At 33.3% G+C, this 57,671-nt stretch carries 52 protein-coding genes and 1 other annotated feature (1 of these 53 running past the window's edge); of the genes, 44 read left to right on the top strand and 8 right to left on the bottom strand.

Features of this window, described 5'->3' with window-relative positions; all coding sequences use genetic code 11:
* From BUA73_RS08475 to BUA73_RS08405, 15 genes are all read left to right on the top strand, one after another.
* Positions 1-301, top strand: partial view of a CD3072 family TudS-related putative desulfidase gene (locus tag BUA73_RS08475; protein WP_072903697.1) — the 3' portion only. Its footprint begins 278 nt before the window's first position; only the last 301 of its 579 coding nucleotides appear in the window; the start codon falls outside the window, past its left edge; it ends in the stop codon at positions 299-301.
* A complete protein-coding gene (locus BUA73_RS08470) occupies positions 282-1,352 on the top strand; it encodes an ABC transporter ATP-binding protein (RefSeq protein WP_072903696.1) in 1,071 nt (356 codons plus the stop codon). The genes BUA73_RS08475 and BUA73_RS08470 overlap by 20 nt, the downstream gene beginning before the upstream one ends.
* Before the next feature lie 5 nt (positions 1,353-1,357).
* The gene (locus BUA73_RS08465) at positions 1,358-2,248 is read left to right on the top strand and encodes a carbohydrate ABC transporter permease (RefSeq protein WP_242942354.1); all 891 of its coding nucleotides are present in this window, start codon (positions 1,358-1,360) and stop codon (positions 2,246-2,248) included.
* A gap of 3 nt (positions 2,249-2,251) precedes the next feature.
* Entirely contained in the window at positions 2,252-3,079 is an 828-nt protein-coding gene (locus BUA73_RS08460) for a carbohydrate ABC transporter permease (protein ID WP_072903695.1), read from the top strand.
* A gap of 87 nt (positions 3,080-3,166) precedes the next feature.
* Positions 3,167-4,528 carry an ABC transporter substrate-binding protein gene (locus BUA73_RS08455; RefSeq protein WP_072903694.1) on the top strand — a complete coding sequence of 454 codons (1,362 nt, stop codon included), beginning with the start codon at positions 3,167-3,169 and terminating at the stop codon, positions 4,526-4,528.
* Positions 4,529-4,899: 371 nt separating this feature from the next.
* Positions 4,900-5,162, top strand: a binding site (T-box leader).
* Between the two features lie 99 nt (positions 5,163-5,261).
* Complete coding sequence (gene asnA / locus BUA73_RS08450) at positions 5,262-6,281, top strand: aspartate--ammonia ligase (protein ID WP_423230383.1); 1,020 nt, start codon at positions 5,262-5,264, stop codon at positions 6,279-6,281.
* 115 nt (positions 6,282-6,396) lie between these two features.
* Entirely contained in the window at positions 6,397-7,197 is an 801-nt protein-coding gene (locus BUA73_RS08445) for a hypothetical protein (RefSeq protein ID WP_072903693.1), read from the top strand.
* Positions 7,198-7,365: 168 nt separating this feature from the next.
* Positions 7,366-8,244 (top strand): dTDP-4-dehydrorhamnose reductase, encoded by an 879-nt coding sequence (rfbD, locus tag BUA73_RS08440; RefSeq protein WP_072903692.1) that lies wholly within the window; start codon positions 7,366-7,368, stop codon positions 8,242-8,244.
* Between the two features lie 62 nt (positions 8,245-8,306).
* On the top strand, positions 8,307-9,965 hold the full coding sequence (locus BUA73_RS08435) for a phospho-sugar mutase (RefSeq protein ID WP_072903691.1): 1,659 nt from the start codon (positions 8,307-8,309) through the stop codon (positions 9,963-9,965).
* Positions 9,966-10,015: 50 nt separating this feature from the next.
* Complete coding sequence (locus BUA73_RS08430; RefSeq protein WP_072903690.1) at positions 10,016-11,095, top strand: acyltransferase family protein; 1,080 nt, start codon at positions 10,016-10,018, stop codon at positions 11,093-11,095.
* A gap of 31 nt (positions 11,096-11,126) precedes the next feature.
* Positions 11,127-12,263, top strand: a complete 1,137-nt coding sequence (locus tag BUA73_RS08425) for a mannose-1-phosphate guanylyltransferase (protein WP_242942353.1) — start codon at positions 11,127-11,129, stop codon at positions 12,261-12,263.
* Positions 12,263-13,714 (top strand): MBOAT family O-acyltransferase, encoded by a 1,452-nt coding sequence (locus BUA73_RS08420; protein WP_072903689.1) that lies wholly within the window; start codon positions 12,263-12,265, stop codon positions 13,712-13,714. Before BUA73_RS08425 ends, BUA73_RS08420 begins: the two co-directional genes overlap by 1 nt.
* 69 nt (positions 13,715-13,783) lie before the next feature.
* Positions 13,784-15,535 (top strand): alginate O-acetyltransferase AlgX-related protein, encoded by a 1,752-nt coding sequence (locus BUA73_RS08415; protein WP_072903688.1) that lies wholly within the window; start codon positions 13,784-13,786, stop codon positions 15,533-15,535.
* Entirely contained in the window at positions 15,535-16,884 is a 1,350-nt protein-coding gene (locus tag BUA73_RS08410) for a nucleotide sugar dehydrogenase (protein ID WP_072903687.1), read from the top strand. Before BUA73_RS08415 ends, BUA73_RS08410 begins: the two co-directional genes overlap by 1 nt.
* A 494-nt stretch (positions 16,885-17,378) precedes the next feature.
* Positions 17,379-18,473 carry an IS1595 family transposase gene (locus BUA73_RS08405; protein ID WP_072903686.1) on the top strand — a complete coding sequence of 365 codons (1,095 nt, stop codon included), beginning with the start codon at positions 17,379-17,381 and terminating at the stop codon, positions 18,471-18,473.
* Between the two features lie 463 nt (positions 18,474-18,936).
* Here BUA73_RS08405 and BUA73_RS08400 read toward each other — a convergent pair whose 3' ends face one another.
* The 3 genes from BUA73_RS08400 to BUA73_RS08390 are packed head-to-tail and all read right to left on the bottom strand — an operon-like array spanning position 18,937 to position 21,619.
* Positions 18,937-19,935 (bottom strand): CPBP family intramembrane glutamic endopeptidase, encoded by a 999-nt coding sequence (locus BUA73_RS08400; protein WP_072903685.1) that lies wholly within the window; start codon positions 19,933-19,935, stop codon positions 18,937-18,939.
* Positions 19,936-19,980: 45 nt separating this feature from the next.
* Positions 19,981-20,811: an MBL fold metallo-hydrolase gene (locus BUA73_RS08395; protein WP_072903684.1), complete on the bottom strand. Its 831-nt coding sequence runs from the start codon at positions 20,809-20,811 to the stop codon at positions 19,981-19,983.
* A gap of 28 nt (positions 20,812-20,839) precedes the next feature.
* Entirely contained in the window at positions 20,840-21,619 is a 780-nt protein-coding gene (locus BUA73_RS08390) for a putative ABC transporter permease (protein ID WP_072903683.1), read from the bottom strand.
* 196 nt (positions 21,620-21,815) lie between these two features.
* Here BUA73_RS08390 and BUA73_RS08385 point away from each other — a divergent pair, with 196 nt between their 5' ends.
* The 4 genes from BUA73_RS08385 (at position 21,816) to BUA73_RS08370 (ending at position 26,701) form a co-directional block, all read left to right on the top strand.
* Positions 21,816-22,082, top strand: a complete 267-nt coding sequence (locus BUA73_RS08385) for a hypothetical protein (protein WP_072903682.1) — start codon at positions 21,816-21,818, stop codon at positions 22,080-22,082.
* A 161-nt stretch (positions 22,083-22,243) separates the two neighbouring features.
* On the top strand, positions 22,244-23,668 hold the full coding sequence (locus BUA73_RS08380; protein ID WP_072903681.1) for a basic amino acid/polyamine antiporter: 1,425 nt from the start codon (positions 22,244-22,246) through the stop codon (positions 23,666-23,668).
* Positions 23,669-24,022: 354 nt separating this feature from the next.
* Positions 24,023-25,570: an L-glutamate gamma-semialdehyde dehydrogenase gene (gene pruA / locus BUA73_RS08375; protein WP_072903680.1), complete on the top strand. Its 1,548-nt coding sequence runs from the start codon at positions 24,023-24,025 to the stop codon at positions 25,568-25,570.
* A gap of 216 nt (positions 25,571-25,786) precedes the next feature.
* Positions 25,787-26,701: a YitT family protein gene (locus tag BUA73_RS08370; RefSeq protein WP_084672165.1), complete on the top strand. Its 915-nt coding sequence runs from the start codon at positions 25,787-25,789 to the stop codon at positions 26,699-26,701.
* Between the two features lie 159 nt (positions 26,702-26,860).
* On the opposite strand, the gene BUA73_RS08365 is transcribed toward BUA73_RS08370, so the two are convergent.
* On the bottom strand, positions 26,861-27,103 hold the full coding sequence (locus BUA73_RS08365) for a hypothetical protein (protein WP_072903679.1): 243 nt from the start codon (positions 27,101-27,103) through the stop codon (positions 26,861-26,863).
* Positions 27,104-27,267: 164 nt separating this feature from the next.
* Here BUA73_RS08365 and BUA73_RS08360 point away from each other — a divergent pair, with 164 nt between their 5' ends.
* The gene (locus BUA73_RS08360) at positions 27,268-27,843 is read left to right on the top strand and encodes a nucleoside recognition domain-containing protein (RefSeq protein WP_072903678.1); all 576 of its coding nucleotides are present in this window, start codon (positions 27,268-27,270) and stop codon (positions 27,841-27,843) included.
* Between the two features lie 29 nt (positions 27,844-27,872).
* Positions 27,873-28,400, top strand: coding sequence for a spore maturation protein (locus BUA73_RS08355; protein WP_072903677.1), 528 nt, complete (start codon positions 27,873-27,875; stop codon positions 28,398-28,400).
* A gap of 365 nt (positions 28,401-28,765) precedes the next feature.
* Here the strand turns inward: BUA73_RS08355 and BUA73_RS14110 are convergent, their stop codons facing one another.
* Positions 28,766-28,930: a hypothetical protein gene (locus tag BUA73_RS14110; RefSeq protein WP_178139241.1), complete on the bottom strand. Its 165-nt coding sequence runs from the start codon at positions 28,928-28,930 to the stop codon at positions 28,766-28,768.
* Positions 28,931-29,176: 246 nt separating this feature from the next.
* Between BUA73_RS14110 and BUA73_RS08350 the strand changes: the two genes are divergently transcribed.
* The 15 genes from BUA73_RS08350 to BUA73_RS08280 all read left to right on the top strand — a co-directional run bounded on the left by BUA73_RS08350 (position 29,177) and on the right by BUA73_RS08280 (position 46,282).
* A complete protein-coding gene (locus BUA73_RS08350; protein WP_072903676.1) occupies positions 29,177-29,755 on the top strand; it encodes a cupin domain-containing protein in 579 nt (192 codons plus the stop codon).
* Positions 29,756-29,801: 46 nt separating this feature from the next.
* The gene (locus BUA73_RS08345) at positions 29,802-30,707 is read left to right on the top strand and encodes a trans-4-hydroxy-L-proline dehydratase activase (protein ID WP_072903675.1); all 906 of its coding nucleotides are present in this window, start codon (positions 29,802-29,804) and stop codon (positions 30,705-30,707) included.
* 4 nt (positions 30,708-30,711) lie between these two features.
* Positions 30,712-33,096, top strand: a complete 2,385-nt coding sequence (gene hypD / locus BUA73_RS08340; RefSeq protein ID WP_072903674.1) for a trans-4-hydroxy-L-proline dehydratase — start codon at positions 30,712-30,714, stop codon at positions 33,094-33,096.
* A gap of 335 nt (positions 33,097-33,431) precedes the next feature.
* Positions 33,432-33,710: a hypothetical protein gene (locus BUA73_RS08335; RefSeq protein ID WP_072903673.1), complete on the top strand. Its 279-nt coding sequence runs from the start codon at positions 33,432-33,434 to the stop codon at positions 33,708-33,710.
* 92 nt (positions 33,711-33,802) lie between these two features.
* Entirely contained in the window at positions 33,803-34,969 is a 1,167-nt protein-coding gene (locus BUA73_RS08330; RefSeq protein ID WP_072903672.1) for an ABC transporter permease, read from the top strand.
* A gap of 192 nt (positions 34,970-35,161) precedes the next feature.
* Positions 35,162-35,443, top strand: coding sequence for a hypothetical protein (locus tag BUA73_RS08325; protein ID WP_072903671.1), 282 nt, complete (start codon positions 35,162-35,164; stop codon positions 35,441-35,443).
* A 92-nt stretch (positions 35,444-35,535) separates the two neighbouring features.
* Complete coding sequence (locus BUA73_RS08320; protein ID WP_072903670.1) at positions 35,536-36,702, top strand: ABC transporter permease; 1,167 nt, start codon at positions 35,536-35,538, stop codon at positions 36,700-36,702.
* A 24-nt stretch (positions 36,703-36,726) separates the two neighbouring features.
* Complete coding sequence (locus BUA73_RS08315) at positions 36,727-37,623, top strand: ABC transporter ATP-binding protein (RefSeq protein WP_072903669.1); 897 nt, start codon at positions 36,727-36,729, stop codon at positions 37,621-37,623.
* A gap of 3 nt (positions 37,624-37,626) precedes the next feature.
* Entirely contained in the window at positions 37,627-38,775 is a 1,149-nt protein-coding gene (locus BUA73_RS08310) for an ABC transporter permease (RefSeq protein ID WP_072903668.1), read from the top strand.
* Positions 38,776-39,536: 761 nt separating this feature from the next.
* Positions 39,537-40,340: a pyrroline-5-carboxylate reductase gene (gene proC / locus BUA73_RS08305; protein ID WP_072903667.1), complete on the top strand. Its 804-nt coding sequence runs from the start codon at positions 39,537-39,539 to the stop codon at positions 40,338-40,340.
* Between the two features lie 90 nt (positions 40,341-40,430).
* Complete coding sequence (locus BUA73_RS08300; protein ID WP_072903666.1) at positions 40,431-41,507, top strand: M24 family metallopeptidase; 1,077 nt, start codon at positions 40,431-40,433, stop codon at positions 41,505-41,507.
* A 251-nt stretch (positions 41,508-41,758) separates the two neighbouring features.
* Entirely contained in the window at positions 41,759-42,685 is a 927-nt protein-coding gene (locus tag BUA73_RS08295; protein WP_072903665.1) for a DMT family transporter, read from the top strand.
* Between the two features lie 127 nt (positions 42,686-42,812).
* A complete protein-coding gene (locus BUA73_RS08290) occupies positions 42,813-43,427 on the top strand; it encodes a hypothetical protein (protein ID WP_072903664.1) in 615 nt (204 codons plus the stop codon).
* A 92-nt stretch (positions 43,428-43,519) separates the two neighbouring features.
* A complete protein-coding gene (locus BUA73_RS08285; protein WP_072903663.1) occupies positions 43,520-45,256 on the top strand; it encodes a transglutaminase domain-containing protein in 1,737 nt (578 codons plus the stop codon).
* Between the two features lie 21 nt (positions 45,257-45,277).
* Positions 45,278-46,282: a LacI family DNA-binding transcriptional regulator gene (locus BUA73_RS08280; RefSeq protein ID WP_072903662.1), complete on the top strand. Its 1,005-nt coding sequence runs from the start codon at positions 45,278-45,280 to the stop codon at positions 46,280-46,282.
* Between the two features lie 63 nt (positions 46,283-46,345).
* On the opposite strand, the gene BUA73_RS08275 is transcribed toward BUA73_RS08280, so the two are convergent.
* Complete coding sequence (locus BUA73_RS08275) at positions 46,346-47,482, bottom strand: glycosyltransferase family 4 protein (RefSeq protein ID WP_072903661.1); 1,137 nt, start codon at positions 47,480-47,482, stop codon at positions 46,346-46,348.
* Positions 47,483-47,631: 149 nt separating this feature from the next.
* Between BUA73_RS08275 and BUA73_RS08270 the strand changes: the two genes are divergently transcribed.
* Genes BUA73_RS08270 through BUA73_RS08260 form a run of 3 tightly spaced genes read left to right on the top strand, consistent with a single transcriptional unit; the run spans position 47,632 to position 50,458 of the window.
* Complete coding sequence (locus tag BUA73_RS08270) at positions 47,632-48,657, top strand: CotS family spore coat protein (RefSeq protein WP_072903660.1); 1,026 nt, start codon at positions 47,632-47,634, stop codon at positions 48,655-48,657.
* A complete protein-coding gene (locus BUA73_RS08265) occupies positions 48,654-49,439 on the top strand; it encodes a protein kinase family protein (protein ID WP_072903658.1) in 786 nt (261 codons plus the stop codon). Before BUA73_RS08270 ends, BUA73_RS08265 begins: the two co-directional genes overlap by 4 nt.
* Positions 49,433-50,458 (top strand): CotS family spore coat protein, encoded by a 1,026-nt coding sequence (locus tag BUA73_RS08260; RefSeq protein WP_072903657.1) that lies wholly within the window; start codon positions 49,433-49,435, stop codon positions 50,456-50,458. Before BUA73_RS08265 ends, BUA73_RS08260 begins: the two co-directional genes overlap by 7 nt.
* A gap of 84 nt (positions 50,459-50,542) precedes the next feature.
* Here the strand turns inward: BUA73_RS08260 and BUA73_RS08255 are convergent, their stop codons facing one another.
* A complete protein-coding gene (locus BUA73_RS08255; protein WP_072903654.1) occupies positions 50,543-51,670 on the bottom strand; it encodes a glycosyltransferase family 4 protein in 1,128 nt (375 codons plus the stop codon).
* Positions 51,671-51,758: 88 nt separating this feature from the next.
* Between BUA73_RS08255 and BUA73_RS08250 the strand changes: the two genes are divergently transcribed.
* From BUA73_RS08250 to BUA73_RS08230, 5 genes are all read left to right on the top strand, one after another.
* On the top strand, positions 51,759-52,760 hold the full coding sequence (locus BUA73_RS08250; protein WP_072903652.1) for a CotS family spore coat protein: 1,002 nt from the start codon (positions 51,759-51,761) through the stop codon (positions 52,758-52,760).
* A 221-nt stretch (positions 52,761-52,981) separates the two neighbouring features.
* A complete protein-coding gene (locus BUA73_RS08245) occupies positions 52,982-53,617 on the top strand; it encodes an ABC transporter ATP-binding protein (RefSeq protein ID WP_072903650.1) in 636 nt (211 codons plus the stop codon).
* Complete coding sequence (locus tag BUA73_RS08240; RefSeq protein WP_093426693.1) at positions 53,610-54,395, top strand: ABC transporter permease; 786 nt, start codon at positions 53,610-53,612, stop codon at positions 54,393-54,395. Before BUA73_RS08245 ends, BUA73_RS08240 begins: the two co-directional genes overlap by 8 nt.
* Positions 54,396-54,499: 104 nt before the next feature.
* Positions 54,500-55,321 carry a helix-turn-helix domain-containing protein gene (locus BUA73_RS08235; RefSeq protein ID WP_072903648.1) on the top strand — a complete coding sequence of 274 codons (822 nt, stop codon included), beginning with the start codon at positions 54,500-54,502 and terminating at the stop codon, positions 55,319-55,321.
* A 302-nt stretch (positions 55,322-55,623) separates the two neighbouring features.
* Complete coding sequence (locus BUA73_RS08230; RefSeq protein ID WP_072903647.1) at positions 55,624-57,372, top strand: transglutaminase domain-containing protein; 1,749 nt, start codon at positions 55,624-55,626, stop codon at positions 57,370-57,372.
* Positions 57,373-57,433: 61 nt separating this feature from the next.
* Here the strand turns inward: BUA73_RS08230 and BUA73_RS08225 are convergent.
* On the bottom strand, positions 57,434-57,671 hold a 238-nt coding region (locus tag BUA73_RS08225; protein ID WP_143146991.1), incomplete at its 5' end, for an IS3 family transposase.

Genomic DNA, 57,671 nt, shown 5'->3' with positions numbered 1-57,671 from the left:
GTATATAAAAGAATGTAATAAGTTTTCCGTTCTTGGCGTCGTGGGTATTAATGGAAGTCCTAGTTGCGGCATTGATATAACATGCTCGGGAAATTGGGGAGGAGAATTTTCGGGAAGAGATAATTTACAAGAAACTATAAAAACTATACATATAGTTCAGGAAAAGGGTATGTTGATGAAGGTTCTTCAAAATCTCATGAAAGAAAATAAAATAAATTTACCCATGATGGATTTAAAAGAAGCCAAAATTAAGATTTTAGATTTAATCAGAGGTGAAATTAATGAAAATCTGGTTAAATAAAGTTTCGAAAAGGTATAATGGCATTTTGGCTGTTAGTGAAGTTGATGTTGAAATAGATGATGGAAGTCTTGTTTGTCTACTTGGACCAAGTGGCTGTGGAAAAACAACTACATTATCAATGATTGCAGGATTAGAGGATATAAGTGAGGGACAGATTTTATTCGATGAGGAGGTGGTAAATAATATTGGCGCAGAAAATAGGGATATAGGAATGGTATTTCAGGATTATGCACTATATCCTCACATGACTGTTAGGGAGAATATAGAGTTCCCATTAAAAATGAAGAAAGTACATAAAAAACATCGCAAAGAGAAAGTGGAAGAAATTGCGGGACTGCTTAGGATACAAGAACTTCTTAATAGAAAACCTTCTAAATTATCTGGAGGGCAGCAACAGCGTGTTGCAATAGCAAGGGCTCTTGTTAAGGAACCTAAAATACTACTTTTGGACGAGCCACTTTCTAATTTAGATGCTAGACTTCGTATAGAGCTTAGGGATGAGATTAAGAATCTACAAAAAAAGCTAAAAATCACTACCATATTTGTTACTCATGATCAAGAAGAGGCTATGAGCATATCAGACAAAATAATTCTATTAAATAAGGGTGTGCTACAACAATATGGAACCCCAAAGGAGCTATATATGTATCCTGTAAATAAATTTGTTGCAGGCTTTCTTGGCAATCCTCCAATGAATTTTGTTGATGGGTTTGCAGAGGGGTATGGTGTATTCATTAACTTGGGAGAAGAAAAACATGAAATAAAAAATGTCGTTCAGTATAATAGCCAAAATACATTAGGAAGCACAAATACATTGGAAAGCGAAAATGCAGGTAGGGTTACGGTGGGTATTAGGCCAGAGGATGTTGTCATTTGCAGTGGGGCAAATAACATGGAAGGAAAAATAATAAGCACTCAACCTATTGGTAGGGAAATGTATTTGAGAATAAGAGCTGTCAATTTAGTTTTTACTGCTTGTGTAAGTTGGGATAACAGTTTTCAATGTGGTGATAATGTTTCATTTAACTTTAAGAAAATATACATTTTTTAAGGAGTGTGGGTAGGATTAATATTAAAAATAAGAATTTGAAAGCATTTATTTATCTTTTACCTGCTCTGGTTATTATAAGTGTATTTCAAATATATCCAATATTTAAGTCTTTCATTATGGGATTCTTTACTAAATACGATTATATCACTGGTGAAGTTTTTGAGCTGGGAATGCAAAACTTTATCTATGTAATAAAGGATCCTGAATTTCATATTGCTTTAAAAAACACATTAATATTTGCTTTTTTTGCGGCACCTTTAGGCATTGTTGTTGCATTGGTAATAGCTATAATCTTAAATTCTAATATAAAATTTAAAAGATTTTTTCAAAGCGCTTATTTTCTGCCTTTTATAACATCGACAACAGCTGTATCTATTGTGTGGAGGTGGATGTTGAATAAAGATTATGGAGTGGTCAATGCTTTCTTAAATGTCTTTGGCATGGCCAATGTTAATTGGCTTACAAATGAAAATATGACTATTCCTATACTTGTAGCGTTGAGTATATGGAAGGGGCTTGGTTATAAAATAATTATAATACTGGCTTCTTTGCAAAATGTAGATAAAAAATATGAGAAAGCTGCAATAATGGATGGTGCATCTTCTTTTAGTATTGTAAAGAATATTACTATTCCTATTATTAAACCAACTATTGTATTTTTATCTGTCACGTCAATGATTGGTGCTTTTAAATTATTTGATGAGGTATACATATTATATGGACAAAAACCTGGACCTTTGCAGAGTGGTCTTACTATTGTATATTATATTTTCCAAAAGTTTTACAACCAATGGCAATTTTCGGAGGCGGCTGCGGCAGCATTTATATTGTTCATGATAATTCTTTCCCTTACGTTAGTGCAATTTATGATTTTGTTTAAAAATAAGGAGCGATAGATTATGAAGAAAAACGGTTCATTAATCAAGTTTTTTTCATATGCAATACTGATAATAGGCGTAGTATGGGTGGTATTGCCTTTTGTGTGGATGATATTAACCGCTATTAAACCTGCTAATGAGGTGCTTTCGATGCCTCCTAAGTGGCTGCCATCTAGTATAAAATTGGAAAACTTCACAACGGCTCTTAATGTGGTAAACTTTAGGACATATTTTATAAATAGTATTTTAGTGTCAACATTTGTCACTATTGGGGAGTTAATAACTACTATTTTAAGTGCATATGCCTTTTCACATATAAATTTTAAATTTAGAAATATAATTTTTATGATATTAGTTGCTACTATGATGGTTCCAGGGGAAATATTGATGATACCAAATTACATCACCCTTAGTAAACTTAACTGGATAAATACATATAAAGCTCTAATATTGCCATGGTGTGCCAGTATATTTTCGATTTTCCTTTTAAAACAGCAGTTTTCTAGTGTACCTAGTTCCTATTATAAATCTTCTAAAATAGATGGGTGTTCTGATTTTAGGTATTTGATTAGCATATTGTTGCCAATATGTAAGCCAACAATATTTTCTATTGGAATTTTAAAATTTATTAACAGTTGGAATTCTTATATGTGGCCTCTCATCACTACGAATTCAGATGAAATGCGAACATTGCCGGTGGCTTTAGCCGCTTTTTCTACTGAGGCTGGCACTAGATACAACTTGTTAATGGCTTTTTCAGTGGTGGTAATAATACCTATTATAATAATGTATATTTTTACTCAAAAGTATATTATTAAGGGTGTTGGGAATTCAGGCTTAAAAGGATAGCGGTATTTATAATTAAGCAGGTTTAAAAATATTAATATATATTTATAATTTTACATAATTATTAACTTAAGAAGGGATGATTAAATTATGAGAACAAAAAAGATTATTTCATTACTACTGACAATGGGGATCTGTGCTAATCTGTTCATAGGTTGTGGCAGTAAGCAAGACGCAACATCAAAGGAAGGAACTGGGAAACAACCTACAGTAAATTCAACTTCAAAGACAAAGGTAACAGAGCCAGTGGAGATAACATTTTGGCACGCTATGAGTGGGAAAAATGAAGAAGCTATGAAAAAGATAACTGCGGATTTTATGCAACAGAATCCCAAGGTTTCAGTTAAGTTACAGAATCAGGGGAAATACACAGAGCTATTTGATAAATTAATGGCATCAGCTAAAGCAAATGATATGCCAACCATTTCTCAAGTTTACTCTAATCGACTTTCATGGTATGTTTCAAAAAACCTTGTAACAGATTTAAAGCCATATATGTCTGATGCAGAAGTAGGATTTACGGATAAGGACTATGAGGATATACCAAAAATGTTCCTAAGCGACGGTATTTGGAATGATAAGCAATTTGCTATGCCATTTAATAAGAGTCAAATGGTGCTTTATTATAACGAGGGTATGTTAAAGGATGCTGGCTTGAAGGTGCCAACAACATGGGAAGAATGGGCTGATGCAGCGAAGAAACTAACTGTAGACAAAAATGGGGATGGTGAGCCAGAGGTTTACGGTTGCGTATTTGCAAATAACCTTTCCACAGATATAGCACCATGGTTGAAACAAGCTGGAGGGGCAACTATGAGTGAAGAGACAAATGAGCTATTCTTTGATACAAAGGAAACTAAGGAAGCTGTAGATTTTTTGAATAGTATGATGCAAAACAAAACAGCCCGTTTAGCTGGGGATGATTCAAATGCCAACGTTCCATTGCAGGATGGTCGTGCAGCAATGTGTGTAGCTTCAACTTCAGCTCTTCCGTACATAGAAGAGGGTACAAAATCAGGTATTGTCATAAATGCAGCAGCATTACCAGCCCACAAAACTGATGACCAGTTATTCTATGGTACTAATGTTGCAGTATTTAACTCTGCTAGTGATATTCAAAAACAGGCCGCTTGGGAATATATAAAATTCTTGACTAATACAGAAAATACAGCATATTTTGCTTCACAAACAGGATATATACCAGTAAGGAAGTCAGCTAAAGATGTTTCAATCTTTAAAGAAGTCCTTGATGCAAAGCCTATGAAGAAACTTCCATTTGAATGTATGGACAGAGGATTTCAAGGTACTAGAAATATAGGTGGAATAAATGCTCTAAATGAATTAGGCAAGGAATTAGATTTTGTATTTAGTGGTAAAAAATCTGTGGAGGAAGCTTTAAAAGAGGCCCAAAAGAATGGTACAGAGGCTATGAAGAAAGCTGCAAGCAATTAAAGAAGTTTTTATAAATAAATTTTACAATGGACTTGCATATCTCACTGAGTTCTTTAATGTTATTTTGTTTGTTTCATATAAAATGCTGTGTTGTATTTCTTAGTGTTGGAATTCCAACAGTATCCACCACTGAAAAGTCAAACACAGCTATTTAACCTATACTTTTGTATTTAAAATAACCCGTAGTTCCACCACTAAAAAGTCAAACACAGCTATTTAAGCCATAGATGTGGATTTGAACTCTTAATAAGACTGAAATAAAATAAAAATTTAATTAAATAAGAATGTTTAAACAAATGCAACATTAAAAATTCATATTGACAAGTTTCAGATAGATTAGTATAATAACCATATTAAATCTAGATAATTTATTAAAGACTGAGACGGGAAGAGTAGATATAAAAGATAGTGTGAGCGAGCCGGTTATGGTGAGAGTCCGGTACAAAGAGTTATATTGAAGAACATCCCTGAGTTGCTAACCCAAATTATTCATGTTATTTACTTGGATAAAAGTAGGCCTAGTCGGAGCCATACCGTTATGAAATGGAGAGCATCGAGAAATCTGTGCTTGTTTTAAGTGGAGCTTTTAGTTAATTAAGGTGGTACCGCGGAAGATTTACCTTTCGTCCTTTTAGGATGAAGGGTTTTTTTATTTTAAAGAAAAGATAAGTATAGCGCTATACTCCAAAAAAATAGGAGTTGAATACAAATGAAAAGGAAAAGGAAAATGGATATGAAAGTGGATATGAAAATGGATATGGATGTTAAAAAATATGAGTCTTATTTAAGTGTCATGGATACTCAAATAGCTATTAAATGTATTAAAGATTTCTTTGAAAAAAAATTAAGTGAAAAATTAGATTTAGTGCGTGTTTCATCGCCATTATTTGTGTTGCCTGAGTCTGGAACTAATGATAATTTAGATGGGATTCAGAAAGCTGTGGATTTCTACATACCGGGTGTGGGAAAAAGGGCAGAAATAGTACAGTCTTTGGCAAAGTGGAAGAGGATGGCGTTAAAACGTTATGGATTCCCAGAGGGAAAAGGGCTTTATACTGATATGAATGCTATAAGAAAGGATGAAACCTTAGACAATATTCACTCCAATTACGTTGATCAATGGGACTGGGAATATGTTATAGGCAAGGAGCAGCGAAATGAGCAAACTTTGATGAGGTTTGCTGAGGATATATACAGTGTTTTTCTTTCTACAGCAGATTATGTGAAAAAACTTTATCCTTGTCTTGGGCTGGATATGCCAAGTGAGATATTCATGATTACTACTGAGGAGTTGGAGGATATGTACCCTGACATGACACCTGAGGAAAGAGAATATGCCATAGTCAAAGAAAGGAAGGCTGTTTTCCTCATGAAAATTGGGGATTATTTGAAATCGGGGATAAAGCACGGAGATAGATCGCCAGATTACGATGATTGGCAATTGAATGGAGATATAATATTTTATGATGAGGTATTGGATTGTGCACTAGAACTTTCTTCCATGGGTATCAGGGTGGATGGGGTTGCTCTAAAGAAGCAACTTGCTGTTTGTAATTGTGAGGAGCGCTGCGAACTTGAGTACCATAGACAATTGCTTCAAGGTGATTTACCCTATACTATTGGTGGGGGAATTGGACAGTCTAGAATATGCATGTTCTTGCTAAAAAAAGCACATATAGGGGAAGTTCAATCCACTGTTTGGCCAGAGCATATCATAAATTCTTGCATAAATATGAACATTACATTACTGTAAACTGTTTTGGGTTGAAAATAGTTCCTTTAAATATTATAATTAATGTGTGAAATATTAAATGCACAAAATGTTTTGTTGCTCATTATCGTTAGTTTTGAAAACAAGGAGGGATTTAATGAGAAAGAGGTTGAAAAACGCCATATTGTTAGGTGCAACGGTGATTTTTATGGGTACTAGCGTGGCTTTGGCAGATAATGTAAACTGGGATAATGTTTATAAAGGTGCCTACGATGCTGTTGTGGTAGCAAAGAAAACAAGAAAACAAACAGATATTAACACTGCTAGGGTTGCTATTAGAAAAATGACTCCATTATGGATGAAGGGGTTTGTGGGAGAGTTTTCAAAACAGGTCGATGTAATACAACAGGAAATTTTCGTACGTTTTTATCAAATTCTATACGAAAACGGTGATCCAAAGAGACCTAAATCTACTTTAACTCAGGCTGAAATCGATGAAGCTAGATTTTACATAAATGCTTTTAAAGGAGATATATCCAACGAACTATACGTTAAAACCTGGTCATCGGCAGTAGATACTTATCAACAGAAACATATAAATTCCATGGTAGCTATGGCAGAAAAGGCTAAAACTTCAAAAAATATTAAAGATGCTTACGCCGCTTATGCAATTCTAGACGATCTTGCCCATGCTGTCTATAACCCAGGATTAGTGGAGTACGCTGTTCAATATAGAAACACTATTTATGATATCATAGGTTCTATTTCAAAAAATTCATTAGAAGCAATAAAATTCATGGATAAATTAGATACTATGGATATTTTTGAATTGACGCCAACTCAACAGGTTAATCTTAAAGAAGAAATTAGAATGATGAAAATTTTGGCTAATGAACTTGATGAAGATTTAAAAGCTGCTCTTCTTGATAGAATAGCTTTCTGTGAGTCCAATATGTAATTTGTTTCTTATATTAAATACAGCATAAAAATGCAAAATGGTGTGTTATTTTAGGGAACTTTGTCTTTACAGAGTTCCCTTGTTTTTTTATAGGAAATTTCGACATAGAAAATCATATGCAAATATAGTATAATAATGAAGTAATTATGAGTCAGAAAGGAAAAGTTTATGAAGATAATTATTACTGGAGCTAACGGTCAGTTGGCATCTGAAATTAAGAGAATTTATGATGATAAAAGAAGTGCTCTTGGTGCAATAAACAAGGATTTTTTGATCAGCGAGCTTATTTTTCTTGATAAGGACCAACTTGATATTTCAAATGAAAAAAATGTGGAAGAATGTCTTTTCAGTATTAGACCTAATGTGGTTATTAATTGTGCTGCCTATACAAATGTGGACGGTTGCGAGACTAATCAGGAATTAGCCTTTAAAGTGAATTCTCTTGGTCCTAAAAATCTTGCAAGAATGTGCGAGATTTTAGGTGCGAAGCTAATCCATATTTCTTCAGATTATGTATACAATGGGCAGGGAAATGAGCCATTTAGGGAATACGATTTAGAATCACCAGTAAGCATTTATGGAAAAACTAAGTTGTTGGGAGATAAATACGTACAACAATTTTCTTCAAAGTACTTTATTGTTAGAACATCATGGGTATATGGCACAAAGGGAAAAAATTTCGTTTATACAATAATTAACAAGGCAAAGGAAACTGGCAAGCTAAAGGTAGTAAATGACCAATTTGGAAGTCCAACCAATGCTGAGGATTTGGCATATCACATTGCAAAACTCATAAGCAGTGAGGAGTACGGTGTTTACCATTGCACAGGAAATAATATATGCACTTGGTATGATTTTGCATGTGCAATAATAAAGTACACTAATATTCCTTGTGATATTTCTCCTTGTGCTACGGGAGAGTTTAAAACTGTGGCAAAGAGACCGGCTTATTCATATCTAGATAATATGATGATGAGAAATACTGTGGGTGATGACATGAGGAATTGGGAAGATGCTCTTTGCGAATTTTTAGATAGAATAAAGTAATTCCTGATTAATTGTAATTTAATTTTTTTTACTGTTATTATTATATTTGAAAGGGTGCTAGTATGGGTTATAAAGAAAATTATAATGAATGGTTACAATCAGATGTAATTGATGAAAACACAAAAAATATACTTAGAGATATAAAGGATGAAAAAGAAATAGAGGATAGATTTTACAAGACATTGGAGTTTGGAACTGGAGGGCTTAGAGGAGTAATCGGTCAGGGTACTAACAGGATGAATCAATATACCGTGGGAAAAGCCACAGAGGGTTTATCTTCATATCTGAAAAAAAATTACTGTGAGCCTAGTGTTGTAATTGCATACGATTCTAGAAATATGTCTAAAGAGTTTGCAAGGCATACGGCCAATGTATTCACTTCTAATGGAATTAAAACCTATTTGTTTAGCGAGTTAACTCCAACACCTATATTATCCTATGCTGTGAGATTTCTTTCTTGCTCTTGTGGAGTTGTTATTACGGCATCTCACAACCCAAAGGAATACAATGGCTACAAGGTATATGGCAGTGATGGTGGTCAGGTGACCGACGTGGCTGCCAAGGAAATTATTCAGTGTGTTAACGAGGCTAGCATCAGAAATATTACACCAGATGACAAATTATTGACCTTGGTGTATGAAGAAGTTTATGCAGCCTATATGGACAATGTAAAGTCTTTATGCATAAGAAAAAATATGGTGCAAAATTATGCCAAGGATCTAAGTATAATATATACGCCAATTCATGGATCAGGAAATAAGCCTGTCAGAAGGGTTTTAAAGGAACTTGGCTACGAGAATGTCAGTGTGGTTAGGGAACAGGAGTTGCCTGACGGGGATTTCCCAACGGTAAGTGTGCCAAACCCGGAGTATAGTGAGGTTTTCCATTTGGCAATAAAAATGGCTGAAAAAGAAAATCCAGACATTATCATAGGTACGGATCCAGATTGCGATAGAATGGGCGTTATGGTCAGGGATGAAAAAGGTGAGTTTAAGGTCCTTTCAGGAAATCAAGTGGGGGTTTTATTGAGCCACTATATAATGATGTCCCTAAAGGAACAGGGTAAACTTAAGAAAAATGCAGCTATAATTAAAACCATAGTGTCTACGGAAATGGTTAAGGCTGTGGCAGCGGATTTTCATGTGGATGTGCTAGAAGTGTTAACTGGCTTTAAGTATATTGGTGAGATGATTGGAAAATTTGAAAAAGACAATTCAAAAGAATTTTTATTTGGGTTTGAGGAAAGCTATGGATACCTTAGTGGAAACTTCGTAAGGGATAAGGATGCAGTGATTGCTAGTTCGCTTGTTTGCGAAATGGCTCTTTATTATAAGGGCATTGGCGAGAATTTGTACAATGCTTTAATGGAACTATATGAAAAATACGGTTATTACAAAGAGCAGCTTGTATCAAAGGAACTAAAAGGCATAAAAGGTATGAATAAAATAAACGAGATTATGGAAAACATAAGACGTGATAATATGGATTTTAAAGGTTTGAATTTAAAAGATAAAATAGACTATAAGGAAGGAAAAAATAATCTTCCAAAGTCCAATGTGGTTAAGTTCATATTCAATGACGGTAGCTATTTTGTCATAAGGCCATCAGGAACGGAGCCAAAAATTAAATTGTATTTTGGTGTTAGAGGAAATAGTGTGACACAGGCTGAATACAACTTAGCGGCACTACAGGAATCTGTGCTTACAAACCTTGGAATATAATCTTTAAAAACAGATAAAAAGTAGGATAAAAAAAGTAAGGAGAAAAGAAATTGACGGATAAATTCACTATTAAAAATAACAGCAGATATGATTGGGTGGATGTTTTAAAGGCCTTGGGGATAATCGCTATTTACTATGGACACTCTATCCACCCTGAGAGTAGGTTGCATCTCTTCTTTTTTACTTATCATGTACCACTTTTTTTCTTTGCGTCAGGCTTTTTTGCTGTAAAAGAAAATAATTGTGTCGATAAACAAGGTAATATGCGGCGCTTTGTTAAAAAGAAGTTTGCGCAAATTATGGTGCCGTACTTTTTCTTTTCTATTATATTTTTGTTGGTTTATGTCATTGGAAAGCGACCTAGTGTGTATAATATTATGATCATGATAAAGCAGGTGTTTTTTGGCATAAGAAACCAGCTACCTGCTGATTCTCTATGGTTTTTACCATGCATCTTTGTCATGAGTATTATATATGAAATGCTATATAGAACATTTAAGACAAAGGGAAGAGTGCTGTTTTATTCTTTTGTATTATTTTCAATGACGCAGGTATTTTTCCCTTTTAATCCACTAAAATCGCCTCGTTGGATCTTAAATTTCGACAGTGCATTGTACTATCTAATATATTATTCTATTGGAGCCTATGCATTTCAGTACATAAAAGATATGAAGTATAAGGATATGGACAAGAAAGAAAAAATATATTTTTTCATCATTACAGGGATGTCCTTAATAATAACTTCTATTGTATATTACAAAGATCCTGATAAAATGTTAGATGATATGTTTCTTGGAAGATTTTCAAGAGGGATGTTTGTTCTAATAATTGCCTTGATTATGATATACCTAAATGTTATACTAAGCCATATTTTAAAATCTGTTAAGTTTCTACGTGTCATAGGGTCTAGTACACTTATTTTGTGTGGAACAGAACAGCTTTTAAAGGTATTTTTAACTTTGGTTTTTATAAAAATAAATATTAATGTAACTTCAAATACATATGTAATGGGTGCTTTTTTTAATTTTGCCTGCTTTACTGTGTCGTATTTTGTCGTGATACCAATTATGAGTAAAGTAATGGGGGAAATAAGTAGCAAAATAAATAGAAAAATGGTGAATAAAATATAGAGAAATAAGGCTTTAATGAGGAGGGGTAAATTTGTCTAACATAAAAGAAAAGCTGTGTGCTGTTGTGATGGCAGGCGGAAAAGGAACTAGATTTTGGCCACTTTCAACAGATAAAAAACCTAAGCAATTTTTAAATCTGCTTGGAAATGATACTATGTTGCAGATGACGGTTAAAAGGCTATTGGGTCTTATTTCAATGGATAATATATATGTAGTTACAGGAGAGCAATATGCTGAGTACGTATATAGTCAGCTACCGGATTTACAAAGAGAAAATGTTATTATAGAGCCGGTGGGAAGAAATACAGCGCCTTGCATTGGGCTTGCTGCATTTTATATAAATGAAAGGGTGAAGGATGCAACTCTTGTGGTACTACCTGCAGATCATCTTATAGAAAATAAAGAACTATTCCTTGAAAATATAAAAAGAGGTGCGGAATTTGTAGAAGACAACAAGGAGTCCATAATAACTTTGGGCATAACTCCAACACGGCCGGAAACAGCTTATGGATACATAAAGTACAATAGGGAAGATTTCTGCGAATACGGCTTAGAGGAAGTTGCTATAAGTTGTGGAGCCAATGTATGTATAAATAAAGGGGCTAATAAAAATTTTATATATAAAGTAGACAAATTTGTTGAAAAACCTAAGATAGATTGTGCTAAAAAATATATAGAACAAGGAAATTATTTGTGGAATGCTGGCATATTCATATGGAAGGCCAACAATGCTATAAACCTTATAAATCAATATTTGCCATCTACATATGAACTTTTGGCGGATACATTTAAGGATGAGGCTAATGAAATGGAAAACCAATGCTATGAAGATAGGTTGGTAAATAATTACGAGAAAATGGAATGTATATCTATTGACTTTGCCGTTATGGAAAAGGCAGAGAATATGTACGTTATACCTGCTTGCTTTAAATGGGATGATGTTGGAAGCTGGAAGGCATTAGAGCGTTACAGAAACAAGGACGATAATATGAATACTCTAGTTGGAAACGTGAAAAAGATGAAGGGAAATAATAACATTGTCATTACAGGTAAAAAACCTGTCATCATATGTGGTTTGGATGATATAATTTTCGTGGAAAATGATGAAGGGATTTTTGTTGGAAGTAAAAAGAGTATAGAAAGTGCACAAAAGGAGCGGAAAATATAATGGTATTTACATCTCCAATATTTATGTTTACCTTTCTTCCAGTGGTTTTAATAATGTATTTTTTGCTGGATAGGAGATTTAAGAATTCACTATTGCTAGTGGCTAGCTTATTGTTTTATGCTTGGGGGGAACCAAAGCACATAGTTGTTATGCTTTTGTCCATAGGCATAAATTATTACTTTGGAATGAGGATACATGAATGTAATCATTTAAAAAAAAGAAAATCACTACTTGTATGGGCTATCGTATTAAATTTGCTCATGCTAGTATTTTTTAAATACTTTAATTTTATCATTTATAACCTGGGAAATATGTTGAATTTTGCAGGAATAAATGGCGGCATTGTTTGGAAATTTTGCAGTGCCATTGAAAAATCACCAATTCATCTGCCTATTGGTATTTCCTTTTTTACATTCCAGGGCTTATCTTATGTGGTGGATGTATATAGAGATGACGCTAAGGTTCAAAAGAGCATTTACAATTTAGCTTTATACATATCTCTATTTCCACAGCTAATTGCTGGCCCTATAGTAAGATACCACGACGTGGCAGAGGAAATTGATAAAAGAGAAATCACCATAGACAAAATAGCCTATGGAATAAAGCGTTTCATCATGGGTTTTGGTAAAAAAATTCTCATAGCAAATGAAATGGGCTTTGTAGCGGATAAAATATTTGCAGTACCTTATGCAGAACTGTCAACTTCACTGGCATGGCTTGGTGCTTTATGCTATGCCTTCCAGATTTACTTTGATTTTTCAGGTTACTCAGATATGGCTATAGGTCTTGGAAAGGTCTTTGGATTTAACTTTCTTGAGAACTTCAATTTTCCCTACATATCAAGATCAATCAGCGAATTTTGGAAAAGGTGGCACATATCCCTAACTAATTGGTTTAGAGATTATGTATACATTCCTTTAGGAGGCAATAGAAAAGGCATTAAAAGAACCTACATAAATATGTTCATCGTGTTTTTTCTATCGGGATTGTGGCATGGAGCCAGTTGGAATTTTATATTATGGGGAATATACTACGGAATATTCTTGATAATAGAAAGGGCAGGGTTCAAATCCAAAGTACTAGATAAAATTTGGAGTCCTTTAGCACACCTGTACTCCCTTATAGTAATTTTAGTTGGTTGGGTTTTGTTTAGGGCAGAAAATATAACAACTGCTTTTAATTACATTAAGAGAATGTTTCTATTTAAACCATCTGGGTCAATGTATTACGTAGATTTGTTTACTGATCACAGATTTTTCTTGGTGTTTTTTGTGGCTCTAATAATATGTACTCCAATTGTAAAGTGCATAGGCAAAAAACTTACTACTAAAATCAAAGACAACCTTTTCTTTGAAATTATCATTCATGGTTCATTATTCGTAATTCTGTTTTTATCTCTAATGACCATGGCAGCCACTACCTACAACCCATTTATATATTTTAGGTTCTAGGTTCTGAAATATTTGTTTGTATTTTTATGTTTCATGTGTTTCAAAGAAATAAATTAAGAGGAAAATAAAATGGATAATATATTGAAAAATAAATATTTTAAGTTTATCATGTATATTGCGCTAACCATTGTATATTTTGCAATAACCGTATTTTTATATCTTTCCCTGGTAGACAAAAACATCAAAGTTAACATGGATGTTGGGTATGATGGCGATACGTATTTTGTTGCCTTTTTTACCAATAAAGCCCAACCCATATACAATGATGATATGTGTGCTAGGACTAATATACTTGAAGGTATGGAATCTAGGCATATTCATTTTGACCTTAACACACAAGATGTTAAAAGGATAAAGATACTTTTTGGTCACAAGGAGAGACGTATAAAACTTAAGTCTGTAGAGGTGAAGGGTCCCTTCAAAAATGTAACTATGGCTCCACAAAAAATTAAGGACATATTTTATGAAGTTTCTGATGATATTGAAAGTGTAAAAGTAAAAGATAATTACTTAGAAATTATATGTAGTGGCAAAACTCCGTACATTTCTGCGGAAAAAATGGGGCAGGTAATGGATGATGCACCTTATAATTTAAGCATTATTTTGTCTTTAGCCTTTGTTGCTGTGGTGCTTTCTTTTGGAACATATCTTATTCAAGGTTACTTTAATAAAAAGAAAGTATTGTGTAGAAATGTGGTATTTATATCTCTATTTATGCTTACATTATGTTCATCTAATCTTGTGCTTATAGCTGGAATAAAAAACATAAAAAGTACAGAGAATAGAGGCTCTTCAACAGCTGTAGATCCTTCTATAAGGGGCATGGAGAGGATAATAAGAACGGCCGAATCAAACTACAATGATTATTTTGGTTTGAGAAACAATTTGATTTCAGCCAGTTCTAAACTCGAAAATGATGTATTCCACGATGCCGCTACTGATAAAGTTATATTAGGAAAAGAAGGATGGCTATTCTATAAAAAAGATGATGTAAAAGATTTAAGTGAAGATTATCGTGGAATTCTAAAGTTCACCCAAGATGAATTGGAGATTATAAGAAAAAATTTAGAGGAAAAGAAAGCATGGTTACAAAAGCAGAACATCCCCTTTGTGCTAATGATTGCTCCGAACAAAGAGACTATTTATGGTGAATATTATAGCGATAAATACAAAAAAATTAAGGATGAAACTAGGATTGATCAAGTTGTAAATTACTTGAAAGAAAACTCAGAAATAGATATAGTAGACACAAGAAAAATACTATTAGAAAAAAAGAACAGTGAAAGGCTTTATCAAAAAACAGATACTCACTGGAACGAACTGGGTGCATATTACGGATATACGGAATTAATGGATCACCTATGGAAATATTCAAATGATGATAATCTTAAAGCTGCTTTATTAGAGGAATTTAATTTGATAAAGGAATATAAAAAACCAGGCGGCGGAGATTTGGCCAACATGTTAGGTGTTCCCAAGTCTTATGGTGAGGAACATATTTTTTTAAAACCTAAAGAAGAGAGAGAAGCTAAGCCTGTGCAAAATGAACATTATGACCTTTTAAGAGGCGATATTTTGACTCAACCTGATAAATCAAAACCAAGACTTTTGATGTTTAGAGATTCCTTTGCGGTAAATTTGGCCCCATTTATATCAGAGCATTTTAGCGAGGCAGTTTATGAGTGGTCCTATAATTTTAATGGTATTCTTGTAAATCAGATTAAACCAGATTTTGTTGTTCAAGAAGTGGTAGAATATAAATTGGAAAGCTTATTAATAGAAAATCAAACATTCGTAAGACAAATGGAGGTCGAAGAATAATGAACGGATTTGATAAGTTAAAGGAATTAAAGGAAAGTGTTGAGGAACAGTACAAGAACGTCTGTGTCTTTGGGCAAGGTTTTGTTGGGCTTCCATTGAGCTTGAGTTTTGCTCTTAGGGGATGCAATGTGACAGGCATTGACGTAGACCACAATCTTGTAATGGAAACTAACTGTGGCAATACTCATCATACAGAAAAGTTTTTTGGTATTGGAATAAAGGAAATCTTAAATTACTGTATTGAAGAAAAAAGCTATATAGCTACTACGGATGCAGATGAAGCTGTAAAACAGTGTAACAATATAATAGTAACTGTTGGCATTCCAGTGAATGACGGTGTCCATAACATGGCATATCTTGAAAGTGCCACTAGAACAATAGGTCGAAATTTGAAAAAAGGTGATCTTGTTATCATTAGAAGTACTGTTATACCAGGTACTACGGAGGAATTTATTTTACCTATTCTCGAGAAAGAGTCATCTATGGTGGCAGGTAAAGATTTTTATCTGGCGTATGCTTCAGAGCGAATAGCTGAGGGAGTTGCTTTTGATGAATTTGCCAACATGAATACTATAGTTGGTGGAGTAAATGAGAAGAGCCTTGAAAAGGCAATGAAAGTTCTTTCTATAGTTTGCAAAGCTGATGTAATACCAGCTACCAATATAAAAGCTGTGGAAACCAGTAAAGTTTTTGAAAATGTGCAGCGAGATGTAAATATCGCTATGTGTCAGGAGTTTGCTAGATTCACTGAAGAACTTGGTATAGATATACATGAAGTGGTTTCCCTTGCCAATACTCACAAGAGAGTGAAGCTTTTAACACCAGGTCCGGGAGTTGGAGGTTATTGCATACCAAACGCATATAATTACATAGCGCCGAAGGCTGACGAAATGGGTATTTCCATGGAAATATTGCAACTTTGCAGGGAGAAAAATGCCAATTTGCCTCGCTTTATAGTGGATAAAACAGAGGAAATGTTGAATAAAATAAATAAAACCCTAGGTGGCTCTAAGGTAGCCGTTTTAGGCCTTGCCATGAAAGACTACTCCAATGATGATCGAATAAGTCCTCCAATTGATATATGCAACTTGTTATTAGAGAGAGGGGCCGATGTTAAAGCATTTGATTCTATAGTTCCAACGGAATACGATTACAAAGTTTCCAATCAAGTTGAAGCTCTTCATGAATCAGATGCATTGTTAATTCTCACTAAACAACATAACATGATTCTTGATGATGTAAAACTGTTTAAAAAGCATATGCAGGAAAGTTCTGTCATTATTGATACTAAAGGTGTTGTGAATAAAGAAGAGGCAGAGAACTTGGGCTTTTTAGTTTGGAAAATATAATGTATAACTTCAGCTATGTTGCGGTTTTGTAATCAGTACTTAAACTGCTAATAGTTGGAGTTTTTTTTAACTTAGCATAAAATTGAGTTAGAATGCTACTATTTAAATCGGCCTCTATATAAGATAAATTAAAAAAATCAGTTTAAAAGCTGTGTTTGACTTTTCAGTGGTAAAATAAAGGACTAGCAGTTAGAAAATTTTGTTGAAAAATGTCTAATTTTCATGTTAGAAATTGTTTGTTTTTGTAATATGGATTTTCAGATACAGGATTATTAGCTTCAAATTAATTTATCTGATGGCTAGTCGTTGTCACACCCTCTTATAGGAGAGCGATGACATGAGACACGCCCCTAGATAACGACTCCTAAACTTCACGTGGGGTTAAAACTCCAAGTTAAGATTAGAAGTCTATTTATTTTAAAAAAGTGATTAGAATAATAAAAAAGTGGATATAATTGTAAATACCAAATACAATTTCTAAAGGAGACGTAACTATGTTCTTTTGTGACATTCGTTTACCATCAAATATATCCCCTAAAAGTAAGAAATCAAAAAAGAGAAAGAAGCTTTTGATCAAACATATTATTGAAATAATAGAAAGTAATAATAAGAGAAATAATGATATTATATTTGAGCAGTCAATAGTATGTCCATATTGCAAAGGCAATAATTACATTAAAAATGGTAAAAATGATGATAGACAAAGATATTTTTGCAAAACTTGTGGTAGATCATTTATGGAAGCTACAAATTCAGTGATTTACCATACACACAAGAGTGTTGATTTATGGAAAGAGTATGTAAAATGTCTTGTAAATCAGTATTCTCTTCGCAGATGTGCATCGGTGCTGAAGATTAATTTAAAAACAGCTTTTTTTTGGAGACACAAGATTTTAGATGCATTGCAAGAACAATTGGAAGTAGATGAAATGTCAGGCAAAATTGAAATGAACACTATACATATGAAATGCAATTTTAAAGGAAATCATAGCAGGAGCTCTTTTACAATGCCACGAAAAAGTTCCAGAAGGGGTCCTGTATCTATAGAAGAATATTTCTCACAGGACCACGTATGTATTATGGGGGCAATGAATCACACCGGTGATGTTATTATGAAGCCGGTATGTATAAATGATCCTGGGGTAGAGGACATGTTAGATGCTTTTAAGTACTCTATAAAACAGGGAAGCACGCTTATCACCGATACAAGGTATAATTACAAGAAATTTGCCGAGATATGCAATGTTGAACACGTTATTTTAAAGCGATTTTCTGCTTATAATGCTGAATATAATTTGAGAAAAATTACTGGATTTCTTAAAAAATATGAGTACTTCCTGAAACCATACAGGGGTGTGGCGACTAAGTATACTAGTGGATATATATCTTTATACAAATATATAGAGAAGAAACTGTACATAAAAAGAGAATATGAAAGCAATGATAACGGCAGGTTTAGATTTGTGAATAAATATAAAACAACACCGCTGTTCAAGTGCAGCAGTCATTCATACTTTAATAAAAGACTGAAGAATAGGCCTGTTATCTTTAAAGGCACGGCAGTGCTAGATGTTCTAGCTATGGGGTGAAGCATTTAGGTTAAGCATTTCGATGATATGGTATTGCGGGGTTAGAATGCATATAACAATATGTCTATTATATAATCACACCCTATGTAGATAGTAATGAAATTTATATGTATTAATATTTATGGCTTCGCCTTTTATATAAATAATAAAAGAATACACAGTAGGTAGATGTGCGTTATTATTTTGTAAAATAGGTGCAGGTCGATGATGATGTATTAAAAATGTTTTTAATTTTGCGTAAACCTAGCGGTTTAAGAAGCCCTGGAAGTGTTAAATTAAAAACAGTTAGTAGACATGTATATTTACCACTGACAAATACAACACAGCTTTTAAAAGGTAATAAATTAAAAAACATAATATGAAGAGCGGGGGAATTATAGGTAAAAAAACAGCTGCCAAAAGGATATCTAGCAGCTTAGGTAAGAAAAAATTATTTATTTGTTTAGCAAGTATAAAAGTGAACTTACATTAATAAATCAATAATATAATATTTGAATACGAAACCTATATACAAACCTATAGAAATTGCTAGTGGAAGGTATGCTATTTTCATAGCTTTTTTTGGTGGCATTTCAACGAATTCGTCTGCAGTTGTATCTTCAACTAGTTCTATTACATGGAATCTTAAGGTTTTCTTTTCATCATATCTATTTATAAATCTTAGCTTCTTTAAAATCATATATAATAGTATGGAAGATATCATTGCTATTATAAATAAGAAAGCTAATTTTGAAAAGCTCATGGCATTGCTTGCAGCTTTAGTTACTTCTTCGGAAAACAAGTCTGGATTAGACATTGCAATTATAGCCATAGTACACGAAAATCCATTGAAAAGGAAATGAATTAACATACTGCAAAATATGGAACCTGTATATTCAACCACATATGTAAACACAACTCCTAAAACAAAGGCATAAAGAAACTGACACGGATTCATGTGGAAAATACCAAATAGTAAACCGTTTATTAAAGCTATAGTAGTTAATGTTCTAGTTTTATATCCATCAGCTATTATTCCTCTAAAAACAAGTTCCTCGCCTATGGCTGGTACAATAGCAATTGTGAAAAATAGCATAGCAACTGATCCATTTGAGGAAAGGGTAGAAACAAAATCGCCTACATTGTTGGGAATAAAATAAGTGGAAATAGTATTTAAAAACATAGCTATAGGTTCTAAACATAAAAATGCAAGAAAAGAAAAAGCAAGATTGTTAAATCCTGTTTTTTTCAATTTTAACGATTCCTTTATGGAATAATTTGATTTATTTTTATGGATAAGTATATAAATTATAGCTGGCAGCCACAAGAATATAAAAGTACCAACTAATTGAATTGGATAAATCATTGAATATATGTCATTTGTTTTTACAAGTTTCAATATTATCGGCAAAGCCTTCTGAAATAAAATGAAACTGATAGTTAGAGATAAAAATAATAAATTACTTTTAAAAATTCTTTTCAAATAAATCCCCCCAAAACTAAACTTTTAATTGATTATACTGCATATTTATTCTATTTTATACGTTTGACCTATAGACAATATTTTTATTTTCTCATCTTTGATAGATTTTAAAGTATTTAGGGTATCATTGTCATTGTCTTGAGCTAAAATAAAAGTTCTAAAATGAATTGGTATCATAACCTTACTATTCATCTGTTTAAACATACTGTAGGATTGGATTGGTGAGCAATGCATATCTTCATACTCAACGGGTTTATAGCAACCTACGGGCATTAATGCTACATCTGATTTTATGTTATCAAAATTATGGGTATAGGCAGTGTCGCCAGCAAAGAATACTGATTTTTCCGTGCCTTTTATTAAATATGAATTGGAAATGCTGTATTTTCCAAATCCATAGCGCTTTCCATCGTGGTTTGCTTCATAAGTTTTAAATACTAACCCATCGTCAGTGTGGTACTCATCACCAGGTAACATAGGTTGTATGTTTCTAAAACCCCAACTCATTAGCAGTTTTTCAAATTGTTTAGGGCATATAACTTTTGTGTTTTTATCTAGTTTCTTCATTGTGCCTTTATCCAGATGATCCATGTGCCCATGGGAAATTAAAATGTAATCTATTTTTAGTGTCCTAAGATCAACTGATGGAAGCACTAATCTTTTCATCTGGGCTAAATGCAGACTTGTTACAGGATCTGTTACTATAATTTTGTTGTCCAGATTTATTATGGCTGTCGCATGACCAACCCAGTGAATGGAGTTATTGGTTATGTTATCGGAATTGGGTAGAAGTCTTCGTTTGGGGTAGACTTTGAAATTTCTTCTGTGGAGATGGTACATATATCCCCAAATTTTAATAAATCTTGGTGAGTTCATGAAAATTACCTCTTTTTTATATTATATTCTACTTAAACATATCTTTTAGCTTATTTACAAAGCTTTTGAATTTGTGCACTGTTAGATCTGGAAATACTTTTATAAACCTATCATAATTCTTTTGTAAAGCTTCGAAGGTTTTATTGGAGTTTTTTGTGAATTCCTCTAACATTTCTTGCTCAATCTTATTTTTATGGCTTAACTTCATATTTGGAAATTTAACATTTGGCAACTTAAGCTTTTGCTTTAGTTGTATGAAGTTTTCCTTTATTTTATCCATAGATTTATTGAAGTTGCTGACAGAAATGAGTGTGCATATGGTGTCTATAATTATTAAGATTAGTATTATTAATAAGATAATAATTCCTGGTGTTGTAAGAACGTATTTAAGCAATCTGCTAATTAGTGGGTTTACAAATTTAATTAATAATACAGCTACAGCTCCCCATAGGAGGGAAAAGCCTAAACATATCCTGCCTTTTATGTTGAATTTATCTTCACTATAGTCCCACCAAGTTGTGTGAAACATTTTTTCAAGTAGAGCACCTGTTATGTATTCTACAATGCTGGTTATGAAAAAACTTGCAATATATAAGATTATTATATTGTGCTGGAATGGCTTTAATGAGTATATAAGGACAATTGCTGCAAATCCATACATTGAGCAGTAAGGTCCATAAAGAAATCCTCTATTAACAAATTTTCGCTGGTTCTTATAAGCGTAACAAACCTCCATTATCCAACCAATATGTGCGTAGATCACAAAATAAAATAATAGAGTAAAAAAAAGTTCTAAGCTTGCATTCATCTAATGTCCTCCTTATGAAAGTATAAACAACAAATATAGTATACCACGTTAATTAACAAAAATGAACATTTTAGCATTAACTTCATATATTAAATTATAGGCCACCTTACATTTATGGTGTCTTATATAAATTATTGTTTTACTTTATGTTAAATTTTCGATAAAAAATCTAATTAATTTGCGTGGAGGATGAAAAATGGGCTGTTCAGGAGAAAGAATGAAATGCGTTTGCGACAAACTTAGGGTGGGAGACTGCGTAACTGTTGTTTTTCAAAATTGCAGTACGGTCAGCGGCAGGATAGTATACGAAAATAGAGAAAAAAGAACCCTGGTACTTCAAAATAAATGCGGCAAGTGCATATATATTAATGTAGATAAAATATTATATATTTGCAGGGATTGTAAAATACGACCATGTTGTTGCCATGGAAGAGATGAGTTTCGCCAGGATTTTGAACTGTAAACTATAGAAAGTTAGCTTTATATTTTAATTTTGTTGAGCTTAAAGAGAATAGCTGTATTCTCTTTAAGCTCTTTTTGGATATAATTTAAATATTTTACATGAAATCTGCACATAATAATGATGTTATATTAAAACTCATTTAATGAGAGGAGAAAAAGAACATGGAAAATAATCAAAAGGATAACAAGCTCGGTCTTATGATGCTTGTGTTGCTTGGAATTGGTTCTATGATAGGTGGTGGAATTTTTAATAGTCCTACGGACTTTATAGTAGGTGCCAATCCACAATCAGTTTTTATTGCGTGGGTAATAGGAGGTATAGGTGTAATCTTCCTAGCGCTTGTATTTAGTATGCTCGCTTCAAAAAAACCAGAACTTACAGGCGGTATATATACATATGCCAAAGATGGATTTGGTGATTTCGCGGGATTTAACTCTGCATGGGGCTACTGGATGAGTGCATGGCTTGGAAATGTTGCTTTCATAATATTGCTCTTCAAGACTATTTCGGATATGGCAGGTGGCATGAGTAAATTTATGAGCTTTGGCTTAGCATCGGTATTTTTATGGATTGTATATTTTATACAGAATAATGGGGTTAAAAGCGCAGGTCTAATTAATTCTGTTGCTACGGTGGCAAAACTCATTCCAATGGTTCTTGCTGTAGTACTTGGAATTATTGTATTCAATGGGAATACATTTTTTGTAGCAAATTGGCAGACCACCTTGGCGTCCACAGGTGAATCTACTAATGTAATGAAACAAGTTGCAAACTCTATGGGCACTATATTGTGGTGTTTCACGGGTGTTGAAGCGGCTGTGGTACTTTCGGACAGGGCAAAATCACAAAAGATAGTAAGTAAGGCTATTGTTGTTAGCTTGGTTGCAACGTTGGTGATATACATGTTGGTATCATTGATAGCCATGGGAGTTGTCCCAGCAAAACAATTGGGCCAATCAGCTACACCTTTTGCGGCATTGCTTTCTTCAACTTTACTTGGGAAAGCAGGTGCTATTATAGCCCAGCTAGGTCTTATAATATCATTAGTAGGAGCATTTATAAGTTGGGTTATGCTTGCAGCGGAGACGCCATATGTTCTTGCAAAGGATGGTTCAATGCCTAAGGTATTGGCTAAGACTAATAAAAACGGATGCCCAGTTACATCTTTATTTTTGACAACATTGTGCACACAAGTATTCTTGTTGTCAATGTTATCTGAATCGTTTCAAAAGGCATATGGTGTTGTGTACACCATAGCAACTACATCGATTTTAATACCTTATTTACTTTCGTCATTTTATGGATTTAAAGTAGCAATGAAAAATGAGGAAGGTAAGTTCACTGCTTTTGATAAGTTCACTGGATTTATGTCTTCACTGTATACAATTTATGTTGTATATGCAGTGGGATTTGTCAGCCTAGGGCTCACAATTATACTTTATGCGGTGGGAAGTTTAGTTTACATATGGGCTAGAAAAGAACATGGTAAGGATGTTAGTGGTGGAGATGTTACACTAATGATCGTATTTGCCATAATATCCGTGGTTATGATAGGATTACTGATTGCTGGAAAAATAGCTATATAATTATGCAAACACCCAATTATAAAACTTGGGTGTTTCTTATATTTGAAATAAAATATTTTCAGGTGAATTAAAAAACATGGTATTTAGTTAAATGTAATTAAAAATATGTAAAAAATATGTGAGTTAGATTTTAAAAATAATGCCTTATAAAATACAGTATAATAATAATTTTTATTTATGATAAATATTTATATTGATAATTATTTATAAATGTAATATACTATAATTAAGTTCAATGCTACTTAAACTATATTTTACTAATACTTAAATACAATATATTGGAAAATGAGTTTATGGTATGGGATGCATGGTAAGTAAATAAAATTATATATATGTGAATGGGGGAAATAAATAATGTTAATGCCTTACAAAAATGAACCAGTAGAAAACTACAGTAATCCAGCTGACAGAGCTAAAATGGAAGAAGCTTTAAAGTTAATCGACAGCAGAAAAGGTCAGCACTTTCCATTAGTTATCGATGGAGAAAAAATTGATACAGAGGGAAAAATCACTGTAATCAATCCTTCAAAATCATCAGAAGTTTTAGGCACAACTGCAAAAGCTAACAAAGATCTAGCTGAAAAGGCAATCCAGGCTGCTGCAAAAGCATTTGAAACTTGGAAGTACGTTCCAGCTGAAGAAAGAGCAAACTATCTTATAAACGCTGCTGCTATTCTTAAAAGAAGAAAACATGAGTTTGCAGCTCAGCTAGTTGAAGAAGCAGGAAAAATATGGGTAGAAGCTAATGCAGACGTTGCAGAAGCAATTGACTTCCTTGAGTACTATGCAAGACAGATGCTTAAAGTTGAACATGGAATGGATTTAATACCTCTTCCAGGAACAAAAAATACATGCAAGTATATTCCGATAGGTGCTGGACTTGTTATAGCTCCATGGAACTTCCCATTGGCAATATTAGTTGGTATGACTTCAGCTGCAATCGTTGCAGGTAACACTGTTGTTGTAAAACCAGCTAGTACAACTCCATTAGTTGCTGGTATGTTTATGGACGTTTTAGCAGAAATAGGTCTTCCTAAGGGTGTTGTAAACTTCTTACCAGGCCCAGGAGGAGAAGTTGGAGATTACTTAACTGATCATCCATTAACAAGATTTATAAACTTCACAGGATCAGCTGAAGTAGGTTTAAGAATAAATGAAAGAGCTGCTAAGTTAGCTCCAGGCCAGAAATGGATAAAACGTGTTATAGCTGAAATGGGTGGAAAAGACTTCATTCAGGTTGACAGCGAGGCGGATTTAGATTTAGCTGCAAGTGCAATTGTAACAGCTGCATTTGGTTTCCAGGGACAGAAATGTTCAGCTTGTTCAAGAGCTATAATTGATGAAAAAGTTTACGATGAATTAGTTGAAAAAATATTAGCTAAGACTAAAGAATTAAAGGTTGGCCCAGCTAGAGAATATGGCGTAGATGTTGCTTGCGTTATAGATGAAAATTCTTTAAATAAAGTTATGAAATATGTTGAAATTGGAAAAACTGAAGGTAAGTTATTAGCAGGTGGCGTTAGAGTAAGCGAAGACGGATACTTTGTAGCTCCAACAATCTTCGGTGATATCGATAGAAATGCTAGACTAGCTCAGGAAGAAGTATTTGGACCATTTGTAGCATTAATCAAATGCAAAGATTTCAAAGATGGTATAGAAGTTGCAAACGGAACTGTTTATGGATTAACAGGTGCGTTCATTTCTAAAAACAGAGAAAAGATCGAAATTGCTAAGAGAGAATTACACTGTGGTAACCTTTACATCAACAGAAAGTGTACAGGCGCATTAGTTGGTGCTGAACCATTTGGTGGATTTAATATGTCTGGTACAGATTCAAAAGCAGGTGGAGCTGACTACTTGTTATTGTTCTTACAGGCTAAGACAATTTCTGAATTACTATAGTATTTTAATTACAATATAACAATTTGTTTATTTGCACACCATTGTTTTATTAAAGGCAATGGTGTGTTTTTTGTGAAAAAATTTTAAATATGTTAATAATTTTGCCGTTGACTTTAATTATAAATATGTAATAATATAAATTGTGCTGTCTTAAAAAAGCTAAAATATAAAATTAATGTACATGCATTATTACTTAAAAAGGAGGATGCACGGCTTTTGTCATGTCTGAAAAATAGCCGATGTTCAATTGAAATGGGAGAGATTCAAATTAAACAAACCAACAAAAAAAAATCCGTATGGATTGACTACCTAATGATTATGATAGGGTGTACAATCACCTCCATAAGCATTAACAAGTTTTTGAGTCCTAATAACATGGTTATGGGTGGACTAGCTGGTATAGCTATTATAGTTCAAGCTTTTGCACCAGTTCCAATATGGCTTACCAATATTTTAGTAAATGGTCCTTTGCTCTTGATCAGTGTTAAACAGAGAGGATTCAGCTATGCAGCTAGGGTAATTTTTGCTGTGGCATATCTATCATTTGCATTATGGTATACTGATTTCATACCGCAATCCTTATTTGGAACTCCAGATTTATTTTTGTGTTCTACTATAGGCGCAGTGTTATTTGGTGGGGGCATAGGAGTTGTAATAAGAGCTTCTGCTAGCACAGGCGGTACGGACCTAATGGCAAATATTTTGCATTATAAATTTAAATCTATTTCAATATCTACATTTTTGCTAATAATAGATTCAGCTGTTATATTAGGCGGTGCGGCTACCTTTGGACTTAGAAAGGCCATGTATGCTCTTATTGCTGTGTACATATCTTCACACGTAATTTCTATGATATTGGATGGAATGCATTTTGCCAAAGAGGCGCTTATCATATCTGACAAAATAGATGATGTTGCCCAGGAGCTCAGCAAAAAGATAAAAAGAGGTGCTACTTCTATAAGAGGTATGGGTATGTATACAAAGACCGAGAGAAATATGATTTTAATGCTTGTTTCGAAAAAAGAGAGCTTTAAGTTGCAACAAATCGTAAAAAGTGTTGATCCGGAAGCATTTATAAGGATAACAGATGTGCGAGAAGTTATTGGTAGAGGATTTAAAGAAGAAATATAATAATGTACATAAACAGACTTCTTAGCTTCACGTGAGATTTTAACCCCACGTAAAGGTTAGAAGTCGTTATCTAGGGGCGTGCCCGATGTCATCAGATAAATTTAGACCAGGTTTTCATCTTAGCGTGATGGAACCTGGTCTTATATTTTTATACATATATTAATTTAGTGCATGTTCAGGGGGAATTACAAGCTCATCTTTTAGATAAGGGGCTGAGAATATAAATACTTTTTCTTCACCACAATTGGGACATCTACATATGCATAAATGATGTGGTAATCCTAAGATGGTTTCCACGTATAGACCTTCAATTTCAAGTTGGCTTCCGCAAATCATGCACGGGGTATTGTGGATTATATAATTTTCACTATCTAAATATGTTATTACGTCTTTTAAAATCATTATCTTCTCCTAATATTATCTTTATAACATCATATATACTATCACTATTAATAAATAAACACAAGGGAAATCAAAATATCTTAAATTTGTTAAGGATATATAGTGCATTATTTTAGCATATATATAACTTGGTAGAATATATTTTAACAAGGAGATGGGTAAGTTTGATAAATCTAATTTGGTGTATTTTAGTAGTGTTAGGTATAGTGATTGGAATTCTTACTGGCCGTGGAGATGTGATCACAAATGTGGTTATGTCCTCTGCCAAGTCAACAGTGGTTCTGGTCTTTGAGTTAGTGGGGATAATGTGCCTTTGGTGTGGGCTAATACGTATTTTAACGGAAAGCGGTGCTATGAAGTTTATATCTAAACTTTTGCAGCCTGTCTTGAAATTACTATTTAAAAAAGAGGGCAGAAGTGAAAAAGCTATGGAGGCCATGGTCATGAATCTTACCGCCAATAGTATGGGGATATCAAATGCGGCAACTCCTGCTGGTATAAAAGCTATGGAGGAAATGCAAAAATTAAATGAAGATAAGGATAGCGCTAGCAATGATATGATTTTATTTCTCGTATTGAATGCTACGTGTATTCAGTTCATACCATCTACAATTATATCAGTAAGGGCAGCTTGCAATTCTTCTAATCCTGCCATAATAATGCTCCCGGCCATTCTTTCTACAGCATTGGCAGCTATATCCGGGGTATTCTTTTGCAAGATACTAGAGAAAAGATTTTAGCAATTTAGATGTGGGAGGGGATGATAAAAATGAGTTTTAGCCAATGTGTAATACCAATAATAATACTGTGTATAGTTATCCTAGGATTCTCTAGAGGTGTAAAAGTCTATGATTGCTTTGTTGAGGGAGCAAAGGATGGTTTGAATATATGTATAAGAATTTTTCCGTATCTTCTCGCAATGCTTTTGGCCGTAGGCCTAATTCGCGAATCTGGTGCTATGGATTTTGCAATTAAAAAAATGGGTATCATAACTAATAAAGTAGATTTACCTTCAGAAGTTATTCCGTTGATTCTCATGAAGCCTTTGTCCGGATCTGGTTCTCTAGGTATCTTTACGGAAATCATAAAAACTTATGGTCCTGATACATATATAGGCATATTAGCTTCTATTATAATGGGAACTACTGAAACTATATTTTACACTATATCGGTTTATTTTGGTGCAGTTAAGATAAAAAAAATAAGGCACACACTATGGGCAGCGTTAATGGCTGATTTGGTTGCTATAATCAGCGCCATATGCTTTGCAAAAATAATTTTTTCAAGAATTATGTAGGGCAATAGTTGTTGTTTAAAAAGAAAAGTTATAAAAAAAGCTGTGTTGGATATTATAGTGGTAATGTAAAATTTGTAATAATGTAAATAGTAATAACTACGATAATTATATTAAAGAATAAAATTATCATTATAATATTAATTATAAAAATATAATGTCACCACTGAGAAGTCCAACACAGCATAAACAGAATTCTTAGCTTCACGTGGAGTTTTAGCCCCACGTGAAGGTTAGAAGTCCTTATATAGGGGCATGTCTCATGCCATCGCCCTCCTATAAATTGTATAAACACCACTGGAAAGTCAAACACAGCTATATTATCATAAGAGTATTAATGATCTTATAAAGTTAATAACCTAATAAACTTAAAGGTTTTTTAAATTGATATGAACGAGATTTTCAATAGCTTCCTTGAACTTTCCCAGGGATTTCTTACTGTAATCTGAAGAATTTATTATATCTACTTCTTTTTTTAGATTTTCAGTGAGATTTATATATAAAGTTTTATAATTTTTGCATTGAGTATCCATCTTTTGAGTATCCTTTTTATCATCTTATATTCACCTCATTCTATAAAATACATAAATTATATATTAGTTATATATTAGAGGTGTAATATATAATATGTAACATTATGACATGTGTTAAAACAGAAAAATTTCAGCTTCATAAAAAAATTTCATATTTACAAAATTAATTTCAATAAACAGTAGATTTTTTAATGGGCTAATAGTATAATTGTATTAACAAAACAAATGAACTGAAAGGAAAGCAGGATGAACGTAGATATAGGAAGCAAGATAAAGGAATTAAGGACTGGTAAGAAGCTTACATTAAAAGATTTAAGTACACAAACAGGTTTGTCCATAGGGTTTTTATCACAACTTGAAAGGGGACTGACTACCATAGCCATTGATTCTTTAGAAAAAATAGCTACAGTTTTGGGAGTGGACTTATCATATTTTTTTAGTATACCTAAAGAAAATAAGGGCAGTGTATTAAAAAGCTATGAAAAGGAAATTTTTCAGATTGTTGATTCGAAAATAATTACATACCATTTATCCAATGATATGGAGAACAAATTAATGTTGCCGAGAATATTTGAAATATTGCCCGGGGTAGATGGTGAAAATATAACTTCGTATCAGCATAAAGGTGAGGAATTTGTTTATGTTTTGGAAGGCGTTCTTACATTAATACTAGATGGGAATAGGTATGAGCTGTATCCAGGTGATAGCGCACATTATGACTCAAAGATAGTTCATAATTGGGGGAATTGTACTAACAAAATCACTCGCATTCTCACAGTAAATACACCTAATGCTTTTAATCACAAAAAACTAGGTGAAAAATAAATACATATTAAAATTAAAATGATATTACAACAATAGGAGCGTAAAAATGAATAAATCAGGTATTATTTTCAACATTCAAAAATATTCTTTGCATGACGGGCCTGGTATAAGAACCACAGTGTTTTTTAAGGGATGTCCCCTAAGTTGTTGGTGGTGCCATAACCCTGAAAGTCAAAACCCTCAAATTCAATTAATGCATTTTTCAAGTAAATGTAATTCTTGTGGTAAATGTGAGCCGAAATGTCCTACTTCAGCTATTACTGTGGCTCATGGTAAATTTTCTTTGGAAAGAAGCAAATGCATTGCTTGTGGAAAGTGTGAAGATGTTTGTACACAGGCTGCCATGGAAATAACGGGAAGAAACATTAGCTATGAGGAACTTATGAAGGAAATTAAGAAGGATCAGATTTTTTATGACCAATCAAAGGGCGGAGTTACTTTCTCTGGTGGAGAGCCCCTAATGCAGCATGAATTTCTTTTGGAAGCGTTAAAAGGTTGCCAAGCTGTGGGAATTCATACAACTGTGGATACGTGTCTTTTTGCTAAATGGAGTGTTGTAGAGGAAGTTGCAAAATATACAGATTTATTCTTGGTCGATTTGAAGCACATGGATAGTGAGGTCCATAAGAAGTATACAGGTGTTCCAAATGAAATAATATTAGAGAATATTAAAAAGCTTTCAGATATGGGTAAGAGAGTGTTCATCAGAATTCCTATCATACTAGGAGTAAATGATTCTGATGATGTTATAAATAGAACTATTGATTTTCTAAAGGGATTGAATTTTGAACAAGTTAATCTTCTACCATACCACAAAATTGGTATGGATAAATATACAAGGTTAGAAGAGGAATATAAGCTAAAAGATATGGAAGAACCATCTATGGAACATATGACAAAATTAGCTGAAGTATTTAAAAATCATGGTATTAAAGTAAAAATAGGAGGGTAATATTATGAAAACAGCAAGAGTTGAAAAACTAAGAAAACAAAGTGTTGAAGCAGTACCTTATATTTCTTTGGAGAGAGCTAAGCTTGTCACAGAAGTGTACAAGGAGTATTTAGGTGCAGTACCAGCTCCAATACTAAGGGCTTTAGCTTTTAAAAACATCATGGAAAACAAAAAACTTTGCATCAATGATGGCGAATTAATAGTAGGTGAAAGAGGGGAAGCTCCAGCAGCTACACCAACTTATCCAGAGCTTTGCTGTCATACTGTAGAAGACTTTGATATAATGGACAGACGTGAAAAAATATCTTTCAAGGTTTCACAGGAAGATAAGGACTACCAAAGAGATGTTATTATCCCATTCTGGAAGAACAGGGCAATGAGACACATTCTTTTATCAGAAATGCCTGAAGCGTGGCATGCAGCTTATGAAACTGGTATTATAACAGAATTCATGGAGCAGAGAGCACCAGGTCATACAGCACTTGATGATAAAGTATATATAAAAGGATTCGCAGATTTCAAAGCCGAGATACAGGCTGAATTAGACAAAATAGATGTGTTCAATGATAAAGATTTTTATGAGAGACAGAGCCAGTACAAGGCTATGATTATATGCTGTGATGCTATCATTGCTTATGGTAAGAGATACGCAGCATATGCTAAAGGATTAGCTGAGAAAGAAACTGATTCAGCAAGAAAGGCAGAGTTATTGCAGATAGCTGAAAGATGTGACAGAGTTCCAGAAAAGGCTCCAAGAAACTTTGCAGAAGCTCTTCAGATGTACTGGTTTGTACACTTAGGAGTAATTTCAGAATTAAATACTTGGGACTCATTCTGTCCAGGAAGACTTGACCAACACTTATATCCATTCTACAAGAATGAAGTTGACGCTGGAACATTAACTAAGGATCAGGCAATGGAATTACTTGAGTGCTTCTGGGTAAAATTCAACAACCAGCCAGCACCTCCAAAGGTAGGTATTACTCTTGAAGAGAGTGGAACTTATACTGACTTCTGTAATATCAATGTTGGTGGTTTAACTCCAGAGGGAAGAGATGGCGTAAACGAAGTAAGTTTTATGCTTCTTGATGTAATTGAAGAGATGAGACTTCTTCAGCCAAGTTCAAACGTTCAGATAAGTAGATTAAATCCAGATAGTTTCATTAAGAGAGCAGCTAAAATTGTTAGAACTGGTTTTGGACAACCTTCCATGTTCAACGTTGAAACTGTAATAGAAGAAATGCTTAGAGTTGGTAAATCTATAGAGGATGCAAGATGTGGTGGTACAACAGGATGTGTTGAGACTGGTGCATTTGGTAAGGAACGTTATTCATTAACTGGATACTTCAACCTTCCCAAAATTCTTGAAATCACTTTAAACAATGGATATGACCCAGTTGCTAAGAGACAGACTGGTATTAAGACTGGAGACGTTACAACATTTAAGTCTTATGAGGAATTGTTTGAAGCTTACAAGAAACAGATTAATTACTTTGCTGATATAAAGATTCATGGTAATCAGATAGTTGAAAAATTATATGCATCATTTATGCATTGTCCATTTATGTCAATCGTTGTTGATGACTGTATAAAGAATGGTATAGACTACAATGCTGGTGGAGCTAGATACAACACAAGATATATTCAGGGTGTTGGTATCGGATCAATTTCTGATGAATTATCTGCTATAAAATACAATGTATTTGATCACAAAAAGTTCACTATGGCTGAATTGATGCAGGCTTTAAAGGATAACTTCGAAGGACATGAAGATATTTATAACATGGTTGCAAACAAGACTCCTAAGTATGGTAATGACGATGACTATGCAGATGACATCATGAAGGAAGTATTTGATGCATACTATGACAGCGTAAATGGAAGACTTGCTCCAACAGGTGCAACTTACAGAATAGATATGCTTCCAACTACTTGCCATGTTTACTTTGGAAAAGTAATGGGTGCTAGCCCAGAGGGAAGACTTGCTCATAAACCAGTTTCAGAGGGTATTTCTCCATCAAAGAATGCTGACGTTAATGGACCAACTGCCGTTGTTAAATCAGCAGCTAAAATGGATCACGTAAGAACAGGTGGTACTTTGTTAAATCAGAAATTTGTTCCATCATTACTTGCTGGTGATGAAGGTCTAGAAAACTTAAAGGATTTAGTAAGAGCGTACTTTAAGATGGGTGGACACCACATTCAATTTAACGTTGTTGATAGACAAACTTTGATCAATGCTCAACAGCATCCAGAAGAATACAAAGATTTAATCGTACGTGTTGCTGGATACAGTGATTACTTCTGTAACTTAAACAAAGTATTACAGGATGAAATCATAGAGAGAACTGAACAGCCAATGGATGGTTGCTCATGTACAGTTTGTTAATATAGTATAATTAAAATAGTGTAATATAGATTAAAAAAGGGCTCATGGTTTCCATGGGCTCTTTAACTTTACCAATGGAAAAAGAAATTTCTACAGTAGTGAGGGTAAACTAGATATTTAATAGAACGTTTTTATGATTATATCATGAATATTTTTTAATGTATAAATACTGTTAACTGTAAAAAATGTTTATTTGAATTATGCTAATAATTGAAATATACGTTAAATATACATGAAATAATATTGACATAATATACGAAAGATATATAATTAGTTTAGAACATATATACACATAATACAAGATATTATAAAAAAATGAAAAGAGAGGCCAAACGATGAAAAAAGTTATTGCAATTTTTAGTATAGTTTTAATTAACTTAAGTTTATTTAGTTTTAAGGCTGAGGCAGCAACAATTTCAGGTCAAAGAGGACCGGAGGTAGAAATAGGTCAAAGGGGTCCTATATATCGTGATGTGTTATGGGCTAGGAATTATAAAACAGGTGAAAAATATTACGAAACATACTGTGTGCCAGTTGGATATCATTTAAAACCCTTAGAACCTGTTAAAATTGGTGAGTGGATACTTTACACATACGAAGAGGTAAAAAACTAGTGGTATTTTACTGCTTTTTACTATGACAACACGGTAAATTTATTTGCCGTGTTTGTTTTTAAAAGTAAAAATTGCAAGGGGGGGAGTAATGAATGTTTAGCATTTTTAAATTTGAGTTTAAAAAGGTTTTTAAGGGAAGAGCCATATATTTTCTTTTAATAATCATGGGGGTTGCAACATTTTTCATAGCATCTATGAAACCCAAATATTATTGGACACATGATTTGATGCCTAGAAACAATACAGGAGATACATTTAAGGTAATATATGAAAATAATAAAGCGCAGTTAAAGGCCAAAGAGGCAGAACCGCAAGGAAACGAAGAAAGCATTCAACTTCTTAGAGATTACATTACCAAGTATGAGGCTAATGTGGCAGCTCTCAATGGGTTAGATACAAAAAATTATAAGGCTTATTATGAAAATAGCATAAAGATAGAGAAAATAAATTTAGATCATGGAAATAGAGGTATTACTATAAATTTTACTCAACGTCATAAAGATGTGTGTGTGAATAATATAAAAATTTATCAACTTCTAAGTGCTAAAAATATAGATTTAATAGAAGAGGAGATAAGCAATCAGGGGCTTAATTCTGTAAGACGGCTTATGAACGATAAATTCGCCATTATGCTCATGGTGTTTTCCATTATCATTGCCTCTCCTTTATTCGCGGGGGAAGTGGACAATAAGACTTACAAGCTTTTATATACTCAAGGCATTAGCAAGACAAAAATATTCTTTGGCAAGTTTCTCTCTTTAGTGGCAGTGAATTTGATTGTTATAATAACACTACTTCTTGCAGTATTTATATACATGAGTATTAAAAATGGTATGGGAGATCTAAGTTACGTGCTTAGGAGCTTTGAGGGCTATAAGCTTTCTGTTATGTCCATGGGTGCATATATATTAAATGAAATTATCATAATGTTTCTAATTGTTTTATGCATCTCATCGTTCTCTTGCATAGTATCTGTGATTGTTAATAATACTGGTATAGCTTTGTTTATAAATGCTACCATTATGATTGCTATGTACTTTTTCACTAAGGCAAAATATTTCTTGAGATTGGATGCGGTAAATATATTTGAATATTTAGATGTAAATAATGTTCTGTATGGCATACCATTTTATATGGATATTGGGTACAATCTACCGCAACATGTGGTCATGGAGAATGCATATGTATGGTTTCCCATTATTGCAGTAATATTTATAGTTGTATCATTGGTGATTTTTAGAAAGAAAATGGTGAAGTAATTAATAAAATGGCGTGCTTCATACGATATAGAAATAATTGTTAATTACAAAAAGACAGTTATTATAATTATAAAAATAATTATAATATACACAAAATAATATTGACAGAATATATAACAAGATATATAATCAATTTAGGTTGTATATACACATAATACAAAATAATATAAAAAAAAGAAAAAGGGTTAAAAAATGAAAAAAACAATTGCAATTTTTAGTACAGTTTTAATTAGTTTAAGTTTATTTAGCTTTAAGGCTGAAGCAACAACAATTTCAGCTCAAAGAGGACCACAAGTAGAAATAGGTCAGAGAGGACCAGCGTATCGTAACGTATTGATGGCTGAAAATCATATAACAGGTGAAAAACAATATGAAACATTTTATGTATTACCTGGGTATCATTTAGAATCTAGAGGAAGTAGGAGACAGGGTGAGTGGACAATTTATAGATATACTATTGTTGAAGACAGATAACTATAAATAGTGATATACTACCAAATCACGGTAAATGTATTTACCGTGATTGTTTTATAAAAAAATGAAAATTGCAAGGGGGGGAGTAATAAATGTTTAGCATTTTTAAATTTGAGATTAAAAAGCTTTTTAAGGGAAAAGCCATATATTTTCTTTTGATAATCATGGGAGTAACATCATTTTTCATAGCATATATGAAACCGAAAGATTATTGGACACATGATATGAGCCCCAGAATGTACGTAGAGGACCAATTAAATATGTATGAACTTGATAAAACTCAATTAAAGGAAAAAAAAGAAGATCCTACAGTAAGTAAAGGGCGTATTGAGAATTTGAAATTACCTATTGATTCTTATGAAGCTAATTTAGCTATGGTAAAAAGCTTGGAAAGTAGAAATTATAAAAGTTACTATGAGAATAGCATTAAAATGTTGCAGACAGAAATAAAAAGAATAGATAAAGGTATACTATTGGTACCTTTTCCGGAATATACGAAACAAGTAGATGAAAATGATATAAAAATTTATCAACTATTAAGTGCTAAAAATATAGACTTAATAGAGGAAGGGATAAGCGATGAGGGTCTTAATTGTGTAAGACGGCTTATGAACGATAAATTTGTCATTATGCTCATGGTGTTTTCTATTATCATTGCGTCACCTTTATTCGCTGGGGAAGTGGATAATAAGACTTACAAGCTTTTGTATACTCAAGGCATTAGTAAAATAAAAATATTTTTTGGCAAATTTATCTCTTTAGTGGCAGTAAATGTGGTTGTCATGATAATACTACTTCTTGCAGTGTTTATATACATGAGCATAAAAAATGGCATGGGAGATCTAAATTATGTGCTTAGGAGCTTTAAAGGATATAAACTTTCTGTTATGTCCATGGGTGCTTATATATTAAATGAAATCCTTATAATTTTTTTAATTACACTATGCATCTCATCGTTCTCTTGCATAGTATCTGTGATTGTTAATAATACTGGTATAGCTTTGTTCGTAAATGCTACTATTATGCTTGCTATGTATTTTTTCACCAAGGCAAAATATTTCTTGAGATTGGATGCAATAAATATTTTTGAATATTTAGATGTAAACAAGGTTATGTATGGTATACCTTTTTATGAGGATATTGGGTATAATAGACCGCAACATGTAGTCATGGAAAATGCATATATATGGTTTCCTGTTATTGCAGTAATTTTTATAGTTGTATCATTGGTGATTTTTAGAAAGAAAACGGTGAAGTAATTACAAATTAAAGGGGATGGAATCATGGATATATTAAAAGTTGAAAATCTTTGCAAATCATATAAAAAGAAGGTTTTAGATGATGTGAGTTTTGCTATAAAGCCAGGAGAAATCATAGGTCTTGTGGGACCTAATGGCGTTGGGAAAACCACGCTGATGAAAATCATATGCCTTCTTGCCAATGCAGATAGTGGCAATGTTTCCATTTGTGATTTAAGCAGTAAGGGAAATAGGGAACAGTACCTTTCTAAATTGTCGTGTACTATTGAAACACCTGCATTGTATGAAAATCTTACAGGCTATGACAATATAGAGTTCATCCGAGATCTTAATAAGGTTTCCAAGGAACGCATGAAAGAAATTCTTGATTTTGTGGGCGTAGGAAAGATGATAAAGGAAAAGGTGAAAAATTATTCTTTAGGCATGAAACAGCGTATAGGTCTTGGTATAGCTCTTCTTACGTCGCCTAATCTTCTTATTTTGGATGAGCCTACCAATGGACTAGATCCTGATGGAAGTGCAGAATTCAGAAAACAGCTCTTGCAACTGGTGGACAAAAAAGATATGGCCATATTAATTTCTTCTCACATACTATCTGAATTGGATAAAACCTGCACAAAAATATTGTTTTTAAAAGAAGGACGAATTATTGAAAGCAATGTGGAAGAGGTAAGAACAAATAACAAAAAAATAACTCTCACCTGTGAAAATCCAGATCAAGTGGAAGAAAGTCTTGGTCAGTTTAAAAATATAAGGTCTATTATTAAACTTAATGACCATAGAATATGTATAAAACTCAGCAATGAAAGTCTCAAAGATGTGTTAACTAAGTTAATTTCAGAAAAGGAAATGTTTAATGATATAGAAATCAGTAGTGACGACATTAATGATGTATATACGTCCATATATGGAGGTGTATAAGCTATGTGGGGCATTGTAAAACTTGAATTGAAGAACTTTTTTAAGGATAAGAAAAATTATGTTCCTATAATTATTCTCCTATTCATAATAGGCATTTTTGTTTTTAAAAATATGGAGTACGAAAAAGATAATAAACATTTGTATTCTAGAAGATTAGAAAATATGTTCATCGACATTGAGCATGAGTATGAAAATAAAATAAAGATGGGCATATCTCAAGATATGCCTCTTATGAAAAATTTAGAGACTCAAGGTAAGCTCACTAATAATCTTAGAAGAGCTATTAATAAAAGAGATTCTAAAAAATATTTGGAATCTAGTATAGCGTGGTGCAAACACAATATATCCATGATAGATAAGGGTGAAATATACTCGCATATGAAGGATAAAACCTACTATGAAGTGCGTATGAAGCAAAATGAATTTTTATTAAAGAATGATATTGAACCCATGGATGATGGCTGTTATATGAGCGGATTTAATTTCTTGAGGCTCATTGGCAGCAACGTAGTATTTGTTATTATTCTTGCACTGCTTGCATATATCGGTAGTAGCGCTTATGCTTCTGAAGCTCAATATAAGACATATAAGCTTTTGTATACTCAATCGGTGAAAAAAAGTTCCATTTTCATGGGAAAATTATTAGGCAAATTTATTATAAGTGTTACAGCGGTAGCTTTGACTTTGAGCATTTCCACTGTGGTTCTGGGCATAGTGAAGGGTTTTGGAACATTAAACTATCCTATACCATATATTTCTCAAGGTTCCATAGTCATAATTACTCTTGGGCATTATCTAGCAAAACAGGTCTTGCTCTTACTTGGTGTAATTTTATTTGTAAATTTGTTAGGTATAATAATATCTATGTTCATTGGCAATGTGACTAGCTCTCTTATAACAACCATGGTGGTTATAGGTTTAGGTTATTTACTTTGTAGCATAGATAGTATGGCTTCCTTTACGAAATATCTGCCTTTTTCAGCGCTGCAACCGCTAAAGATCTTGGGCGGTGTAGCTATTGAAAATGGCATTGCTAACTATTCACCTTTAATGATTAGTTCAAATCTTGTTACTGTAATGTGTTTTCTTTATTCTATTTTGCTATTTTTTGCTGGCATATTTATTGTAACTAATAAAAATCATATGAAATAAATTTAGGTAAACCTTGTGAAATAGTCCTATTAACGGATTAATATATGCTCCCTAGGAAATTAATTAGGGGGCATATGTATTTCATAAGGTTGTTTTTATGCAGTGGGGCAGAAAAAGCTGTGTTCCCCTTTTCAGTGGTAAGGCATATTAGGGTGAAAATATATCTGTTAGGTTCAAAAAGCTGTGTTGGACTTCTTAGTGGTGTAGATATATTCATTCTATTCATAATAGTATGATATTATTTTTGCGGGTTTACCACTGGCAAATACAACACAGCTATTTTGGCGAATACTCGTAGTATATAGGTAACTGTACCCACCACTGGTAAATACAACACAGCATTTACCTGTGTTATTCAAAAAAATAAACTTACTAAGATGAAAGAAGCGTTAATAAAATAACAAAAACTTTTTGCAATGGAAGTATATATGTTAAATATATAACGAGAATATCAATGAGTATGGAAACAAAATGAAGGAAAGTGATACTTTTGATGAAATATTAATAATACTTTGTTAAAAAGACACGTAAAGTTAATAAAAAAATTGATAAAAAATCTACTATTCTTAAATATTTCGTAGTATAATCTATAATGGAGCAAAAGATAAGTATTATAAAATAAAATATAAAAATTGCTATTTGTAAGCAATTTATTTAAAGTAAAATGTTATAATTAGATTTGGAGTAATGGGAGATTATAAAAAAGGAGAACTTCAAATTGAAATAGGTATTTATATACTATAATTTGAGGAGGCAAGAAAATGAAAATTGGTTTTATTGGTTGTGGAAATATGGGGCGTGCTATGATGGGAGGCATAATCCAGGCTGGACTTGTGGAGGCAGAAAATGTGTATGTGGCAGATTTATTTGTACCAAGTCTTGAAAGAGCAAAAGAGGATTATGGCGTTAACACTACTACAAAAAATATAGAAGTAGCTGAACAGGTGGATGTGCTTATACTTTCTGTAAAACCTAATATTTTGAACGCAGTAGCAAAGGAAGTAAAAGATGTATTGAAAAAAGATGTTATGGTTATTAGTATAATTGCAGGAAAAACTGTAAAGCAGCTAGAAGAATGTTTCGGAAGTGATGTAAAGATCATAAGAAGCATGCCAAACACACCAGCACTTGTGGGAGAAGGTATGTCTGCCATTTGTCCAAATAAAAAAGTTAATGAAGAAGAGTTAGAATTGGCAAAGAATATTTTTCAGAGCTTTGGAAAAGTAGAGGTTTTACCAGAAAGTTTGGTAAATGCCTTTGTATCTATAAGTGGATCTTCTCCAGCGTATATATATATGCTTATAGAAGCTATGGCAGATGCTGCGGTTTATGATGGGATTCCAAGAGATAAAGCTTACAATATAGCAGCACAGGCAGTACTTGGTTCAGCTAAAATGGTGCTTGAAACAGGAAAACACCCTGGGCAATTAAAGGATATGGTTTGCTCTCCAGGTGGAACTACCATTGCAGCAGTATCAGTGCTTGAGGAGGAAAGATTTAGATATTCTATAATCAAAGCCATGAGAGCGTGTACTGAAAAATGTAATGAATTGGGGAATAACTAGAATAAGAATTTTTCTACAAGAGCTAAAGTTGTGGTATAATCAATTATGAAGTTTTTATACAAAATTTTAGCTTAAGTGAGGGTGATTTGTGTGGATAGATTGGAAAATTTGAGAAAGAATATGAAAAAGCTTGCTCTTGATGCGGTAATAGTATACAAGCTACCTAATGTAAGGTATTTTAGTGGATATACTGATGAGGAAGCATATCTTCTTATTACGGAGAAGGAAAATTATTTTCTAACTGACCCTAGATTTACAGAACAGGCTGGAAAACAGTGCCCACAGTATAAGGTGATGAACCATAGGGAATTTTCAAATCTTGGACAGTGCATTGCTGAATTATTGAAAGGCCAAGGCATAATTGGGGGAAAAGTTGGATTCGAAGAAAATTCTGTTAGCTATGGACTTTACAATAATATAAAACTAGGCTTGGGTGATGTTGAATTGTTACCTTTATGTGGAATGTTAGATAAGCTTAGATATGTTAAGGATGAACACGAAATTGCTTGTGCAAGAAGAGCAGCTGAGATTTCTGATAAAGCTTTCGATCAGATTATAAAATTTGTAAAGCCAGGTATGACTGAAAATGAAGTTGCTTTGCAGCTTGAGTACTATATGAGAAAAGAAGGTGCAGAGGGAGTAGCCTTTGATACCATACTTATATCAGGTGCCAAATCATCACTGCTTCATGGAAAGCCAGACGAAAAGGTAATTGAAAATGGAGATTTTCTTCTTATGGACTTTGGTGCGTTGTATAAGGGATATAGATCTGATATGACGAGAACTATTATGATAGGAAATCCTGATGAAAAGCAGAAAGAAATATACGATATGGTACTTAAAGCAGAAGTTGCTGCTGTAGCTACTGTAAAAGCTGGAGTTACTAGTGAGGTTCCAGATGCTGCTGCAAGAAAAGAATGCGAAAAGTATATTGAATACTATTATCAAGGCATAGGACATGGGGTAGGACTAGAGCTTCATGAAGAACCATTCATCAGTCATAAAGGTGGATGGACTTTTGAAAAGAACTGTGTAATTACTGTAGAACCAGGTCTTTATATACCAGGCTGGGGCGGCGTGAGAATAGAAGACACAGTCATCGTCACTGAAAATGGATGTGAAATCTTAACTAAAGCTCCAAAGGAATTAATAATCGTAAATAATTAAGAAAAATAAATAATCAAGAAAAGTCTTGTTTATAGCACAGGTGTGTGACAATGTTGTAATTGCATGCATCTGTGTTTATTTATGTTATTTTATATAAAGAATTACTTAATAAAAAGTTTACTGATTGTTTGTTTAAAAAGTATGAAATATTTGATATACTTAAAATTGTGTGCTTGATAATAAATTCACACTGAATAAATAAAATTAATCCCAAACAAAAATATGAAATGAAAGTGAGGCTGTGTACAATCATGGAAAATAAAAAAGTTAGAATTATATCAAATGTATCATTGCTAATATGTGCCATGATATGGGGTATAGGATTTGTAGCTACGGATGCTGCTCTTAAAGCGGGTATTGGTCCCTACTATGTTATGACCTTTAGGTTTTTTATAGCTTTTGTGCTTTTAGCGCTTATATTTTTTAATAAACTTAGAAAGGCTACAAAAAGAGACATATTTGCAGGTATAATTATAGGTATTGCCATGTTCGCAGCCTTCGGATTTCAGACTGTAGGACTTCAATATACAACACCAGGAAAGCAGTCATTTTTAACGGGAACATATGTGGTTATTGTGCCATTTTTATATTGGATGATCATAAAAAAGGCTCCAGATAGATTTCAGATTATAGGTACCATACTTTGTGTGGCAGGTACGGCTTTTTTAACCCTTGATGGAAACGGTTTCTATCTTGCAAAGGGTGACATATTAACTCTTGTGTGTGCTGTATTCTTTGCACTTCACATCGTTCTTGTGGACCATTATACAAGGGAATGTGATCCTATAGTTCTTACCATATTACAGATGGTAGTTGCAGGGGTGTTATCCCTTGGATTTGCACTATTTACAAAAGAACCATTCCCAACTGATATACCAATGTCAGGATATGGAGCTGTATTTTATTTAGGAGCTATTAGTACTATGGTTGCTTATATGATACAGAATGTTTCTATAAAGTATACATCATCTACGGAAGCTGCTATAATATTATGTTTAGAAACTGTGTTTGGATCTTTGTTTTCGGTGATATTGCTTGGAGAAAAATTTACTGTGAACATGGTTATAGGATGCGTAATAATATTTGTAGCCTTGGTTACGGCAGAGACAAAATTGAGCTTTATATTTAAGCCAAAGGAAACCATGGAAAAGGATATGGCGGAAAATAGGGAAGTGTAGCAAAATGTGAAGATAATCATCATATTTTGAAAAACATTTAAGAGGAATCTAATAACTTATGATATAATGTTATGTGTAATTATGTCATAAGTTATTTTTGTTTATTATAAATTGCGAGGTGAAGGAAATGATATTTGCAAGGAGAAAAAAGCTTATAATGCCTTTAATAATAATAGGAGCTGTGTGCGTTGGCGTGCTTTCATTTATAAGTCTTAAACAAACAGTGAAGGACAATATGCTCTATAAAAAGGTGTTTTATGCTGTGAAAAAGGCTTCGGAGGATAAAACACAAGAATCGGTTATTTCAGCTAGAAGAGTAAGTAAAGAACTTTTGGATAATCCTAGACTTGCCTATGCGGAACAGTACTTTTCAACTAGTATTGATACTATTCAGCAGGAGCTATTTGACAATATTGAAATTGCGTTAACTGTGGATGAGGAATCTCCAAAGCAATACGTTACACAGCAACAAATAAATGAGGCAAGAGCTCTAGCGGATGGTTTTCTGAAGTATGAGGAAAATGAAAAATACAGAGCTTTGTGGTCTGGAAGGATAGACTCATTCCAGCAGGAAGTGATAAGAAGAGTAAAACAAGCGGTGGATGTGGCACAAGGTGCTGGCACCGATGAAAGTATAAAGCTTGCAAAGGAATTTGTGGAGGAACTTTTTACATCTACAAATGAAGATACAAGGAAAGAAGCAGAGAGATTGAATCAAATTTTAAATAGTATACAAAAATAAATTAAAACGTGATAAAAAACCATTAAAAATCCATTGTAATCTCCGATAATATAATATGAACAAATAATTAATGAAAAAACGGGGTGTCTATAATGGGTTTAAAAATATTTTATCTTAATGGAATTAGCAAAAATGATAAATATATTACTATTAAAAAAATCACCGTACTTACCGTTGTATGTCTTTGCCTTTTTATCAGTGGGGCTGAGGCCATAACAAATGACGATGAAATATATGTAAAAACATATAATGCTGTTACAAGCTCTATGAACGGGGGAACACAGAAAAGTATAACCCTGGCTAGAAAATATGTGCAGGAGATGAGCAAAAACCCACGGCTTAATTTTGCTGTGGGTGAATTTTCTAAAAAAATAGATGTGAGCCAACAGAAGCTATTTAAAAAGTTTTATTCTTATATGTACACTTATGGTGGTTCAGAAAGGGAAATTATTTCTCAAAAAGAGATAAATGAGGCACGTAGTTATTTGGAGGATTTTGCCACATACCAAGGGAATAAGATATATATTTCATCTTGGTCCTGTAAGTTAGATGAATTCCAAGGTAAAATTGTGTCTAAAGCTAATGAATCTTTAGAGCAGTATAAGAAAAATCCTTCGGCAGATACTTTCTTTGAGGCAAAGAAGTGGATGGAAGAATTGAGTTATTCCAATAATCAGGATTGCAAGGGAGAGGCTGCCAGGTTAAGAAAATTAATGTGTACCTACTACGGTGCCAACGATTCTTCTAGGTTACCACAGGGTATGGAATCTATTTTAAAAAAGGAAATGGATGAAGAATGCAATATACTTGGCAAGGATGTTTTAAATACTGAGGAGTTGAGCATTGCTATAAGGGGGGCCCTTAGGAATTTTCAGCACACTCTAGAGGTGAAGGCGTATAACCTTAAGGGGAGCAATGTGGGAAATATTATAGGCGATGTCTTGGACAAGTATCCAGAAATTGACTTTGGCTATAGGGGTGCTTCTTATTCTATAAAAGATGATAAGGATGGTGGTCAAGTAATCACTATTAAGTTTAAATACGCTTATGAAAGCGATGTGCTATTAAAACAAAGGGATGCTGTTTACAATAAGGTGAAGGATATAATTAGCAAAAATATTTATTCTTATATGACAAAATTTGACGTGGAATTATTTTTTCACGATTATTTAGTTGAAAATACCTATTATAATGAGTATTATATAAATCAAGGAATAAATCATCCAGAAGATCATAATGCCTTTGGGGTGCTAATAGAAGGCAAGGGGGTATGTGAAGGATACGCAAAGGCTATGTGTATGCTAAGCAAAGCAGTGGGGCTAGAGTGTATATATGTTGTAGGAAAAGCTAACGGACCGCATGGATGGAACATGGTAAAACTTGATGATGACAAGTGGTATAACTTAGATATAACTTGGAATGACCCTGTGTCTCGCAACAGTGAAGCGAAATTTATGAATATTTCATATAAATATTTCAATATTTCCAATGAAGAGTTTTACAAGGATCATGTTGCTACGTCAAATATTCCTAAGGCTGATGGAGAAAAGTATCTACGAGACAACTTAAATTTAAATGAAAAAGATTTATGGGGAAAGGAAGTAAAGAGTATTTCTAATGAAGTTGAATTAGTTGATGTAATAAAGGATAGTATAATTAATAGAAAGTCTTATGTTGTAGGAAACTTCAAAAATATGACTATGACTTCTAAGGAGATATTTGAGAGGGTGAAATCTGTAAATAAGGAGCTTAAGGTTTCTATGAGCTACAGCATAATTTATGACGGCACTCCAATGAAGTATTTTAAATTATCCTTTGAGTTTAAATAACAAATATCGAGGAGAAAGACTATGACAGTTACTATAAATCAAGTGGCTGCAGAAGCAGGTGTTTCTATAACCACTGTTTCACGAGTTTTGAATAACAATTATCCAGTAAGAAAAGAAACAAGGGAAAAAGTAGAGGCAACTATAAAAAGATTAAATTATAAACCCAATATCATGGCAAGAGGACTCATAACAAAGAAAACATCTGTCATCGGTGTTGTAGTGCCAGGTATAACAAATCTCTTTTTTTCTACCATAGTGGAGAGCATAGAAAACTATCTTCGCGCTTCAAGGTACAATATATTTTTGTGTAATACTGCAGGGGAGGAAGAGTATAAGAGTGTTATCGACGATATTATTGCAAGGCAAGTAGACGGCATAATAATTATTGATCCACTTATAAATGAGGATAGCAATGAATTCTATGAAAATCTGAATAGTTCAATTCCTACTATTATCATCAATGGTGATACCTCAGAGCGCAATTACAATAGAGTAGCCTATGATGAAAAAAGCGGTGCAGAAGAAGCTTTCAATTACATATATGAACTGGGACACGAAAGAGTACTATTTATAAGGGGAAGGCAGAGTTTATCTTACGATATAAAAGAAAAGGTTTATAGAGAAATGGCACCTAAACATGGTTATTGTGAAATCCTAACTGTGGGCGGTGGCAATAGTATAGAAGTAGTGGAAAAGACCAGGATGAAGTTCTCAAGATTCATTGAGGAAATAGGAACCCCAGATGCGGTGTTTGCTTGCAATGATCTTATGGCTCTTGGAGTACTTAATGCTTGTATAGAGAAGAATATATCAGTGCCAGAGCAGATATCTATTACTGGTTTTGACAATACTATGATTTCCGATATAACAAAGCCTAAAATAACTACTGTAGACCAAAATATGGAGCTAGTGGCTAAAACGGCCTCGGAAGCATTGCTGAATAAAATTAAAAACAAGTCGAATGAAAAGGTAAATGTGATTCTTCCTACGAAACTTGTATGTAAAGAAAGTTGTATGAAAAGATAATAATAATTATAAAACCAGATTGGGCAATAAGAGATGAATCTTATGTCTAATCTGGTTTTAATTTTATTTTGTATTAGTAATATTTCCTTTTGCAAAAAATTCATAGGCTTCTATGGTTTTTTGCGCGGTGTTTTGCCAGGAAAAAGCTTTGCTTCGGGAAAGGCCTTTTTCCCGCAGTTTTTCTTGAAGTAATTTGTCGTTTACCATGGATTCCATGGCATTTTGGAGCTCTATCATATTATAAGGATTTATAAGGAGGCCGCAATCTTCAACCACTTCTGGGATAGATGTGGTATTGGATGTTATAACTGGTGTATTACAGCTCATGGCTTCTAGTGGTGGTAGACCAAAGCCTTCATAAAAGGAGGGGTAAACAAAAGCTTGGGCCGCATTGTAAAAATAGGGTAGCTCTTCTTCTGGTATGAAGCCGGCAAAAATTATATGCTTGCTCATTTGAAGGCTTTCCACAAGTTTAATAAGCTTTTGACTACTATCTCTATAGGAGCCCAGAATAACCAGCTTTATGTCTTCGTTGAAGTGGCTTTTTGATCTAGAAAAGGCTTCTATGATTCCGTGAACATTTTTTCTATCACTGAAGCCACCAAGATATAAAAGAAAGTTTTCTTCAATATGGTATTTATTTTTTATAAACTGAAAGCATTTATTTTTGTCAAGGGGTCTAAAAATATGGCTGGCAGCAAGGGGTGTAACCTTAATCTTGTTTGGGTCCATGGGGAAAAATTTCAAAATATCACCTTTTGAAAACTCTGATACGGTGATGATGCCATCTGCCATTTCCACAATATGTGGTATTTCTTTTAAAAATTTTAGGAGGTATCCTTTGCCCACAGTTTCCGGCATGGTGTATGGAATTAAGTCATGAAGGGTAACTACTTTTTTGCAGTTTACATTACAGCTTAGTCCAATACCATTCTGTGGGGCATGGTATAAATCTATATTTTCTTTTTCAATATTGCTGGGAAAATAACTTTCCTGAAAAAATTTATGATGCTTTGATGAGGTCATTACGCAGGTACAATTATGGCGTTCAAAGTCTAAGTAGCTTTTACCTGACCAGAATAGCCTGTACTGGTTTACTGTATCTGAATTTACGATGTTTTTCACAAGATTGTCAGTATAGGTACCTATGCCTGTACCATGATACCAGTTGATTCCTCTGCAATCTATAGCTATCTTCATGAAAAAAACTCCTTATTATTCTTGTATTAATATTGTATTTAACAAGGTGCATAGTGGTGACAATATTATTTTAGAATAAGGACTTTTGAACAAAAGCATTGCAAATGTCATATAGTAAAATAGAATAACTGTAGGGGAGTACAATATATATGCATAAAGTTTCAGAAGAGGTCTTCCAAAAGGTAAAAAACATTGTGGAGGAGAAGTATGAAATTCCAGTTGAAACCATGGAAAAAATAAAAAATGTGTATAAAATTTTTGCCAGTGATGGTAGTATATATTCTTTAAAACCTGTAAAATACGAAAAACCTCATTTTAATTTTATATTTGGGGTCATGAAGCATCTTCAAAATCAAGGGTATAAGGGTGTTCCTAAATTCATAACTACATCTAAGGGTGAGGAGTATATAAATTTTTTTGATAAGTGGGCATATATGAATCCTTGGATCATGGGCAGGGAGAGTAATTATAACAATATAATAGATGTAAATATGGCAGCTTTAAATTTGGCCAATATGCATGATAAAGCTAGAAATTTCAAGGTACAGGAAAACATGAAGCCAAGGAATTATGTGGGCAAATGGGTAGATAATTTCTCTACTAGAAAACATGAAATATTAGATTTTAAAAATCGTATATGTGCTAAGGATAAAAAATCTCAGTTTGATGGTGAGTACATGGAAATAATGTTAGATGAGCTAAATAGGTGTGACTTATGTATTGAGCACCTTAAGGAACACGGATATTTTAAATATATGGACAGACAAAAAGCTTTTATGGAATTTTGTCATCATGATTACGCAAACCATAATGTTCTAATTGATGGAAATAATCAAACTTTCCTTATAGATTTTGATTACTGCATTCTCGATACTCATATTCACGATGTGGCTAGTCTGTTGATAAGGGTCATGAAGGATGGCAAATGGAGTTTATCTACGGCAAAAAACATTATGAGTATATATAAGGATAAGATTGACATTACTAATGAAGAAGTCCTTCTCATAGCGGATTTTATGGAATTTCCTCAGGCTTATTGGCAGCTTGGCATACAGTACTATTGGGAGAAGCAACCTTGGGGGGAAGAGTTTTTCTTAAAAAAACTTAATAGGATAGCTGTGGATAGAGAGGAGAGACAGGAATTTATTGAGGAGTTAAGGGGGAGTTTAAGATGATAAAGGAAAAGGGGGAAGCCTCTAAGGAAACCAATTCTTTTTTTACTTTTGCTAAAGAAAGGAATATTGAAATTATCCAGGGTAAGAGCATTAGAATAGTTGGGGGAGAGGATTTTAGCGAGAAGGATTTATTAAGACAGATCCATACTATTTGCCAATTTCATAAGAGAACTATGGGGTTTAGAGATTACTTAAGGGGCAGGTTAGACAACAAAATAGGAAAACTTTATGAGGAAAATAAGGTTAGTTTAAGGCGTCTCATAGCGGATATAGGGAAATTGCTAGGCAAGGGGGAATTAAACGATTTTGAAAAGCTTTTGCTTGAAACAGCACCGAAGTTCTACACCATAGCTAAGGAGTCTATATGTTCTATTGATGAGGAGGAGTATGTGAAGCTCATTGTTAGGAGTATGGAGAGGCAGGAAGTATGTTTGGACAAGGTATGGTTTAACAACATTGTTATGGAAAGTGGGGAAGAAATTTATGTGAAGGATATGACTTCATCTTCATACAATTTGGTGGAGATGGATTGCATAGAGCTTTTGAAACGGGTTAGAAAAAAAGGCAAGAGGGTGGATTATGTGAAACTTGCGGAGTATTTTTGCAAAGAATCTGATCTTGACGTAATGAGTAGAAATTTTATTCTTTCCATGGTGAAATTTCCTACTGAATATATGCTTTGCTGTAATCGTTACAGGGAAAAAAGGAAGAATTGGTCTTGCGAAGTCTACTGTAAACGCCTTATGGAAGCTATGGAACATGAAGGAGGCAGTGTATGCTAGAGAGCAAGTATAAGGAGAGGGAATTTTTGAGCCAGTATGATTTGGATATAGAGTTATTTAGAAGGTTTAATTTAGATGTTGTGGATGTGGTACCTGTGAGAAAAGTTTTTGTTGTGGTGACTTCATCTAGAGAGTACATTCTTAAAAGGCTAGATTATGGTGAGGATAAAATTGATTTTATATATGATGCTTTGGAGTACGTTAAGGCCCACGGATTTCATAGGGTGATTAATTATGTTGCTGGTGTGGATGGGAAAATTCTTCAATATTATAAGGGCGAGACTTATTGTGTTATGGAACTAGTTGATGGAAGAGAAAGTTCTTATACAAATCCCGTGGAGGTAAGTATCAGCGCTCAGGGTATGGCAGAACTTCACAAGGCGTCTAAAGGATATAATACAGTCTATGATGAATTTGACAACAGAAATAAGCTTAAAGATAGTTTCAATAAGCAGATTGACGAAATCATGGATATAAAGGATATGGTAAAGCATTTTAGTGTGAAAAATCAGTTTGATACCTTAGTTGTAAACAATGTGGATAAGTTTCTTGAAAAAGCATTTTTGGCTTTGAGTTATCTAGAAAAGAGTAATTACAATGAGATAGTAAAGTGCCAAGAAAAGGTGGCGCTCTGTCATCACGATCTTGCATATCACAACATATTGATAAAAGATAATAAGGCCAACTTTATTGATTTTGATTATGCTATTGTGGACATAAAGGTCCACGATGTGGCAAACTACATTATGAAGGTGATAAAAAATTTTGCTTTTTCTTTTGAAAAATGCCAAGATATAATTGATGAATATAAGAAAAATTATGTGCTATATGATGATGAAATTAATTTGCTTTATATAATGCTTTTATTTCCTAATAGGGTTTTTTCCTTGATAAAAAGCTATTACTACAAGGAAAAGCAATGGGAATACAATGTATTTCTCAATCGCTTAAACGAAAAATTCATAATGTACGGCGAGGAAGAGGAGTTTTTAAATAAATTTAAAAGTCGCTTACTATGAAAAATATAAAAATATTAAAAAAGGTGGATCTCTTAGCCCTTACTAAAAATTCAGTAAAGGGTGAGGAGTATCCACTTTGTTTTTTTAAATATGCAGAGTGTCATGATAAGCTTTCACTGTTTTTTGCACTGTCTTTTCCCAACTGTAGTTTTTAGCTTTTTCTAGGCTGAGTTTCTTATAATGATGGTACAGTTTTTTATCTGTAAGCATTTCTTCCATGGCAAGGGAGAGTTCATCAAAGTCCATGGGGTTTATTAGTTTTGCAGCATCCCCTAGAACTTCGGGAATGGAGGTAATATTTGATGATATAACTGGTATGCCACAGGACATGGCTTCTAGTGGTGGAAGTCCAAAGCCTTCATACAATGAAGGATAAGCCAGGAATTCAGCGGCATTGTAGAGATACGGCATGTGTTCTAGTTGTATAAACCCCGGAAATAAAACATTTTCATCTAAAGAAAGCTCATGTACTCTTGTTTTATATATTTCATAGGATAATCCTTTTGTCCCAGCTATGACCAACTTTATAGGGGTTTTATATCTTTTCTTTAGGGTATAAAAAGCCTCTATAAGTCCAAGGATGTTTTTCCTAGGACTAAATCCGCCCACATAAAGAATGTAATCGCTGCATATATTATATTGTTCTTTAATAATAGATTTGCTTATGGACTTGTTAAGTGGTTTGTATATCTCTTCACTGGCTAAATGAGTAACATGTATGTGATTTTTATCATAATTAAATTCACGGGCTATGTCATCTTTAGAAAATTGAGATACAGTTATGATGGCTTTGGCATTTTCTATAATTGATGGCATATATTTATTAAATATGGACAGAAATTTGTCACTGACAGTTTGAGGTAGTTTGCAAGGTATTATGTCATGTAGGGTTATGATGTAAGGGCAGTTTTGGTTTAGTGGCATTCCTATACCGTTTTGGGGAATATGGTACAAATCTAGTTTTAGTTGATCAATTTCATTTGGAACTAGAACCTCATCCCAAAAATTATTTTTATAACTATTCACAGCGGGCACATATTGAACATGATTTTTATAATCAGGAAGGTTTACATCTCCGCATAGGTGTACAAAGAGATGGTCATTTTGAAGGTCATGGCAGTAGTTGAAATAATTTATGAGTTCATAGGTATAAGTTCCAATGCCAGTGCCACGATACCATTTTGCCGCTCTTCCGTCAATTCCGATTTTCATAATAAAACTCCTTAATAATGAATATAATGTAGTATATTAAATGCGTCATTCTTTTGTTAGTATTTTTATAAAGAGGGGGTCGATTAAAATGATGCGAGAGTTAGAAATCGAAAGACAATTTGATATTAAAATTGAAAAAATGAGTCCCAACAAAGGCATTTATGAGTTGGATACTAATGTGGGTAAAAGATGCTTAAAAAAAGTGGGCGTGGGGGTACTTAAAATATATTTTATTTATGGTGCCAAGGAATATTTAGTTAGTAAAGGTTTCCATAGAATTGACAGGAATTATTTAAATACTGCGGGAGAACCTTTTGCCATTGTAAATGAGGATATATACACTTTATCAAGATGGATCGAGGGGCGAGAGGCCGACTTTCAAAATGATGATGATATATTGATGGCAAGTAAGGCTTTGGCAAATTTCAATATTGCATCTCGTGGATACGAACCACCAGAGAACAGCACGGTAAAGACTGATATTGGGAAATGGCCTTCAATTATGGAGAAACGTATACAATCTTTTGAAAAAAATCTTACTATGTCAAAAAAGAAAAAGAAGAAGTTGCCTGAATTTGATGAGATATATCTTCTCAATAAAAATTTTTATAAGGATTTAGCTATAAAGGCGTTGGATATCTTAAATACTTCAGCATACAAAGCGCTGTGTGACGAAGAGTTAGAGGTGAAAGGTCTTTGCCATCACGATTTTACTTATCACAATATTATTATATCCCCAGACAATGAAGTTAACATAGTGGATTTTGACTACTGTAAGCGTGAGATAAGAGTATTCGATTTGGCTACATTCATAACAAAGGTATTGAAGCGAAGAAATTGGGATATAAACATTTGCAAAAATATTATTGATGGCTATAATTCTGTTTCGCCTTTGAGGCCAGAGGAGTACAAAGTTTTATACGCCTTTCTAATGTTCCCTCAAAGATTTTGGAGAATATGTAATAGATTCTATTACAACGAAACCAATTGGGTAAATTCAACATTCATAAATAAAATAAATAACATTATAAATGAAAAGGAATTATATTGTAAATTTCTTGAGGAGTTTAGAGAGTTTTATGGCATTTAGTTTGATGTGATAATTTCTACTTTTTGGTGCATATAAATAGAGCCGAACTTTCCTGGGTTTTCTACAGGAGGGGGAGGCTCTGTTTTAATTTATTTATGGTTAAAAGCTGTGTTGTATATTTCAGTGGTGGAATTTGATTTTACAATTAAGGAATAATATTATTGAACTGTACGTGTTATAATAATATTATTTAATTTAGGGTTGCGAGGAGATTGTGAATCATGGAAAACATAATTAAAGCTACGGGTCTTAAATTTTTAGAATTAGTCAACTATCCTGACATGTGCATTAAAAGGGGGAAGATGACTTTTATATGTGGTGAAAGTGGTTGTGGAAAGAGCACTTTCTTAAGGCTAATTAATAACACAGAAAATTCTTCAGGGGGATTTATTGAATATGATGGAAGAAAAATTCAGGACATAGATACCATAAAATTGAGGAGAGAGGTTTTGCTTGCATCGCAGGAAGTATATCTTTTTGAAGGGACAATCAGGGATAATTTTCAGCAGTATTATAATTATAGGGGCGAACAATGTATAGATGAGGTGAATATGAAGGAGTACCTTTCTATATGTTGTGCAGATTTTCCTTTGGATACTAGGTGTGAAATCATGTCTGGTGGGGAAAGACAAAGGGTTTTTATGGCTATATGTCTATCCTTTATGCCTAAGGTGCTAATGCTAGACGAGCCGACGGCAGCACTGGATGAGGCAACTTCTATTAAATATTTTCATAATGTAAAAAAATTTTGTGGGGAACATGGTATAACAGTCATCGCCATATGTCACAACCCCAAAATGGTGGAGATATATGCAGATGAATGTATTACATTGGAAAGGGGAGGATATGGTGAGTAATATTGTAGAAATACAGTTGTGGCAGTTTTCGCTAATTTACGTATTACTTTTAGTGACTTTGTTTGTAATGAAAAAATGTCACATAAATAAGACGAAGCTTCTTGTGGTGGCAAGCATAAGGATGACAGTACAGCTTACCTTAGCGGGTTTAATATTATCGTATATATTTAAAAATCCTCATCCAGCATATACGGTTTTATATCTTATATTAATGACTTCTTTTGCCATATACCGGGTGCTTTCTAAAAACAAGGGAATTAATAATAGATTTAAAATGGCTATTGCTTGCTCCATTGCCTTTTCCGGAGTAATTGTTATGGTTTTCTTTATATGCGTGGTGGTGGGCGAGAGCATGTTTAATCCTCAGTACGTTATTCCTATAGGTGGCATGATTATGGGCAATACTATGACGGGTGCAACTCTTGGTATAAAAACTTTTCGTGAAAGCCTAAACGGTCAGAGGACAAAAATAAATGCTTTGCTTAATATAGGAGTAACACCAGAAAAAATATTGTTGCCTTTTGTAAAGCAAGCTCTTGAAACTGCATTGCTACCTACTATGAATTCTATGTTGGGAATGGGAATTGTGGCTTTGCCGGGTATGATGACTGGGCAGATATTATCAGGAACACTACCAACTACGGCTATTCTTTATCAAATAGCCATTGTCATTGCCATATGCACTGTGGTATGTTTATCATCTTTTGGATCATTGTACTTTGGATATAAAACTCTATACAATAAGAAAAATCAAATTACATTTTTACAAAAGGAATAGTATAAACTATGCTCAAAAAGTCAAGCAAAGATATAGTCATCATGATATATTATAAGTAAGATAACGTTATCCATTATATTATTGTAGAGTTAAGGAGGTATCCAGTGAAAAATTTTTACGTGCTGACTGATGCGTTAAATTACATTGAGAATAATCTTTGTGACATAATAAATCAAGAAGAATTGGCCAAGGCTTGTTACTGTTCATTGTCCAGTCTTCAAAAGATATTCAAGTATGTATTTCAGCTTAGTATAAATGACTACATTTGTAGGCGCAGAATGACTTGTGCTGCCAAAGAACTCATTGAAAGTGACATGAGTATAACGGACATAAGTTTTAGATACCAATATAGTTCGCCAGAAATTTTTACAAGAGCATTTACACGAGTGTGGAAGATGACGCCATCGGAATTCAGACGTGAGAGAAGATTCACCGGATTATTTCCTAAATATGATTTTAAGTATGATGGAGGGGAAAATATCATGAGTTCAAAAAAATTTGATATTAGTATGTTATATGATGAGATAAAGAAGAGAAGTAACACCTATGTATTGTGCTTTGATATATGTGGCATGATGGAGTTAAATAAAATAAGTAGGGATGTAGGAGATAAAGCTATACTGCAGTGTCTAGAGAGAATTGACAATAATGCTTCAGATGATATGTTTCTTTTTAGAAGTGGTGGAGATGAATTTGTTTTAGTAACCGGCTTAGAAAATTTGGAGCAATTAGAGAAATTGGCAGAAAAAATCATGGATCTAAATGGACAAACTATTGAAAGTCAAGGGGAAAGCATTCCAGTATTCATGAGAGTTGGTGGCATGAAAATTGGCGAGGGAAATCTTAAATACTGTGATGTATTTACCAACATTCGAGAAGTTATAGAGGAAACTAGAAGAAGTAAGGAAGATGTAAGAATCGTCTAGGATAATGTTATTGTAAATTTACAAGATATTAAAAGAGATATGTGAGCAGAAGCTTTTAGCTAAAACATATCTCTTTTTATTTATTGTGCAACAATTTCTAGTTGTGATTTGTATTTATAATAAAAATATGCAAGATTTAGTCAAGAAAGTTTTTATTGTTTTAAGTATAATTATGAGTTGACAGTTAAACAATTGATAAAATAATTATATTTATGAAAGTACTATGATATAATATTTATATGCAATTTCAAGTATTCTTATTGTAAGTGCTTTTTTATTTTTCAGAAAAGAGGGGGATCTAGATGAAAAAGAATAGAATTTTAAGTTGTATTTTTACTTTAATTATGTGTCTGTCTATATTTAGTATATCGGCAAACGCTATGACCATGGATGATGTAATATACCGTGACACCTATGACACTGTAAACCAGTGCATTGGACAGAGAACTCAAGAAAGTATAAATAAAGCTAGGACGAAAATTATAAATATGAATCAACGTGCTAGTTTAAAGTTCGCAGTGGGTGAATTTTCGAAATTAGTGGATAACGTACAACAGGAATTATTTGAGCAATTTTATTCATATTTATATGATGGAAATCACAGAGAGAGGGATTTTATTGATCAGCAAGATATAAATATAGCTAGAAATTATATTTTGGATTTTTCTACCTATAAAGGAAATAAGGATTATATTTCTTCTTGGTCTAGTAAACTTGATCAGTACCAAGGTAAAATAATTATTAGAGCTAATGATGCTGTAAAAAAGTGTAAAGAAAATTGCGATAAAGACAATATTTCAGAGGCAGAAAAATGGATTAGCCAATTGGTGATTTCAAATAACAAAGATTGCAATAATGAAGCTTTAAGGCTAGACAATATATTAAATACAATAAAATCAATAAATATAGAAGACTCAGTAAAGCCAGAAGTACCGGTGGAACCAGAAATACCAGTAAATCCAGAGAAAACAGAAGATAAGGTACAGGCTAGGTCTCTAATTAAAAAAGAAATTCAAGAGGAAAAGAACATTGCAGGTAAAACAATTTATGATTCAAATCAATTGAAAATTGCAGTTAGAGGAGCACTAAGAAATTTTGAGGATAAGTTAAAAGTTCATGGGGCTAATTATGTAGATTCGGAATTGAATGAAGTTATTGGACAGGCACTGGCTGAATCTCAAGAAATTATTTATGGATACAACGGTGCTAGTTGGAGTATTTTAGATAAGGGAAATGGCAATAGTGAAATTATAATTAATTTTGAATATTTATATGATAAGGCGAAACTTCTGGCTCAGAGGGATGCTGTCACTGCAAAAGTTAATGAAATAATTTCAAAAAATATTAGGGATGATATGTCAAAGTTTGAAATAGAATTATTTCTTCACGATTATTTAGTTGACAATGCTTTTTATGATGAAGATTACCTTCGTAAAGGTGGATATAGGGCAGAGGAACATAGTGCTTATGGAATTTTAATTGAGGGAAATGGTGTTTGTGAAGGATATGCAAAAGCCATGTGTGTATTGTGCAAGGAAGCTGGTGTAGAATGTTTATATGTGCCAGGATATGCTGGGCAGCCTCATGGATGGAATATGGTTAAGCTTGATGACAATAAGTGGTATAACCTTGATGTAACTTGGGACGACCCTGTGTACTCTAATGGAGAACATGGATTTATCAAAATAACTCATAACTATTTTAATGTTCCTAATGGTGAATTTATAAAAACCCATACTGCAGAAGGAAAAATACCTGTGGCGAATGGTGTGAAGTATCTTAGGGATAATGTAAATATACCTGAGTATGATATGGACGGAAAACCAATCAATGTAATTACTAGTATGTCTCAGCTAAAAGAAGAGGTTAATAAAGCTATTTTAAATGGGCACTCCTACATGGCATGCAAGTTTTTAAATATGACGGCAAACGCTCAGCAGATTGCTGATACTGTGTTGGAGCTTTGCCAGGAAAATAACTATTATTTAAAATATGGCATACAATATGATGGAACTCCTATCAAATATTTTACTGTTAAGTTAACTTATTGAGAACAAAAAACACTTAGGTGGAAATAAAATGGATCCTATGTCAAGGACATTTTGAAAAAGTCTAGACAGCTAAAAGCTGATTTCTATATTGTATAGGAGTCAGCTTTTTTAATCCCCATTGATATCTAAAGTTATTATAGTACTCCATATAATCATCTATTATAAACTGTAATTCCTTAAATGTAGAACAACTTTTAGAATCTATCTCATCTTTCATATGGCCGAAAAATGATTCTTGAGGAGCGTTATCCCAACAATTTCCTCTTCTTGACATGGATTGACCAAGACTATATTTCTTT

It is taken from the genome of Hathewaya proteolytica DSM 3090, from assembly GCF_900142225.1.
GTDB classification, from domain to species: domain Bacteria; phylum Bacillota; class Clostridia; order Clostridiales; family Clostridiaceae; genus Hathewaya; species Hathewaya proteolytica.
This window is presented reverse-complemented; position numbering and strand designations above follow the sequence as displayed.

What these genes read in the sequence shown, in the direction of transcription:
- BUA73_RS08470 (WP_072903696.1), top strand. Translation starts at nt 282, where the DNA reads ATGAAAATCTGGTTAAATAAAGTTTCGAAAAGGTATAATGGCATTTTG.
- BUA73_RS08460 (WP_072903695.1), top strand. Translation starts at nt 2,252, where the DNA reads ATGAAGAAAAACGGTTCATTAATCAAGTTTTTTTCATATGCAATACTG.
- BUA73_RS08455 (WP_072903694.1), top strand. Translation starts at nt 3,167, where the DNA reads ATGAGAACAAAAAAGATTATTTCATTACTACTGACAATGGGGATCTGT.
- asnA (WP_423230383.1), top strand. Translation starts at nt 5,262, where the DNA reads ATGAAAGTGGATATGAAAATGGATATGGATGTTAAAAAATATGAGTCT.
- BUA73_RS08445 (WP_072903693.1), top strand. Translation starts at nt 6,397, where the DNA reads ATGAGAAAGAGGTTGAAAAACGCCATATTGTTAGGTGCAACGGTGATT.
- rfbD (WP_072903692.1), top strand. Translation starts at nt 7,366, where the DNA reads ATGAAGATAATTATTACTGGAGCTAACGGTCAGTTGGCATCTGAAATT.
- BUA73_RS08435 (WP_072903691.1), top strand. Translation starts at nt 8,307, where the DNA reads ATGGGTTATAAAGAAAATTATAATGAATGGTTACAATCAGATGTAATT.
- BUA73_RS08420 (WP_072903689.1), top strand. Translation starts at nt 12,263, where the DNA reads ATGGTATTTACATCTCCAATATTTATGTTTACCTTTCTTCCAGTGGTT.
- BUA73_RS08415 (WP_072903688.1), top strand. Translation starts at nt 13,784, where the DNA reads ATGGATAATATATTGAAAAATAAATATTTTAAGTTTATCATGTATATT.
- BUA73_RS08410 (WP_072903687.1), top strand. Translation starts at nt 15,535, where the DNA reads ATGAACGGATTTGATAAGTTAAAGGAATTAAAGGAAAGTGTTGAGGAA.
- BUA73_RS08405 (WP_072903686.1), top strand. Translation starts at nt 17,379, where the DNA reads ATGTTCTTTTGTGACATTCGTTTACCATCAAATATATCCCCTAAAAGT.
- BUA73_RS08395 (WP_072903684.1), bottom strand. Translation starts at nt 20,811, where the DNA reads ATGAACTCACCAAGATTTATTAAAATTTGGGGATATATGTACCATCTC.
- BUA73_RS08390 (WP_072903683.1), bottom strand. Translation starts at nt 21,619, where the DNA reads ATGAATGCAAGCTTAGAACTTTTTTTTACTCTATTATTTTATTTTGTG.
- BUA73_RS08385 (WP_072903682.1), top strand. Translation starts at nt 21,816, where the DNA reads ATGGGCTGTTCAGGAGAAAGAATGAAATGCGTTTGCGACAAACTTAGG.
- BUA73_RS08380 (WP_072903681.1), top strand. Translation starts at nt 22,244, where the DNA reads ATGGAAAATAATCAAAAGGATAACAAGCTCGGTCTTATGATGCTTGTG.
- pruA (WP_072903680.1), top strand. Translation starts at nt 24,023, where the DNA reads ATGTTAATGCCTTACAAAAATGAACCAGTAGAAAACTACAGTAATCCA.
- BUA73_RS08365 (WP_072903679.1), bottom strand. Translation starts at nt 27,103, where the DNA reads ATGATTTTAAAAGACGTAATAACATATTTAGATAGTGAAAATTATATA.
- BUA73_RS08355 (WP_072903677.1), top strand. Translation starts at nt 27,873, where the DNA reads ATGAGTTTTAGCCAATGTGTAATACCAATAATAATACTGTGTATAGTT.
- BUA73_RS14110 (WP_178139241.1), bottom strand. Translation starts at nt 28,930, where the DNA reads ATGGATACTCAATGCAAAAATTATAAAACTTTATATATAAATCTCACT.
- BUA73_RS08350 (WP_072903676.1), top strand. Translation starts at nt 29,177, where the DNA reads ATGAACGTAGATATAGGAAGCAAGATAAAGGAATTAAGGACTGGTAAG.
- BUA73_RS08345 (WP_072903675.1), top strand. Translation starts at nt 29,802, where the DNA reads ATGAATAAATCAGGTATTATTTTCAACATTCAAAAATATTCTTTGCAT.
- hypD (WP_072903674.1), top strand. Translation starts at nt 30,712, where the DNA reads ATGAAAACAGCAAGAGTTGAAAAACTAAGAAAACAAAGTGTTGAAGCA.
- BUA73_RS08335 (WP_072903673.1), top strand. Translation starts at nt 33,432, where the DNA reads ATGAAAAAAGTTATTGCAATTTTTAGTATAGTTTTAATTAACTTAAGT.
- BUA73_RS08330 (WP_072903672.1), top strand. Translation starts at nt 33,803, where the DNA reads ATGTTTAGCATTTTTAAATTTGAGTTTAAAAAGGTTTTTAAGGGAAGA.
- BUA73_RS08325 (WP_072903671.1), top strand. Translation starts at nt 35,162, where the DNA reads ATGAAAAAAACAATTGCAATTTTTAGTACAGTTTTAATTAGTTTAAGT.
- BUA73_RS08320 (WP_072903670.1), top strand. Translation starts at nt 35,536, where the DNA reads ATGTTTAGCATTTTTAAATTTGAGATTAAAAAGCTTTTTAAGGGAAAA.
- BUA73_RS08315 (WP_072903669.1), top strand. Translation starts at nt 36,727, where the DNA reads ATGGATATATTAAAAGTTGAAAATCTTTGCAAATCATATAAAAAGAAG.
- BUA73_RS08310 (WP_072903668.1), top strand. Translation starts at nt 37,627, where the DNA reads ATGTGGGGCATTGTAAAACTTGAATTGAAGAACTTTTTTAAGGATAAG.
- proC (WP_072903667.1), top strand. Translation starts at nt 39,537, where the DNA reads ATGAAAATTGGTTTTATTGGTTGTGGAAATATGGGGCGTGCTATGATG.
- BUA73_RS08295 (WP_072903665.1), top strand. Translation starts at nt 41,759, where the DNA reads ATGGAAAATAAAAAAGTTAGAATTATATCAAATGTATCATTGCTAATA.
- BUA73_RS08290 (WP_072903664.1), top strand. Translation starts at nt 42,813, where the DNA reads ATGATATTTGCAAGGAGAAAAAAGCTTATAATGCCTTTAATAATAATA.
- BUA73_RS08285 (WP_072903663.1), top strand. Translation starts at nt 43,520, where the DNA reads ATGGGTTTAAAAATATTTTATCTTAATGGAATTAGCAAAAATGATAAA.
- BUA73_RS08280 (WP_072903662.1), top strand. Translation starts at nt 45,278, where the DNA reads ATGACAGTTACTATAAATCAAGTGGCTGCAGAAGCAGGTGTTTCTATA.
- BUA73_RS08275 (WP_072903661.1), bottom strand. Translation starts at nt 47,482, where the DNA reads ATGAAGATAGCTATAGATTGCAGAGGAATCAACTGGTATCATGGTACA.
- BUA73_RS08270 (WP_072903660.1), top strand. Translation starts at nt 47,632, where the DNA reads ATGCATAAAGTTTCAGAAGAGGTCTTCCAAAAGGTAAAAAACATTGTG.
- BUA73_RS08265 (WP_072903658.1), top strand. Translation starts at nt 48,654, where the DNA reads ATGATAAAGGAAAAGGGGGAAGCCTCTAAGGAAACCAATTCTTTTTTT.
- BUA73_RS08260 (WP_072903657.1), top strand. Translation starts at nt 49,433, where the DNA reads ATGCTAGAGAGCAAGTATAAGGAGAGGGAATTTTTGAGCCAGTATGAT.
- BUA73_RS08255 (WP_072903654.1), bottom strand. Translation starts at nt 51,670, where the DNA reads ATGAAAATCGGAATTGACGGAAGAGCGGCAAAATGGTATCGTGGCACT.
- BUA73_RS08250 (WP_072903652.1), top strand. Translation starts at nt 51,759, where the DNA reads ATGATGCGAGAGTTAGAAATCGAAAGACAATTTGATATTAAAATTGAA.
- BUA73_RS08245 (WP_072903650.1), top strand. Translation starts at nt 52,982, where the DNA reads ATGGAAAACATAATTAAAGCTACGGGTCTTAAATTTTTAGAATTAGTC.
- BUA73_RS08230 (WP_072903647.1), top strand. Translation starts at nt 55,624, where the DNA reads ATGAAAAAGAATAGAATTTTAAGTTGTATTTTTACTTTAATTATGTGT.